The sequence below is a fragment of the Arthrobacter sp. ISL-72 genome (assembly GCF_018613755.1).
Lineage (GTDB): Bacteria > Actinomycetota > Actinomycetes > Actinomycetales > Micrococcaceae > Arthrobacter.
Genome location: NZ_JAGGPP010000009.1, coordinates 171,447 through 218,429, shown reverse-complemented (window position 1 = coordinate 218,429; position 46,983 = coordinate 171,447). Strand labels below are relative to the sequence as shown.

General features: G+C 66.2%; 42 protein-coding genes, 1 tRNA gene and 1 riboswitch. Of the genes, 18 read left to right on the top strand and 25 right to left on the bottom strand.

Annotation, left to right across the window (positions count from 1 at the left end; translation table 11 throughout):
* Nucleotides 1-144: 144 nt before the first annotated feature.
* The 9 genes from J7I92_RS11400 to J7I92_RS11360 form a co-directional block, all read right to left on the bottom strand.
* A complete protein-coding gene (locus J7I92_RS11400) occupies nt 145-504 on the bottom strand; it encodes a CrcB family protein (protein WP_214840531.1) in 360 nt (119 codons plus the stop codon).
* On the bottom strand, nt 501-911 hold the full coding sequence (locus J7I92_RS11395; RefSeq protein ID WP_396020375.1) for a fluoride efflux transporter FluC: 411 nt from the start codon (nt 909-911) through the stop codon (nt 501-503). Before J7I92_RS11395 ends, J7I92_RS11400 begins: the two co-directional genes overlap by 4 nt.
* A gap of 23 nt (nt 912-934) precedes the next feature.
* Nucleotides 935-1,648, bottom strand: coding sequence for a metal-dependent transcriptional regulator (locus J7I92_RS11390; protein WP_214840520.1), 714 nt, complete (start codon nt 1,646-1,648; stop codon nt 935-937).
* A gap of 31 nt (nt 1,649-1,679) precedes the next feature.
* Nucleotides 1,680-2,453 carry a class I SAM-dependent methyltransferase gene (locus tag J7I92_RS11385; protein WP_214840519.1) on the bottom strand — a complete coding sequence of 258 codons (774 nt, stop codon included), beginning with the start codon at nt 2,451-2,453 and terminating at the stop codon, nt 1,680-1,682.
* Nucleotides 2,454-2,516: 63 nt separating this feature from the next.
* On the bottom strand, nt 2,517-3,944 hold the full coding sequence (locus J7I92_RS11380; protein ID WP_214840517.1) for an aminotransferase class V-fold PLP-dependent enzyme: 1,428 nt from the start codon (nt 3,942-3,944) through the stop codon (nt 2,517-2,519).
* 34 nt (nt 3,945-3,978) lie between these two features.
* A riboswitch (SAM riboswitch) is annotated at nt 3,979-4,092 on the bottom strand.
* Between the two features lie 202 nt (nt 4,093-4,294).
* The gene (gene hisN / locus J7I92_RS11375) at nt 4,295-5,107 is read right to left on the bottom strand and encodes a histidinol-phosphatase (RefSeq protein ID WP_214840515.1); all 813 of its coding nucleotides are present in this window, start codon (nt 5,105-5,107) and stop codon (nt 4,295-4,297) included.
* 110 nt (nt 5,108-5,217) lie between these two features.
* On the bottom strand, nt 5,218-6,333 hold the full coding sequence (locus J7I92_RS11370) for a ribosome small subunit-dependent GTPase A (protein ID WP_214840513.1): 1,116 nt from the start codon (nt 6,331-6,333) through the stop codon (nt 5,218-5,220).
* Nucleotides 6,323-7,705, bottom strand: coding sequence for a 3-phosphoshikimate 1-carboxyvinyltransferase (aroA, locus tag J7I92_RS11365; RefSeq protein ID WP_214840511.1), 1,383 nt, complete (start codon nt 7,703-7,705; stop codon nt 6,323-6,325). Before aroA ends, J7I92_RS11370 begins: the two co-directional genes overlap by 11 nt.
* A 6-nt stretch (nt 7,706-7,711) precedes the next feature.
* Nucleotides 7,712-8,260, bottom strand: coding sequence for a DoxX family protein (locus J7I92_RS11360; protein ID WP_214840510.1), 549 nt, complete (start codon nt 8,258-8,260; stop codon nt 7,712-7,714).
* A gap of 243 nt (nt 8,261-8,503) precedes the next feature.
* Between J7I92_RS11360 and J7I92_RS11355 the strand changes: the two genes are divergently transcribed.
* Both J7I92_RS11355 and rsrA read left to right on the top strand, forming a co-directional pair.
* On the top strand, nt 8,504-9,394 hold the full coding sequence (locus J7I92_RS11355) for a sigma-70 family RNA polymerase sigma factor (RefSeq protein ID WP_396020373.1): 891 nt from the start codon (nt 8,504-8,506) through the stop codon (nt 9,392-9,394).
* The gene (rsrA, locus tag J7I92_RS11350) at nt 9,391-9,651 is read left to right on the top strand and encodes a mycothiol system anti-sigma-R factor (protein WP_028270137.1); all 261 of its coding nucleotides are present in this window, start codon (nt 9,391-9,393) and stop codon (nt 9,649-9,651) included. Before J7I92_RS11355 ends, rsrA begins: the two co-directional genes overlap by 4 nt.
* 124 nt (nt 9,652-9,775) lie before the next feature.
* On the opposite strand, the gene J7I92_RS24565 is transcribed toward rsrA, so the two are convergent.
* The 6 genes from J7I92_RS24565 to J7I92_RS11325 form a co-directional block, all read right to left on the bottom strand.
* Nucleotides 9,776-9,850 (bottom strand): 50S ribosomal protein bL37, encoded by a 75-nt coding sequence (locus J7I92_RS24565; protein ID WP_369299106.1) that lies wholly within the window; start codon nt 9,848-9,850, stop codon nt 9,776-9,778.
* 83 nt (nt 9,851-9,933) lie between these two features.
* Nucleotides 9,934-10,557, bottom strand: coding sequence for a PadR family transcriptional regulator (locus J7I92_RS11345; RefSeq protein ID WP_214840508.1), 624 nt, complete (start codon nt 10,555-10,557; stop codon nt 9,934-9,936).
* Nucleotides 10,558-11,385 (bottom strand): DUF4097 family beta strand repeat-containing protein, encoded by an 828-nt coding sequence (locus J7I92_RS11340; RefSeq protein ID WP_214840506.1) that lies wholly within the window; start codon nt 11,383-11,385, stop codon nt 10,558-10,560.
* Between the two features lie 80 nt (nt 11,386-11,465).
* Entirely contained in the window at nt 11,466-12,740 is a 1,275-nt protein-coding gene (locus J7I92_RS11335) for a serine hydrolase (protein ID WP_214840504.1), read from the bottom strand.
* Between the two features lie 112 nt (nt 12,741-12,852).
* The gene (locus tag J7I92_RS11330; protein ID WP_214840502.1) at nt 12,853-13,452 is read right to left on the bottom strand and encodes a GDSL-type esterase/lipase family protein; all 600 of its coding nucleotides are present in this window, start codon (nt 13,450-13,452) and stop codon (nt 12,853-12,855) included.
* 163 nt (nt 13,453-13,615) lie between these two features.
* The gene (locus J7I92_RS11325; RefSeq protein WP_214840500.1) at nt 13,616-17,419 is read right to left on the bottom strand and encodes a multifunctional oxoglutarate decarboxylase/oxoglutarate dehydrogenase thiamine pyrophosphate-binding subunit/dihydrolipoyllysine-residue succinyltransferase subunit; all 3,804 of its coding nucleotides are present in this window, start codon (nt 17,417-17,419) and stop codon (nt 13,616-13,618) included.
* Nucleotides 17,420-17,703: 284 nt separating this feature from the next.
* Between J7I92_RS11325 and J7I92_RS11320 the strand changes: the two genes are divergently transcribed.
* The 6 genes from J7I92_RS11320 (at nt 17,704) to J7I92_RS11295 (ending at nt 24,931) form a co-directional block, all read left to right on the top strand.
* Entirely contained in the window at nt 17,704-19,167 is a 1,464-nt protein-coding gene (locus tag J7I92_RS11320; RefSeq protein ID WP_214840499.1) for a GuaB1 family IMP dehydrogenase-related protein, read from the top strand.
* 409 nt (nt 19,168-19,576) lie between these two features.
* Nucleotides 19,577-20,914 carry a hemolysin family protein gene (locus tag J7I92_RS11315; protein ID WP_214840497.1) on the top strand — a complete coding sequence of 446 codons (1,338 nt, stop codon included), beginning with the start codon at nt 19,577-19,579 and terminating at the stop codon, nt 20,912-20,914.
* Nucleotides 20,911-21,981, top strand: coding sequence for a hemolysin family protein (locus J7I92_RS11310; RefSeq protein WP_214840496.1), 1,071 nt, complete (start codon nt 20,911-20,913; stop codon nt 21,979-21,981). Before J7I92_RS11315 ends, J7I92_RS11310 begins: the two co-directional genes overlap by 4 nt.
* 119 nt (nt 21,982-22,100) lie before the next feature.
* Nucleotides 22,101-23,081 carry a metal ABC transporter solute-binding protein, Zn/Mn family gene (locus J7I92_RS11305; protein ID WP_214840495.1) on the top strand — a complete coding sequence of 327 codons (981 nt, stop codon included), beginning with the start codon at nt 22,101-22,103 and terminating at the stop codon, nt 23,079-23,081.
* A gap of 137 nt (nt 23,082-23,218) precedes the next feature.
* Nucleotides 23,219-24,034 (top strand): metal ABC transporter ATP-binding protein, encoded by an 816-nt coding sequence (locus tag J7I92_RS11300; protein ID WP_214840494.1) that lies wholly within the window; start codon nt 23,219-23,221, stop codon nt 24,032-24,034.
* Nucleotides 24,035-24,931 (top strand): metal ABC transporter permease, encoded by an 897-nt coding sequence (locus tag J7I92_RS11295; RefSeq protein WP_214840493.1) that lies wholly within the window; start codon nt 24,035-24,037, stop codon nt 24,929-24,931.
* Nucleotides 24,932-24,953: 22 nt separating this feature from the next.
* Here J7I92_RS11295 and J7I92_RS11290 read toward each other — a convergent pair whose 3' ends face one another.
* A complete protein-coding gene (locus J7I92_RS11290; RefSeq protein WP_214840560.1) occupies nt 24,954-25,418 on the bottom strand; it encodes a Fur family transcriptional regulator in 465 nt (154 codons plus the stop codon).
* A gap of 96 nt (nt 25,419-25,514) precedes the next feature.
* On the opposite strand from J7I92_RS11290, the gene J7I92_RS11285 reads away from it, so the two are divergent.
* On the top strand, nt 25,515-26,171 hold the full coding sequence (locus J7I92_RS11285) for an MBL fold metallo-hydrolase (protein ID WP_214840492.1): 657 nt from the start codon (nt 25,515-25,517) through the stop codon (nt 26,169-26,171).
* Nucleotides 26,172-26,216: 45 nt separating this feature from the next.
* On the opposite strand, the gene J7I92_RS11280 is transcribed toward J7I92_RS11285, so the two are convergent.
* Nucleotides 26,217-27,311, bottom strand: coding sequence for a PLP-dependent cysteine synthase family protein (locus J7I92_RS11280; RefSeq protein WP_214840491.1), 1,095 nt, complete (start codon nt 27,309-27,311; stop codon nt 26,217-26,219).
* Between the two features lie 75 nt (nt 27,312-27,386).
* Between J7I92_RS11280 and J7I92_RS11275 the strand changes: the two genes are divergently transcribed.
* From J7I92_RS11275 to J7I92_RS11265, 3 genes are all read left to right on the top strand, one after another.
* Nucleotides 27,387-28,223 (top strand): sulfurtransferase, encoded by an 837-nt coding sequence (locus tag J7I92_RS11275; protein WP_214840489.1) that lies wholly within the window; start codon nt 27,387-27,389, stop codon nt 28,221-28,223.
* A 105-nt stretch (nt 28,224-28,328) separates the two neighbouring features.
* Nucleotides 28,329-29,468, top strand: coding sequence for an NAD(P)-dependent alcohol dehydrogenase (locus J7I92_RS11270; protein WP_251039790.1), 1,140 nt, complete (start codon nt 28,329-28,331; stop codon nt 29,466-29,468).
* Nucleotides 29,465-29,893 (top strand): HIT family protein, encoded by a 429-nt coding sequence (locus tag J7I92_RS11265; RefSeq protein ID WP_214840488.1) that lies wholly within the window; start codon nt 29,465-29,467, stop codon nt 29,891-29,893. Before J7I92_RS11270 ends, J7I92_RS11265 begins: the two co-directional genes overlap by 4 nt.
* Nucleotides 29,894-29,902: 9 nt before the next feature.
* Here the strand turns inward: J7I92_RS11265 and hrpA are convergent, their stop codons facing one another.
* Together hrpA and J7I92_RS11255 are read right to left on the bottom strand one after the other, a co-directional pair.
* Nucleotides 29,903-33,925: an ATP-dependent RNA helicase HrpA gene (gene hrpA, locus J7I92_RS11260; protein WP_214840486.1), complete on the bottom strand. Its 4,023-nt coding sequence runs from the start codon at nt 33,923-33,925 to the stop codon at nt 29,903-29,905.
* A 112-nt stretch (nt 33,926-34,037) separates the two neighbouring features.
* Entirely contained in the window at nt 34,038-34,205 is a 168-nt protein-coding gene (locus tag J7I92_RS11255; protein WP_214840479.1) for a hypothetical protein, read from the bottom strand.
* Between the two features lie 81 nt (nt 34,206-34,286).
* Between J7I92_RS11255 and J7I92_RS11250 the strand changes: the two genes are divergently transcribed.
* Nucleotides 34,287-35,255, top strand: coding sequence for a GlxA family transcriptional regulator (locus J7I92_RS11250; RefSeq protein WP_214840477.1), 969 nt, complete (start codon nt 34,287-34,289; stop codon nt 35,253-35,255).
* A gap of 24 nt (nt 35,256-35,279) precedes the next feature.
* On the opposite strand, the gene J7I92_RS11245 is transcribed toward J7I92_RS11250, so the two are convergent.
* The 6 genes from J7I92_RS11245 to J7I92_RS11220 all read right to left on the bottom strand — a co-directional run bounded on the left by J7I92_RS11245 (nt 35,280) and on the right by J7I92_RS11220 (nt 39,909).
* A complete protein-coding gene (locus tag J7I92_RS11245) occupies nt 35,280-35,582 on the bottom strand; it encodes a protealysin inhibitor emfourin (protein WP_214840475.1) in 303 nt (100 codons plus the stop codon).
* Between the two features lie 63 nt (nt 35,583-35,645).
* A complete protein-coding gene (locus J7I92_RS11240) occupies nt 35,646-36,689 on the bottom strand; it encodes a M4 family metallopeptidase (protein WP_214840473.1) in 1,044 nt (347 codons plus the stop codon).
* 116 nt (nt 36,690-36,805) lie between these two features.
* Nucleotides 36,806-36,878: transfer RNA gene (locus tag J7I92_RS11235), tRNA-Arg, on the bottom strand.
* A 76-nt stretch (nt 36,879-36,954) separates the two neighbouring features.
* Nucleotides 36,955-38,493, bottom strand: coding sequence for an FAD-dependent oxidoreductase (locus J7I92_RS11230; RefSeq protein WP_251039789.1), 1,539 nt, complete (start codon nt 38,491-38,493; stop codon nt 36,955-36,957).
* Nucleotides 38,490-39,362, bottom strand: coding sequence for an FAD:protein FMN transferase (locus tag J7I92_RS11225; RefSeq protein ID WP_214840471.1), 873 nt, complete (start codon nt 39,360-39,362; stop codon nt 38,490-38,492). The genes J7I92_RS11230 and J7I92_RS11225 overlap by 4 nt, the downstream gene beginning before the upstream one ends.
* 70 nt (nt 39,363-39,432) lie before the next feature.
* On the bottom strand, nt 39,433-39,909 hold the full coding sequence (locus tag J7I92_RS11220) for an FMN-binding protein (protein ID WP_214840465.1): 477 nt from the start codon (nt 39,907-39,909) through the stop codon (nt 39,433-39,435).
* A gap of 206 nt (nt 39,910-40,115) precedes the next feature.
* Here J7I92_RS11220 and argS point away from each other — a divergent pair, with 206 nt between their 5' ends.
* Genes argS through thrB form a run of 5 tightly spaced genes read left to right on the top strand, consistent with a single transcriptional unit; the run spans nt 40,116 to nt 46,665 of the window.
* A complete protein-coding gene (gene argS, locus J7I92_RS11215; protein WP_214840464.1) occupies nt 40,116-41,780 on the top strand; it encodes an arginine--tRNA ligase in 1,665 nt (554 codons plus the stop codon).
* Nucleotides 41,781-41,785: 5 nt separating this feature from the next.
* Nucleotides 41,786-43,252 carry a diaminopimelate decarboxylase gene (gene lysA / locus J7I92_RS11210; RefSeq protein ID WP_214840463.1) on the top strand — a complete coding sequence of 489 codons (1,467 nt, stop codon included), beginning with the start codon at nt 41,786-41,788 and terminating at the stop codon, nt 43,250-43,252.
* Complete coding sequence (locus J7I92_RS11205) at nt 43,253-44,569, top strand: homoserine dehydrogenase (RefSeq protein WP_214840462.1); 1,317 nt, start codon at nt 43,253-43,255, stop codon at nt 44,567-44,569.
* Nucleotides 44,570-45,676 carry a threonine synthase gene (gene thrC, locus J7I92_RS11200; protein ID WP_214840461.1) on the top strand — a complete coding sequence of 369 codons (1,107 nt, stop codon included), beginning with the start codon at nt 44,570-44,572 and terminating at the stop codon, nt 45,674-45,676.
* Nucleotides 45,677-45,678: 2 nt separating this feature from the next.
* Complete coding sequence (gene thrB, locus J7I92_RS11195) at nt 45,679-46,665, top strand: homoserine kinase (RefSeq protein WP_214840459.1); 987 nt, start codon at nt 45,679-45,681, stop codon at nt 46,663-46,665.
* The last annotated feature ends 318 nt before the right edge of the window (nt 46,666-46,983 follow it).

The following is a 46,983-nucleotide window of genomic DNA, read 5'->3' as shown; positions in this document are numbered from 1 at the left end:
CCAGGGCCTCACACTAGGAACCGCAAAGCCTTCATGGACGCCCCAGCCAACTGCGGAGCGGCGCCCAGTAGATCCGTTCAATCAGGAACCACACCGCTGCCGCAAGAAAAGACCGACTGCCCAGAGACCACGAAACCCACTAATTCAGCAGGCTCCTAGTGCGGCAGCGCTGAGCCCGGCTACGAGATTCACGACGACGTTTAGGGCCGCTGCCAGGTACCGCACTTCGCTGACGAGCCGGATTGTAGCAGTGGTCCAGGAACTGAACGTCGTCAGGCGGCTGGCCAAACCCGTGGCCATCGCCGCATGCCATTCTTCGCCGAGCCCGAGCCGTCCGCTGACTCCTACGGACAGTCCGATGATGAGCGATCCGACGACATTCACCAGCAGCGTTGCCCAGGGCCAGTGCCGGCGGGTTCCCGAGCGGTGCGCGAACCATGTGTCGATGGAGAACCTCAGCAGGCCCCCGGCAACGCCAAAGATGCCCACCAGCACAGCTGTCACGAGGCTCCTCCGGTCCGGTCGCTTAGGGCCTTGCCGGCCTTCCAGCCGGCGGCGGCCGCGCCGAGCCCGAGGACCACCGAAAGCCCGAGATAGATCAGCCAGGTTATGTGCTGTCCTGCGCGTGCCTGCTGGTCAACGGAAAAGGCCACTGCGGAGAAGGTGGTGAAGGATCCCAGCAGACCGGGGCCGATTCCGGCCCTCAGCCAGAAGGCTGTGTGCGGCCGCGCTATCCACAGGGTGGTGAGGGCAGCAAGGACGAAGCTTCCGAGAACATTGATCGTCAGGGTGGTCCACGGAATCGCCCCGGCAGCGTCCGGAAAGAGAAACCCCAAACCGTACCGGAGTTCCGTCCCCGCGAGTGCCCCGACAGCCACCGCCGCCCACGCCCGCCACCCCGGGCCTGCCACGGCTTTCAATGGGGCGGCACCATTCAGGCGTCCGCCAGCCGGCACCCGGCATGGAGTGCGTCGCTGTGCACCCACAGCGCTGACGACACCTCGTCGGCCAGATCGAACTCCCGGTCGGCTCCGGCAGTGCCGATCCGGACCACCAGGGCCCCGCCGAACGGTTTCCGGCCGAGGACTTCGATGTCGGCATCGAGGTCAATCGCCTGGGCGGAAAGATAGCGCAGGAGTTCGGGGTTTTCGTCGCTGATCCTGGTAATCCGGCCGGTGTGGCCCTCGTCGAGTTCACTCATGCGGTGCGCGCGGGGCATGTGGACGGTTCCGTCTGCTGCCGGAATCGGATCACCGTGCGGGTCGCGGAGCGGATTGCCCAGCTTGCCGGCCATCCGTTCGATGAAGGTGTCAGACACGGCGTGTTCCAGGAGCTCGGCCTCGTCGTGGACCTCGTCCCAGCTGTAACCCAGTTCCTGGACGAGGTAGGTCTCGATGAGGCGGTGCCGCCGCACCATGGACAGCGCCAGCCGGATGCCGTCGGCCGTGAGCGTGATGGCACTGTACGGCTTGTGGTCGACCAGGCCCTGGTCCTTGAGTTTGCGGACCATTTCGGAGACCGAGGAGTTGGCGACGCCGAGCCGCTGTGCCAGCTGCGAGGACGTGATGGGCTTGTCCTGCCACTCCGTGAAGGAGTAGATGACCTTGACGTAGTCCTCGATGGAGGAGGAGGGCGCGCTGGTCTTCACGAGTCCAAGCCTACCGCTTTGCCTGCGGGACTCATGCCTTGAATGCCCGCCACGTCTGGGTCAGGTAGGGGAGTCCGATGACGTCCGCAGGGGAGTGCCCCAGATGCTCGTGGAGGTACCAATCCAGGTTGTCCCGGACTTTGGCGCGGGCGCCTTCGCCGGCGGCGAGGTAGTAGCTGCGGGATTTGGCCAATTCGATGATGTCTCCGGTGGTTACCGGATCTTCCCATCGCGTCAGGTGGCTCTCGAGCCCCGTGAACTCCGGCCCGACCGTCGGGCGGAAGTGTGGTTTGTGAACGTCCCCGGCGTGCATGATCCGCGAGAGCCGGTGAACCCACGGAACGGACGTATCCAGCTGGTTCCAGATCAGCCCCAGCACGCCGCCGGGGCGGAGGATGCGGGAAAGCTCCGTGCTGGCCGGCAGGGGGTCGCACCAGTGCCACGCCTGGGCAACGCTGACGAGGTCGAACGCCCCGTCGGCGAGACCGGTGGACTCTGCGGTGCCCTCCGTGGCGGGAACTCCGGGAAGTACGAGCCGCAGCTGGGCGAGCATGTCCGGCGATGGGTCGACGGCGGCAACCGTCAGTCCGCGCTGCACCAGCAAGGCGGTGAACTTGCCCGTTCCGGCGCCGATGTCCGCGGCAGCAGCTGCCCCGGCCATCCCGCCGACGCTTCCAATCAGCCAGTTGGCGGAGTCTGCCGGGTACCCCGGGCGGACGCGGTCATAGTGCTCGCCGCCGTCCTGGAAGCTCTGGCCGAGCTCGTGCCGGCGGTGGCGGTGCAGTTTGGGGCCTCCCCGTGCCACGTGCAGTCTCCTTCGGGCAGGCTGGTTTTCTTACCCCTCGAATTTACCGCACGCGGCGCGCCGTCAGTCTTCCGTGCAGGGCGCCGCACCCGCGGTGCCGGGGGTGTTGGGTGCCCAGTCCGGGTAGGTGCGAGTGTCGTTGGCCGGCACCCAGCGGCCCGAATCCACCACGTAGTCCCAGCCGAGGCCGGTCCGGCGGAGTTCCTCGATGCCGGCGAGCAGCCGCTGGGCATCCTCCAGTCTGGAGCCGACGCCAAAGCTGGCGCGAAGGGAGCCGGACGGAAGCCCCAGACGCTTGAGCAGCGGATGGGCGCAGAAGCGGCCGTCACGGAGCCCGACCCCGTGCTCGGCGGACAGGTATGCGGCAACGAGTCCCGCGTCGTAGCCCTCCACCGAGAAGTTGACCACGCCGATGGTGTCGGTGGCCTGGTCGGTGTCGCTGAAGATCTGGTGCACGGTGACGCCGTCGATCTTCCGGAGGCCTTCAACGAGGAAGGACCGGATGGCGGTCTCGTGGGCATGCCACAGCTCAGGGTCAAGCGCTCCGATGACCTGGGTGGCGCGGGCAAGGGTGGCGGCGCCGAGCACGTTGGGCGAACCGCCCTCGTGCCGGGCCGGCCCCGTGGCCCAGCTGACGCTGTCCAGCCGCGCTTCACGGACGGCTCCGCCGCCGGCCAGGTGCGGCGTGCCCGCGTCGAGCCAGTCCGGCCTGCCCACAAGGACACCCGCACCGAACGGTGCGTAGAGCTTGTGGCCCGAGAAGGCGAGGTAGTCGACGTCGTCCGCAGCGATGTCGATGCGGCGGTGCGGGGCCAGCTGCGCCGCGTCCACAACGATCCTTGCGCCGTGTTCGTGTGCCAGGGCGGCCAGTTCCCGAATGGGGAGGATTTCGCCGGTGACGTTGGAGGCGCCGGTGACGGCCAGCAGGCTGATGTCCCCCTGCCGGAGCTCCGAGCGCAGGTTCTCGATGGTGGCGCTGATTGTGGGGGCGGCAACAACGCTGCGGTGCGGTACGCCCTGCCACGGGAGCAGGTTGGCGTGGTGCTCGATGTCGAGGTAGAGGACTTCACCCGTGTGGCGTCCGTCCGCCACCGGCAGGCAGCCGGCCAGCAGGTTCAGCGAGTCGGTGGTGTTCCGGGTGAAGATGACGGAATCGTCCGGGCGGCCGCCGACGAAGCCGCGGACAATGCTGCGGGAGTTTTCGTACACCGAGGTGCTGATCTGGGACGCGTAGCCGGCTCCGCGGTGCACGCTGGCGTAATACGGCAGGATCTCGTTCAGGTACGCAGACACAACGGACAGGGCCGGAGCGGATGCGCCGTAGTCGAGGTTCGCGTAGCGGACGTGGCCGCCCTGGATCAGCGGGGCCTGGATCTCTGCCCCGGTGACGGCGGAGAGGGGGCGCTTGGCAACCGTGAAGCGGCCGTCCAGAAGGCCCGCGGCGGTTGCGGACGTGGTTCCGGAGTTTGCGGGGAAAGTGGCAGTAGTCATGGGGACCTCACTGTAAAGGACCCCTCGCTCCGGGGATCCGCGCTTGCCGCGTCCGTTCCGGACCGGCCTGGTCGTCACCCGGGGCACCCCACCGCGAATGGAGGGTTGCCGGCCAGCAAACCGGGGTTTCGCGCTGGCACTCGTGACCTGTTTCGAGATTAGGACATTCGCGGTGCTGCGGGAAAGCTGCGCCAATTATTAAGCCCTTTGTTACGCCCGCAGGAAGAACAGGGGTCCGGCCGAATAAACGACGGCGGACGTCCCCTGGGGAGGGGAGCCCGCCGTCGATTATTCTGCTTTGCTATCCAATGTGCGCCGCGGACGTAATTGCCTCTGGCAGTCCGTACGCCTCAGAGGAGGTCGTCGAGCTCCGGGTTCAGCCGCTTCAGGACTTCCGAGTGGAGGATGGAATTGGTGGCGAGCGCGTTGCCGCCGAAGGGTCCGTCCACGCCCTCCAGCGAGGTGAAGCGGCCGCCGGCTTCGGTGACGATCGGTACGAGCGCCGCCATGTCGTAGAGGTTCAGCTCGGGCTCGCAGGCGATGTCCACCGATCCCTCGGCCACCATGCAGTAGGACCAGAAGTCACCGTAGGCGCGGGTCCGCCAGACTTCCTCGGTGAGGCCCAGGAACTCGTCCAGGTTGCCGCGGTCTTTCCAGCCGCCAAGGCTCGAATATGACAGGGACGCATCCGACAGCCTGGACACGTTCGAGACCTTCAGCCGCGTTGCAGCAGCCAGGGACCGTCCCATGTAGGCGCCGGCACCTTTCGCGGCCCACCAGCGCTTGCCGAGTGCCGGCGCGCTGACCAGGCCGACCACCGGCTCGCCCTCATCCACGAGGGCGATCAGGGTGGCCCAAACCGGCACGCCCCGGACGAAGTTCTTGGTGCCGTCGATCGGATCGATGATCCAGCGCCGTGAACCATGTCCGGAACTGCCGAACTCCTCGCCGAGCACGGCGTCGCGGGGACGGGAACGGGAGAGCTGCCCGCGGATGGACTCTTCAGCGGCCTTGTCAGCGTCCGTGACCGGTGTCAGGTCCGGTTTGGTTTCAATCTGAAGGTCCAGCGCCTTGAAACGGCTCATGGTCTGGGAGTCGACGGAGTCGGCCAGGACATGGGCGAGGCGCAGGTCATCGTTGTAGCTTGAAGCGGCTTGGGTCATGGTTCCAAACTACCGTCTCTGGGCCCGGGTGGCGGGACCTCATGCCCTTGGCCCTGCTGCCCGTCGACGGTCGTCCGAGGCAAACCACCGGTACGGCGGGCCTGATGCCGCTACGAAACGGTGCCGAGTTCCTTGGTTTCCTGCGCTTCCATCCGGGGATCGGTGCCGAGCAACCGGCGCAGGGACGCCAGGCGCGCTGCACCGGAGGGGCCTGCCTGTCCTTCGGCGACCCAGGCGTCCACTCCGCAGTTGACGGCGGAGACATCATGCTTGCAGCCGCGTTCGCAGGCATCCGTGCCCGGTTCGAGATCGGGGAAGGAGCGCAGGATCCGGTCCGGATCCACATGGGCCAGGCCGAAGGACCGGATACCGGGCGTGTCAATGATCCAGCTCCCGGCCGGGGCGTCACTGATCCGCAGGGCCAGCGCCGACGAAGATGTGTGCCGTCCCCGGCCGGTGACCGCATTGACGCCTCCGGTGGCGCGCTCAGCGCCGGTAAGGGCGTTGACCATGGTGGACTTGCCCACACCGGAATGGCCCAGCATCACGGTGACCTTGCCGTCAAGATGGGCACGCAGCTGCGACACTGCCTCCCCGTCCAGGCGTGCAGACAGCCCGTCGTCGGAGCGGGCATCAATGCCGGAGGCGGAGGCGTCCGCTGTCCGGCTGATGATCACGGGGAAGTCCAGATGCCGGTAGTTGGACAGGAGCTCGGTGGGGTCCTTGACGTCCGCCTTGGTGACGAGCAGCAGCGGCTCGATCCCGGCGTCGTAGGCCGCCACCAGGGCGCGGTCAATGAAGCCGGTGCGCGGTTCGGGATTGGCAGCGGCAACCACCACCACGAGTTGGTCGGCGTTTGCCACCACCGCCCGCTCGACGGGGTCCGTGTCATCGGCACTGCGCCGCAGGAGCGTGCGGCGGTCCTGGATCTTCACGAGTCGCGCCAGGGTGTCCGGCGCACCGGAGACGTCCCCCACCAGCGACACGAAGTCCCCGGCCACCACCGGCGAACGGCGCAGTTCGCGGGCCCGGGCGGCGATGACGGTGCGTTCGTTCCCGGTATCTTCGCCGACCACCGCCGTGTAGCGGCCGCGGTCCACGGTGATAATGCGGCCGGTCACGGCGTCGTCATGGCTGGGGCGGTCCTTGGTCCGGGGACGCGAACCCTTTTTGTTGGGACGGATCCGGATATCGGACTCATCCCAGGAACCGGTGCTACGCCCCACTGGCCTGTTCCGTCTGCTGGCCCGGCTGCCGGTGCAGCATGGCTTCCCACAGTTGCGGGAAGTCCGGCATGGTCTTGGCGGTGGTGCCGATGTCTTCGACTTCCACGCCGGGGACCGCGAGGCCCAGAATGGCTCCGGCCGTGGCCATGCGGTGGTCCGCATAACTGCGAACGACGCCGCCATGGAGCTTTGCGGGCCGGATCACCAGGCCATCAGCGGTTTCCTCGGCATCCCCGCCAAGGCGGTTGATTTCGGTGACGAGCGCGGCGAGCCTGTCCGTCTCATGGCCCCGGAGATGCGCTATCCCGGTAAGCCGCGAGGGGCCGGTGGCCAAGGCACACAGGGCGGCGACGGTCGGCGCAAGTTCGCTGGTGTCCGCGAAGTCGGCGCCCTTGATTTCGGGGCCGCCGCTAACGGTCAATGTCCCGTCGGCGAGCGTGACCGTGGCACCCATCTCGCTCAGGATGCTGCGCCACAGATCGCCCACCTGGGTAGTGGGTGCGGGCCAGTTGGGGATGCGGACCGTGCCGCCTGTTGCCAGTGCTGCGGCGAGGAAAGGGCCGGCGTTGGACAGATCCTGTTCAATCCGGCGGTCAAAGGCCCGGATGGGGCCCGGCGCAACAACCCAGTGGTTGGGGACGGAGTCGTCGACGGAAACACCGACTTCCCGCAGCACTGCCACGGTCATGTTGATGTGGTCCAGGCTGGGCACGGGCTTGCCCACGTGTTCGAGGTGCAGGCCTTCCCTGAAGCGCGAGCCGACCAGGAGCAGCGCCGACACGAACTGCGACGAAGCGCTCGCGTCAATCACCAGGTGGCCGCCGCGCACTTCCCCGGTGCCGTCCACTGCGAAGGGCAGCGACGCCGGCCGCGTTCCGTCTTCGGCGCGGACCTCGACGCCGAGGGCAGCCAGTGCCTCGATAATGGTGTCCATCGGCCGCTTGCGGGCGTGCGGGTCGCCGTCGAAAACGGTGGCACCCTTGCGGAGTGCAGCCACCGGGGGGACAAAGCGCATCACTGTTCCGGCGAGTCCGCAGTCGATGGCGGTATCGGCGGCAGTGGCGGTCGGGCTGAGGGGAGTGATCTCTAGATCGGGCCCGAACGAGCCGTCGCCCGGGACTTCCCGAATGCCGGCTCCCAGCTGGCGCAGGGCCTGGATCATCAGGGCGGAGTCGCGCGAATGCAGGGGTGCCCGGAGGCGGGACGGGCCGTCGGCCAGGGCCGCAAGAACCAGATACCTGTTGGTCAGCGACTTGGAGCCCGGGACGGTGACCGTCGCGTTGACTGGTGTTTCGGCGAACGGTGCTGGCCAGTGAGTGGCGTCCGCAGCCGATGCCGACGGAACCGGTGCGGTGGGGGCGGTGCCTGTCATTCGTACTTATGCCTTCACTGCGTGGTCCACGGCCTTGCGGACAGCTTTGTCGGCCTTCTTCAGCTGCTTGCCGGTGGTCTTCCTGGCGTCGGCAGCCAGGTGGCTGGCACCCTTGCGGGCATCAGCGGCCAGGTGCTCGGCACGCCAGGCAAGGCTCGGCTTGCCTGCAGTGTCTACGGATGCGAGCAGAACGCCGCCGGTGAGCGTGACATTCTTCAAGAGCTGGGTGCGGCGGGCGTCCCGGCCTTCCTTCGTGGTGATGTCCGCGCTGCGCCACTCGACAAAGGCATTCAGCGCCGAAATAACCGCCAGCACCGAGGCGGCCAGCCGGGCCGACTTACCCAATGCGAAGAGCACGCCGGCGCCCACCTGGGTGCCGCCGATGATGCGTGCCAGTACCTTTTCGTCCGTGGCGAACGGGAGGGAGTCCGCAGCACGGCGCAGCAGGGGGGACAGCTGCGTCGCAGTGTCATCCGCGTTCTTGAGCTTGTCCAGGCCAGCGATTACGAAACTGGAGGCCAGCATGGGGCGGGCGAGAAAACGGACAACGGACATGAATTTCCTCCTGGAATGGACGAGCCGCGGATCTTCTGCGGGGGGAACCGGTTCTAGTCTTGCACTTTTGCGGAATATTTGCCCGCCGCCGGTCGTTGTCAAATGCAGGTCCCCATGAGTCCGGGGCCGTGCTTGGCCGCGGCCCGGGGCACTCGTGGACCCGGCGGACTGAAGGCCACAACGGCAGTACAGGCGCCGCAGTGCGGACTGCCGACAGCAAGGACAGAGCGGAGATGGAGAGCTTTGACATTGGTTAGGGACAGCGTGGAACTCCATGCGCCACCGGAGTTCTCCGGGGGCGGCGGCCAGCCAGGCGAAGGCCGGCCGGGGGCGGCACGGCGCGTCACAGTAGACTTGAAGGCAATGAGCACCATTGATCCGGCCGTAGCGGCCATATATGAGGCTGCCGGAAACGACGCCAAGACCATCAGTGAGCCCGCGGCCGACGCCGCGGAGCCCGTCGCTGCCGAGGCCCGCACAGCTGAGCCGGACACGGCTGCTGAGGTCGACCTTGTGTCCGAGACAACAGAGCAGCGCCGGGAGCGGTTCGAACGCGACGCCATGCAATACGTCGACCAGCTCTATTCCGCCGCCATGAGGATGGCGCGGAATCCTGCCGACGCCGAGGACCTGGTGCAGGAGGCGTATACCAAGGCGTTCTCCGCGTTCCACCAGTACAAGCCCGGGACGAACCTCAAGGCCTGGCTTTACCGGATCCTCACCAACACTTACATCAACCTCTACCGCAAGAGGCAGCGCGAACCGCTGCAGTCGAACTCGGACACGATCGAAGACTGGCAGCTGGCGCGCGCGGAATCACACACCTCGACCGGGCTGCGCTCCGCCGAAGCGGAAGCGCTGGACCATCTCCCGGATTCCGACGTGAAACGTGCGCTGCAGGCCATCCCGGAAGAATTCCGGCTTGCGGTGTACTTCGCTGACGTGGAGGGGTTCGCCTACAAGGAAATCTCGGACATCATGAACACCCCCATCGGCACTGTGATGTCCCGCCTCCACCGCGGCCGCAAAATGCTGCGCGACATGCTCGCGGACTACGCCGCAGAGCGGGGTTTCAAAGCCGCAGCCGATTCCGGCGCAGCGGCCGAAAGCACAAAACAGGAGAACAGGAAATGAGCGACTGCCAGGGATTGGGCGATTGCGACGACGCCCGGATGCAACGTATTTACGAATACCTGGACGGTGCGCTGACACACAGCGACATCGCGGAGATCAAGGATCACCTGGACGGCTGCCCTGAGTGCCTTGAAGAGTACGATCTCGAGTGCGTCATCCGGAAAGTGGTCAAGCGTTCCTGTACGGAAGCTGCCCCCGAGAACCTGAAGAACGCCATCCTGGACCGGATCCACTCGATCCGTCCCGTGGAAGCCTAACCTTCCGGGTAATCCGGAAGGGGAGCAAGGCCCGACGGCGGCCTGTCCCGGAACAGCGAAGGGCCCCGGAAACCGTATGGTTTCCGGGGCCCTTCGCTTTAAAGCTGATGTTCCAAACCGTAGCTTAGGTGTTGGGGCGCTTCCCGTGGTTCGCGCCGCCACGCTTACGGTCACGACGTTTACGTGCACGCTTGCTCATAGCTGGCCTCCTTAATCTTGGTACTCAAAAGAGCTGCCCTCAAGTCTCCCACATCACGCGACGGCCCGCGAACCGAGTCGCGCTCAGTGACTGTCGGCCTTCAGCGAGTTGCGGATGGAAATCCGGGCCTGGTCCAGGACGGCCCTGATCGTTTCCAGCGTGACCCCGCTGATGGGCTGGGTGCTTGCCTGGACCCGAAGCTCCACCCGGAGGCTGTCCCTGAAGGCCTGCAGCAGCAGCTCGGCCTCTTTCAGCGTGCGGTCGCTATCGGACGTGTGCCGGCTGCCGCGATCCGGAAACGCTGCGGAGCGCGCAGCCGACCGTGCCGCTTCTGCAGTGGCCGCGAGGTCGGCCCGGAGCCCCCGCATGTTCGACCTGATGTCCTCCCGCAGGTTGTCGGCCAGGCGGCGAACGGAGGCGGAAATATCATTCTCGACCCCGGCCAGCTCGTCACGCCGACGGTTGAGCTCCACCAGCCCGGCCGCAGTGATGCGGTAGTTGGTGCGGCGCCCCTCGGCCTCGGTGGCCACGAGCCCCTCTTCCTCCAGCTTGCCGAGCCGTGGGTAGATCGTGCCGGCACTGGGGGAGTAGGTGCCGCCGAACCGTTCGCTGAGGGCTTTGATGAGCTCATAGCCGTGCTTGGGGCCTGACTCCAGGAGGGAGAGGAGATAGAGGCGCAGCGCGCCATGCGCGAAGACGGGAGGCACCTAGGCCCCCGCTTCGGGGTCCGCGGGAGACTGGCTGTGGATGATGGACGTCTTTCCCGAGACCGAGTTGGTGCGGATAAGCATAAGCTGCGCGTCCGGTCCGGCAATGGTCTGGACCTTTCCGCCGGGCTGGAGGTACTTCTGGTGATCGATCACGACGGCGCCGCTGGCGGACTTTGCCACGATGTCCGCGCCGACATCCTGGGGCAGCCGGACGGTGACATCACCCGAGACGGAGTTGGCGCCGAAATCGTGGGTGAAGCCGTGCAGGTCGAAATTCATGTCGCCGCTGACCGTGTTGGCGCGGATGTTGCTGAACCGGCCGGACGCTGTGACTTCGCCGGAGACGCTCTTGGCGGTCAGGACGCCGTCGTGGTTCCGCGCGATGACTTCGCCGCTGACGGTGTTGACGTGCAGGTCACCGGCGGTGTTGTCGGCCATGACGGATCCGGAGACGGTGCTCAGCTTTGCGTGCCCGCTGATCCCGGAGACAAGGCCGTCGCCGCTGACGGTTCCGGCTTCCACTTCCACTCCGGCCGGCAACGCGATGCTGATCACGATCGAGTTGGTGCTGTTGTTGTTGACCGTTCCCATGAGGTTCTTGAACCAGCCCTGGGCGCCGTGAAGCTGGTGGCGCACCTCCAGCCGTCCATTGGCCAAAGTGACGGCTAGCGGGTCGCCATGGATTTCGGAAACCTCAATCCTGGTGACGTCCTGGGCATGGGTGACCACATCGAAGCGTCCCCGGATGATTCCGAGTTTGAGTGACCTGACGCCGTCGACGTCGATGGTCTGGGGACCGGTGACGGTCCAGCTGGTCTCGTCCACTATTCCTCCAATTGCGATATATCGTGAATATGCTCATGACGATATATCGCGTCTCCAGCAAAAGCAATAGTCGACTGCTGCTAGCGATACACCTTTCCGATGAGGGTCCGCGCGATGGCGGTGGCGGGGTCCCGGCCGTCCGGCGTAGGGGCCAGGTTCGTCCAGACAACCAGGGTGACCTTGTTTTCGGGGTCATAGCCGGCAAAGCTGTTGAACCCCGGCAGTTCGCCGGTGTGCCCGAACAGGTTGCCGAATTTTGCGATCCCCAACCCGTAAAGGGCGCCGCCCGGGTCGTCGGCCTTGACCGGCCGGGGGCTGTCGAGGCGCAGCTTCTGCAGGTCCGGCCCCAGCACCTTGCCGTTGCCGAGGGCCTCCACCCACGTTGCCAGGTCCTCCGCCGTCGAGATTCCGGAACCGGCGGCCCAACCCCACGAGGGGTTCATGGCCGTCTGGTCCGTGGGCTGGAGGGTCCCGTCCGCGGCAGCCTTCTGCATGTCCTCCGGGAGGGCGGGGTCGTCCAGCGTCAGCACGTTGTTCCCGTACATGTACCCCTGGGGGTGAGGGGACGGAATGGCATTGGAGGTTTGCCCGGGAAATACAGACTGGGGGAGCCCTAACGGAGTGAACAGCCTGTCGCGGAAGGAGTCCGCTAACGGCTTGCTGTCAAAAGCTTCGGCGATCAGGCCGAGCAGCACGGTATTCGTATTGGAATAGTGGAAGCCCTCGCCGGGAGGGAAGTACGGCTGATTGCGGAAGGCAACGGCGAGAAGTTCCTCGGTTGACCACGCTTTTCCAGGATCGGCGTCGAGGACCTGGTTTACTTCCAGGGCCTCGGTGTAGTTGTAGAGCCCGCTGCGCATGTTGAGCAACTGCTCGATGGTGATATTGGCGCCGTTCGGCACATCGGGGCGGAACTTCGACACCGGATCGTCAAGCTTGATCCTGCCTTCCTGTACCAGCTGCAGAATGACGGTGGCGGTCCAGGTCTTGGTGATGGAGCCGATCCGGACATGGTCTGCAAGCGTCACATGATCGCTTCCGCCAATGCTGCGTACGCCGTAGGTGTAGGTCAGGTCTCCGCCGGGGGTCCGAAGCAGCATGGCCGCACCGGGAACGCCGAGTTCCTGGGCGGCATCCTTGAACGTCTGCTCCAGGGCAGCCTGATCGAAAGGCTGCAGGGCGGCGGAGGAGGAGGGGGCTCCGGCGGATTCAGACGTGGCGCTTTGAGATGCCGCGCTTTGAGGCGCCGCGCCGGACGGGGCGGGCACCTGGCCAGCACTGCAACCCGCCACAACAAGCGCCACTGCCGCAGCCAACGCTGCCGGGCAGCCCTTCAAGAATCGGGGAACGGTCATGCCCCACACCTTCTGTCGACGACAGTATGGGGCCATTGGGTCACGCAGTGAGCCTGGGTGTCAAGCAGTTTTTGCTGTGCCGGGCGGCGTTTCCAGGGCTACGGTTCCGGTGTTACTCCGGGGCGGCGATACGGAGCCACTGGAACCAGCCCCGGTGCAGCACCAGCCAGGCCATCAGCCCGTAGCCGGCCTGGCCCGGGGTGCCGCCGTTTGCCGCCAGGTCCTGGCGCCATTGTTCGTGGTTGAGCAACGGGGAGAAGGTATCCACGTACAGGTGCTTTCGCCGCGTCGTCACGTCCGCGAAGGCCGTGTTCAGTTCGCCCAGCCGGCGGTTCTGGGCAGGATCGAGGGACGGCGGCGGGCCCACCACGAAGACCTCGATCTTGTTCTGGGACGCGGAGTCAAGGATGTTGGCAAGGTTCAGGCGGCTGCGGGCCGTGGAGAGTCCGAACTCAATGTCCCGTCCGCTGAGCCCGATCACCAGCCGGTTTTCGTGGTTGTTGCCGAAGCGGCGCCCGGCTTCGCCGAGCCAGCGGGCGGCGAGGCCTTCGGTGCCTTCCTGGGGGCAGGGGAGGGCAAAACATTCAACGGTTAAACCGTCCTGTGGAGTGCGGGCCAGCACGCGGCCCAGCCAGCCCAGCGCCCGGGGGTCGCCCAGGCCGGCCAACAGTTCATCTCCAACTGCCGCGATCCGCAGCTTCCTGTCTTCCACGACTACCTCTTTACCTCAATATGCAACAAAGTTCAGCGTTCCATGGAAACGGGCTCCCGGCCAACTCCGGCCGCTGGTGTCCGCTGCCGGTTGCCTCTTCCATTAAGCAGCGCTGCCCGGCCGGAGTCGTGAATTTTCGAGTTCCGGCCGGGCAGCGTTCAAGCTACTTCCGTGCAAACGCCTGCTTGAGGAGGGTATCCTGCTCCGCTGCGTGCCGCTTCATGGAACCGGCGGCGGTGGAAGCCGAAGCCGGACGGGAAACCAGCTTCACCCGGCGGTCGAGTGCCTCCGGCAGGTTCAGGCCCATGAACGGCCACGGGCCCTGGTTGGCCGGTTCGTCCTGTGCCCACACGACTTCGGCGTTGGGGTACTTGGCAAGCTCGGCAGCGATTTCAGCGGCGGGCAGCGGGTAAAGCTGCTCCACGCGGACGATCGCCGTGGTCTTGTCGCCGGTCTTCTGCCGGGTGGACAGCAGATCGTAGTACAGGCGGCCGGAGACCAGCAGCACACGCTCGACGGCATCTGCCTGCACCTGCTCGTGCTCGCCGATGACCGGCTTGAAGGTGCCGGTGGTGAAGTCCTCCACGGAAGAGGCTGCGGCCTTCAGGCGGAGCAGTTGCTTCGGCGTGAAGATGATCAGCGGCTTCCGCGGCCGGCTGTACGCCTGGCGGCGCAGCAGGTGGAAGTGCGAGGCCGACGTCGTGGGGTTCGCCACGATCATGTTCTCTTCGGCGCACATCTGCAGGAAGCGTTCGATACGGGCCGAGGAGTGGTCCGGGCCCTGTCCCTCGTAGCCGTGCGGCAGCATGAGCACCAGCGAGGAGCGCTGGCCCCACTTCTGCTCGGCGGAGGAGATGAACTCGTCGATGATGGTCTGCGCGCCGTTGACGAAGTCACCGAACTGCGCTTCCCACAGCACCAGTGCATCCGGGCGTTCCACGGAGTAGCCGTATTCGAAGCCCATTGCTGCGTATTCGGACAGCAGGGAGTCGTAGATCCAGAGCTTCGCCTGGGTATCCGAGAGTTTGCCCAGGGGCAGCCATTCATTGCCGTTGGCGCGGTCATGGAAGACGGCGTGGCGCTGCACGAAGGTTCCGCGGCGCGAGTCCTGGCCGGCCAGGCGGACGGGAACGCCCTCCATGATCAGCGAACCGAAGGCCGCGATCTCGCCGAAGCCCCAGTCGATGCCGCCTTCACGGGACATCTGCTCGCGCTTTTCCAGAAGCTGCTTGAGCTTCGCGTGGACCGTGAACCCTTCGGGGATCTCGATGTGGGCCTTGCCGATCCGCGCCAGGGTTTCGGCGGAAATCGCGGTGGACTCCGGAGCGCTGATGCCCGAGTCCGACTGCTGGGCCTGCGGCCGCTCGAGGTCGGAGACCGCGGCGGAATCGGCCGTGATGATCGGGATCGGCGAGGTCTGGGCAGCGTGGGTCTCGGCGAAGACCCGCTCCAGGCGCTCCTGGTAGTCGCGGAGCAGCTGCTCGGCTTCTTCCTCGGTGATGTCGCCACGGCCGATCAGCGATTCGGTGTACAGCTTGCGGACCGACCGCTTTGCCTCGATCAGGTTGTACATCAGCGGCTGCGTCATCGAGGGGTCGTCGCCCTCGTTGTGGCCGCGGCGGCGGTAGCACACCATGTCGATGACAACGTCCTTGTGGAAACGCTGGCGGAACTCGTAGGCGAGCTGGCCCACCCGGACCACGGCTTCGGGGTCGTCGCCGTTAACGTGGAACACCGGCGCCTGGATCATCTTGGCGACGTCCGTGGAGTAGGTGGAGGAGCGGGACGAGGACGGCGCCGTGGTGAAGCCGACCTGGTTGTTGACCACCACGTGGATGGTACCGCCGGTGCGGTAGCCGCGCAGCTGGGAGAGGTTGAGCGTTTCCGCCACCACACCCTGGCCTGCGAAGGCGGCGTCGCCGTGCACCATGATGGGCAGCACGGGGAAGGCCTCGCCCTGGTCCAGGCGGTCCTGCTTGGCGCGGACGATGCCCTCAAGAACGGAGTCCACGGCTTCAAGATGCGAGGGGTTGGCGGCCAGGTAGACCTTGGTCTCCTTGCCGTTGTCCGACGTGAAGGTTCCCTCGGTGCCGAGGTGGTACTTGACGTCGCCGGAGCCCTGCACGGAGCGCGGGTCCTGGGTGCCTTCGAATTCGCGGAACACCTGGGCGTAGGTCTTGCCTGCGATGTTGGTGAGCACGTTCAGGCGGCCGCGGTGGGCCATGCCGATGGCTACTTCATCGAGGTCGTCGTCGGCCGCATCGGAGATGATGGCGTCAAGCAGCGGGATCAGGGACTCGCCGCCCTCCAGGGAGAAGCGCTTCTGACCCACGAACTTGGTCTGCAGGAAGGTTTCGAAGGCTTCCGCGGCGTTCAGCTTGGATACGATGCGCAGCTGCTCTTCGCGGCTCGGCTTGGAGTACGGGTGCTCCAGCTGGTCCTGGAACCACTTGCGCTCCACCGGGTCCTGGATGTGCATGTACTCGATGCCGGTGGTGCGGCAGTACGCGTCCCGGAGGACACCCAGGATGTCGCGGAAAGCGAGCTGGGGCTTGCCGCCGAAACCGCCGGTGGGCCACTCGCGGTCAAGATCCCAGAGGGTCAGGCCGTAGGTGAGGACGTCCAGGTCGGGGTGCTTGCGCTGGACGTATTCGAGCGGGTCGGTGTCGGCCATCAGGTGGCCGCGCACGCGGTAGGAGTGGATCAGCTGCTGGATCCGGGCGACCTTGTTGATCTGGTCGGACGGGTCCACCTGCAGGTCCGCACTCCACCGCACGGGCTCGTAGGGGATGCGGAGCGATTCGAAGATCTCGTCGTAGAAGTTCTGCGCACCCAGCAGGAGCGAGTGGACGAGCTTCAGGAACTCGCCGCTGCCGGCTCCCTGGATGACGCGGTGGTCGTAGGTGGACGTCAGCGTCAGCACCTTGCTGATGGCGTTGTGGGCGATGATCTTTTCGCTGGCACCCTGGAACTCGGCCGGGTAGTCCAGTGCGCCGACGCCGATGATGGCTGCCTGTCCCTTGGAGAGGCGCGGCACGGAGTGCACGGTGCCGATGCCGCCTGGGTTGGTCAGGGACACGGTGGTGCCCTGATGGTCATCGGCGGTCAGCTTGCCGTTGCGGGCGCGCTTGATCAGGTCCTCGTAGGTGTGCCAGAACTCGGAGAAGTTGAGGGTCTCCGCCTTTTTGATGTTCGGCACCATGAGCAGACGGGTGCCGTCCGGCTTGGGCATGTCAATGGCGATGCCGAAGTTCACGTGTGCGGGCTGGACCGCAACGGGCTTGCCGTCCACTTCGTCGTAGTAGACGTTCATGGAGGGGAACTGGGAAAGGGCGCGGATGACGGCGTAGCCGATGAGGTGCGTGAAGGAGACCTTGCCGCCGCGGGCGCGGGCAAGGTTGGAGTTGATGACCACGCGGTTGTCGATCAGCAGTTTGGCAGGGATGGCCCGGACGCTGGTGGCGGTGGGAACTTCCAGGCTGGTGACCATGTTTGAAGCAATGGCCTTGGCCGGTCCGCGGAGGACGGAGACGACGTCCTCTTCCGGAGCCGTGGGGGCCTTGACGTTCTTGGGGAGCTGGGCGGGAATGGGAGGGGTGCCGGCTGCTTCGGGCTTCTTCGCGCCGTCGCGGGCAACTGTGGCGGGTGCTTTCTTGACCGGTGCCGCGGCCTGGGTTGCCGGCTGGGCAGGAGCAGCAGGCTTGGCGGGCGCTGCCGGCGACGGTGCCGGTGCGGCCGCAGCGGGAGCTACAACTGGAAGTTCGCGGGTTGCGGGGTCGGCGGGCGCCGCTGCGCCCGAGTTCCCGTTGGAAGACGAGCTGTCACCGGCGTCGAAGGATTCAAACAGGGGCCACCACTTGGCATCTACCGTGTTCTTGTCCTGCTGGTAACGCTCGTACAGTTCGTCAACGAGCCACTCGTTTCCGCCAAATTCCTCTGGTAGACGGTGGCTAGGCTGCTCTGGCACTTGAAATACGCCTCTTCCATGAGTTTGATTTCCCTCTGGTCGCCTTCGGTGCGTCAGCACAACAATCGAACCAGTTTCTGCGTCCTGTGAACCCAGACCTTTGCCAGTCTAGTGACGATTCTTGGTTAACTGCCAATAAGGGTGACCCAAATCATGTAGCTGCGAAACTATTGCGGGAATAAGCCTTTGAAGCGGTCTTCGGCGCCGCCCCCGGCGCCGTCCCTGCTGGGCCGTGATCTCGCCTAGACTCGCAGTGAGGGCACCGTTTTCGACGAGGAGCAGCCGTGCGTTTTTTGAGTGAACCGTCCACTGACCTGACGTACTCGGACGCCTTCCTGGTGCCGTCGCGTTCGGACGTCACGTCGCGGCTGGATGTGGACCTTGCGGCCGACGACGGCACCGGTTCCTCCATTCCCCTCGTGGTGGCCAACATGACGGCGGTCACGGGAAAGCGCATGGCCGAAACCATGGCGCGCCGCGGCGGGCTCGCCGTTTTGCCGCAGGATGTACCCCTTGAGGTACTCCGGGACGTAACGGGCTGGATCAAGTCCCGCCACACCGTTTTTGAAACTCCGGTGAGCCTGCTGACCTCCGATACGGTCATCGACGCCCTCCACCTGATGGGAAAGCGGCCTCACGGTGCGGTGGTGGTGATGGACGACGACGGCAAGATCGCCGGAGCGGTCAGGGCTGCGGACTGCGAAGGGCAGGACCGCTTTGCCTCGCTCGCGTCGGTGATGCGGCAGACGCTGGTGCTGGACGCCGCGGCATTCGACACCGATGCCGGAGCGGAGGCCCGCGACTCCTCCCTGCGGCAGGCTTTCGATGCCATGGACTCCGCAGGGACGGACTTTGCCCCGGTACAGCGTGGCGGTTCCCTCGCCGGGGTGCTCACCCGGAAGGGTGCGCTTCGTTCCACGATCTACCGGCCACTGCTGGACGGAGCCGGGAAGCTCAAGGTGGCTGCCGCCGTCGGAATTAACGGTGATGTCGCTGACCGGGCGGGCGAACTGCTGGCCGCGGGCGTGGACGTCCTCGTGATTGATACCGCCCACGGGCACCAGCAAAAGATGTTCGACGCCCTCGCGGCTGTCCGCAGCCTGGATCCCGCGGTTCCGCTCGTGGCCGGCAACGTGGTGACGGCGGATGCCACCCGGGAACTGATCGCTGCCGGCGCGAACATCGTTAAGGTCGGCGTCGGTCCGGGCGCCATGTGCACCACACGCATGATGACTGCCGTGGGCCGGCCGCAACTGTCCGCCGTGCTGGAGTGTGCGGCTGCGGCGCGCGGGGCCGGAGGGCGGATCTGGGCAGACGGCGGCGTGCGGTATCCCCGGGACGTGGCGCTGGCCCTCGCGGCCGGAGCAAGCCAGGTGATGATCGGCTCCTGGTTCGCGGGAACCCACGAAAGTCCCGGCGACCTGCAGGCTGACGCCAACGGCCGGCCTTATAAGGAGAGCTTCGGCATGGCGTCGGCCAGGGCCGTGCAGAACCGGAACCAGCGCGAGGGTGCCTTCGAAAAGGACCGCAAGGCGCTTTTCGAAGAAGGCATCTCCACGTCCCGCATGTACCTGGACCCTGCCCGGCCGGGCGTCGAGGACCTGGTGGACATGATCACGGCCGGGCTCCGCAGTTCCATGAGCTACGCGGGTGCCGCCGACCTGACCGGTTTCCGCGACCGTGCCGTGGCCGGAATCCAGTCGGCGGCCGGCTATGAGGAAGGCCGGCCCGTCCCCCAGAGCTGGTGACCGGCCGGTGCGCCGGATCCGCCTGCGAACGGACCCGCGGACAGGGCCTTCGGCCGGCGCTCGAGCGCTCCGGGAGGCCGCGGCTGCTCCTGTAGACTGAAAGTCTTATGGACAGTAAATCTAGGTGCCGGCCTGGGGGCTGTCAGCGGAGCATGAACACCAGCTCCCCGCAGTCCACCCACAGAGCCGGCAAACCCCGTTCACGCGCCCATCACTCTGCAGCAGTCCAGCACGCCGCAGCCTTCCAGGAATCAGGGTCGGCACCGGCCGACCATCCTCCGCCGGGACGATCTCCCGTCAACACCTTCTTGTCTTTGCCTGCTGCGCCCGTCGCACCCTTGGCACTTTTCCAGGCCAGTGACGCCAGCAGGCGGCTTACATTCCCCGGACGGCCGGAGGCACGCCGCTGATGGAATGGTTACTGCTCGGAGCAGGCATCCTGCTCATCCTTGGCACGGGCTTCTTCGTCGCCGTCGAGTTTTCCCTCGTCGCCCTTGACCAGGCCACGGTCCAGCGGGCCGTGGACAGCGGCGACGCCGCAGCCGTGCCGCTGCTCAAGTGCCTCAAATCGCTGTCCACCCAGCTGTCAAGCTGCCAGCTAGGCATCACCATGACAACGCTGCTGACCGGCTATGTCATGGAGCCCTCCATCGGCAAGCTGACGGAGGGCCCGCTGGCTGCGGCCGGTGTCCCGGAAGCTGCGGCCGCCTCAGTTTCATTGGTGATCGCCATGACCATTGCCACCCTGCTGTCGATGCTGATTGGCGAGCTGGTCCCCAAGAACATGGCCATTGCCCTGTCCTTGCCGATCGGCAAGGCCGTGGCCCGTCCCCAGCTGATGTTCACCGCCATCTTCAAGCCGGCCATCATTGTGCTGAACGGCTTTTCCAACAAGGTGCTGAATGTTTTCGGGCTGGAAGCCAAGGAAGAGATATCAGGGGCGAGGACCCCGGCCGAACTCGCTTCCCTGGTGCGGCGCTCGGCCGCCATGGGGACGCTTGACGCGGGAACGGCCAACTTCATTGCCCGGACGCTCAAGTTTTCCGGCCGGACGGCCGCCGATGTGATGACTCCCAGGATCCGGGTGGAGACCGTCGGTGCTGCGCAGCCGGTATCGGACATTATTAACGCGGCCCGGCGGACGGGATATTCACGTTTTCCGGTCATCGGTGAGTCCGCCGACGACATCCGCGGTGTGGTGCACGTCAAAAAGGCAATCGCCGTCCCCTCGGAGCGGCGCGCGAACCTTGAAGCGGGCGCCATCATGACCGACGTCCTGCGGGTTCCCGAAACCATCCACCTGGATGCCTTGCTGGCTGAACTGCGCGAAGGAAACCTGCAGCTGGCCGTTGTGCTGGACGAATACGGCGGCACTGCGGGGATCGCCACGCTGGAGGACCTTGTGGAGGAAATTGTCGGGGAAGTTGCCGATGAACACGACAAGGTGCGGCCGGGGCTGCTCCAGAGCGCCTCGGGGGACTGGTACTTCCCGGGCCTGCTGCGCCCGGACGAGTTGTCGGAACAGGTTCCGGGGCTGACGGTGCCTGATGAGGCGGCTTACGAAACGGTGGGCGGCTACGTCATGAGCCAGCTGGGCCGGATCGCAACGGTAGGGGACATGGTGGACGTTGGCGGCGGAACGCTCAGCGTCACCAGGATGGACGGACGCCGGATCGACCGGATCTGCTTCAAGCCTTCCCCGATCCGGGGCCCGGAGCACGTTGCCGGCCAGGGAGGTACGGCATGAGCGACTGGGTGGGAATCCTCTGGCTTGTCCTCCTCCTGTTGGGCAATGCGTTCTTCGTGGCGGCCGAATTCGCTGTGATGTCGGCACGCCGGAGCCAGATCGAGCCGCTGGCGGAGTCCGGTTCCATGCGGGCGCATACAACACTGCGCGCCATGGAAAATGTCTCGCTCATGCTGGCGTGTTCCCAGCTGGGCATCACGGTGTGCTCCCTGCTGATCCTGCAGGTGGCCGAGCCGGCCATCCACCATCTGATGGCGGTGCCGCTGGAAGCGGTGGGGCTGCCGACGGAACTCGCGGACGTCGTGGCGTTCGCCGTGGCGCTTATGGTCGTCACCTTCCTGCATGTGACGTTCGGTGAGATGGTGCCCAAGAACATCTCGGTGTCCGTTGCGGACAAAGCGGCGCTGCTGCTGGCGCCGCCGCTGATGTTCATCGCCAGGCTGGTGAAGCCGGTGATCGTGGCGCTCAACTGGTCCGCCAACCACATCCTGCGTCTCCTCCGGATTGAACCCAAGGACGAGGTCAATTCCTCGTTCACGCTGGAGGAGGTCCAGTCGATCGTGCAGGAGTCCACCCGGCACGGGCTGGTGGATGACGACGCCGGCCTGATCACCGGTGCCTTGGAATTCTCCGAGCACACGGCCTCCCGCATCATGGTGCCGCTCGACAAGCTGGTAACGATGAAGTCGCCCACCACGCCCGTTGAGTTCGAAAAGGCCGTCAGCCGGACCGGCTTCTCCCGGTTCCCGATGATGGACGACGACGGCATGCTCTCGGGCTACCTCCACATCAAGGATGTGCTGTCTATCGCGGAAGCGGGATACGAGCATCCAATCGCGGAAAGTCGGATCAGGTCCCTGGTGAACTTGTCCATGGATGACGAGATCGAAAAGGCGATGTCCGTAATGCAGCGCACGGGGTCGCACTTGGCGCGGGTCATCGGGCCGGACGGCAACACCAAGGGCGTGCTGTTTCTGGAAGACGTCATCGAGCAGCTCGTCGGCGAAATCCGGGATGCCACCCAGGCAAAGGGCATCCGCAGGCTCGGCCAGCCGGACGGGGAGTAGGCAGGCATGGCGCTGTAGCCCTAAATAGGAATCATTCCCATTTAGGGCTACACTCGTCTTGTTGCTAATGCTCCTGATTCTCATCTAGCACATCCGCAAAACAGATCCGAGGTTCTTCCGTGCGCCGTTCAGCAGTCCTTTCCGCCACCGCCCTTGCGGGCCTGAGCCTGGTGCTGTCAGGGTGCAGCACGACGGCGGCCAGCCAGCAGGCGGGCTCCGGCACCATCGAGGTGGTCACCTCCACGAACGTCTATGGCGACATCGTGCGTGAGATCGGCGGCGACAAGGTGAACGTCAAAGCACTCATCAGCAAGGCCAGCCAGGACCCGCATTCCTACGAGGCCACCACCCAGGACAAACTGGCAATCTCCAAGGCGCGTCTCGTCGTCGAAAACGGCGGCGGCTACGACGACTTCGTCCACAAGCTGGCCGAAGACAGCAACCTGGATCATGACAGCATCATCGACGCCGTCGAAGTTTCCGGGCTGGCCCCCGCAGAAGAACCGGAAGCCACCTCTACGCCCGCTGCTACAACGGAAGGGACCGACGAACACGGGCACGCCGACGAGCACGGGGAATTCAACGAACACGTCTGGTACAACTTCGATGCCATGAGCAAGCTGGCCGACGCCATCGAGGCCAGGCTCGCTGCGCTGGAGCCAGCTTCCGCATCCACCTTCCAGGCCAACGCCGACTCGTTCAAAGAGGAGATTGCCGGGCTGAGTGACCAGGCCGCCGCCCTCAAGGCCACAGCGGCACAGGCGCCTGTTGCCGTTACCGAACCCGTGCCGCTTTACCTGCTTGAGGCCGCCGGCCTGGTGAACAAGACTCCCGCGGACTACACGGCAGCCATCGAGGAAGAATCCGACGTGCCGCCGGCAGTCCTCAAGGAAGCCACTGAGCTGGCCGGGTCCAAGGACATCAAACTCCTGGCGTACAACACGCAGACCGAAGGCCCGCAGACACAGGCCCTGAAGAAGGCAGCCGAGGCAGCCGGCGTTCCGGTGGTGGACTTCAGCGAAACCCTTCCCGAGGGCAAGAGCTACCTTGAGTGGATGGGCAGCAACGTGGAGAACATCAAGCAGGCCCTGAGCAAATAGCCCGGCAAATAGCCCGAAAGTAGCGGCGGGCGAGTGGCGTGCCGGCGAACGGGCCATGCGGGGTTGAACCATCACAGGACAGGGCCGTCCTAAGATGGTGAAGGCGCTTCGCCCGCATGAATCGAGGATAAAGAACGTTGAAACCGGTAGTGAGCCTCCGCGGAGCCACCCTGAAGTTCGGCAGGCGGACACTGTGGGAGGACCTGGACCTCGATATCAACCCCGGCGAGTTCTTTGCCGTGCTCGGCCCCAACGGCAGCGGAAAGACCACCTTCCTGAAGGTCCTGCTGGGAATGCAGGAACTCCACTCGGGAACCGCAACGCTGGGCGGCCGTCCGGTGGAGCGGGGCAGCAGCCTGATCGGCTACATTCCCCAGCAGAAATCCTTCGCGCCGGACACACCCCTGCGTGCCCGCGACCTTGTAGGACTCGGCGTGGACGGTCACCGCTGGGGCCTGCGTCTCGGTGCCGCCAAGGCCAACCGCAGGATCGATGAACTGCTGGACCTCGTAGGCGCCGCCGACTACGCCAAGGTCCCGGTCGGCCAGCTCTCCGGCGGTGAACAGCAGCGGCTGAGGGTTGCCCAGTCGTTGGCCACCGATCCGAAGGTCCTGCTCTGTGACGAACCGCTGCTGTCGTTGGACCTTCAGCATCAGCAGGCCGTCAGCGCCTTGATCAACGAACAGTGCCGCAACCAGGACAGTGCGGTGGTCTTTGTCACGCACGAGATCAATCCGATCATCGACTACGTGGACCGGGTCCTCTACCTTGCCGGCGGGCGCTTCAGGGTGGGCAGGCCCACCGAGGTGATGACCACCGAGGTGCTCTCCGGGCTGTACGGCAGCCGGGTCGAAGTGATCCACGCCAACGGCCGGATGATCGTGGTGGGGCTGCCCGAAGCGGCCAGCCACCACCACGAGGACGCGCATTCAATTGCAGGGGAGCTGGGCTAGATGGACTTCGACAGCATCCTGCGTTCCATTTTCAATTTCGACAACTACGGCGAACTCCTGGCGCTGGTGCAGAACTCTGTCTGGGCAGGAGCGCTGCTCGGCCTGCTGGGCGGGCTCATGGGCACGTTCGTGATGAAGCGGGACCTTGCGTTCGCCGTGCACGGCATTTCGGAGCTTTCCTTCGCCGGCGCGGCTTTTGCGCTGCTCATCGGGGGCGACATCGTTTTCGGGTCGCTCATCGGTTCCGTGCTCGCGGCGCTGCTCCTGGGATTGATGGGAGTACGGGCCCGCGACAAGAATTCCATCATCGGTGTGATCATGCCGTTCGGCCTTGGCCTGGGCATCCTCTTTCTCTCGCTTTACGAGGGAAGGGCTTCCAACAAATTCGGGCTCCTGACCGGGCAGATCGTGTCCGTGGATACGGTGCAGCTGCAGGTGCTGGCCACAGCGGCAATGGTGGTGATGATAGCTCTGGTTGCCATCTGGCGCCCTCTCACTTTTGCCAGCGTGGACCCGGAGGTCGCGGCCGCGCGGGGTGTGCCCGTGCGGACACTGGGCATTGGCTTTATGGTGCTGCTGGGAATCAGCGTGGCACTGTCCATCCAGGTGGTGGGAGCGCTCCTGGTGCTCGCGCTGCTGATCACTCCGGCCGCAGCGGCACTTCGGGTCACATCCTCACCGCGCCTGGTGGTGATCCTCAGCGTGGCGTTCGCGGTCACGGCAACAGTCGGCGGCATCATGCTTGCCCTGGGTGGCCGGATCCCCATCAGCCCCTACGTGACCACGCTGTCGTTCCTGATCTACGTGGTGTGCCGCATCATCGGCGGCGTTCGGGCCGGGCGCGGGCTCAACGGACGTGTCCTTCCGCCGGAGGCCGCAACAGCCGAGGTGGCGTAGCGCCCCGGTCGCGGGCTGGCGCCTAGGTCGCCGCAGCCTTCCGCGCGGTGCAGTCCGGGCACAGGCCGTAGATCTCAACGGTATGGGCCACTTCGGTGTAGCCGTGCTCCGCGGCAGTCCGCGCGGCCCAGGTCTCGACGGCGGGTGCTTCCACTTCCACCGCCTTGCCGCAGTTGCGGCACAGCAGGTGATGATGGTGGCCAGTTACGGCGCACCTCCGGTAGACGGCCTCGCCTTCGCCGTTCCGCAGCACATCCACCAGCCCGTCGTCGGCGAGCGACTGCAGGATCCGATAGGCAGTAGCGAGTGACACCGACGTGCCCTGGTTCTGCAGGATCCGGTAGAGCTCCTGGGTGCTGACGAAGTCGTGCAGCTCGTCCAGGGCGGCGCTCACAGCGAGTCGCTGCTTGGTGACACGCTGCTCCTTGCCGCCGGAGGAAGGCGGGGCGGATAGCTTGGTGTCGTCGGCTTTGGCGCCGTGGGCCATGGAATGACTCGCTTCCCTAAGGGGTGTTGGCAATGTCCAAGATTACCAGCCGGGGCTTCATGGACACTGCCGTGCGGCCCACCCTAGGCTGGCTCCATGAAGCTGACTAAATACACCCACGCCTGTATCCGGCTTGAGAAGGACGGCCAGGTGCTGGTGCTGGATCCCGGCACGTTCTCAGAAACCGGCCAGGCCCTCGACGCGGCCGGGGCCGTCCTGATCACCCATGAACACGACGACCACGTGGATGTTCCCGCCGTGGTGTCAGCCCTGGAAGGCAATGCGTCACTCCAGGTCTTTGCCCCCGCGGGAGTGGCCGCGAAGCTGCGCTCCGAGGCACCTTTTGCAGACTCCCGGATCCAGGACGTGGAACCCGGCTCAACGTTCACCGCCGCCGGCTTCGAGGTCCGCACATTCGGCGGGCAGCACGCACTGATCCATCCCCAGATTCCGGTAGTGGCCAACATCGGGTACCTGATCGATTCCAACGTCTACCACCCGGGGGACTCGTTCGTGATTCCGGACGGCCTCAGCGTCCGGACCCTCCTGGTGCCGGTGCATGCGCCCTGGAACAAGGTGGCCGAGGTGGTGGACTTTGTCATCGGGGTCCGTGCCCCCAAAGCGTTTCCCATCCATGACGCCCTGCTCAACGACACCGGGCTCGGACTCATTGAAAAGCACGTGAAGCGGCTGGGCGCGAAATACGGCACCGAATACAGGCACCTTTCCAGCGGCGACTCTGTGGAGGTCTAGACTCCGCGAGGCCTGGACAGTGCGAGGGCCTGGACCCGGGGAGGCCTAGGCGGGCCAGGTTCCCGATTCGAAGAAATCCCGGATGGCGGCCTCGTGCGGCCTCGGATCCAGGCCCCTCGTCTGCAGCCAGTCGGTGTTGTAGTAGCTGCCAGCGTAACGGTCCCCGGCGTCGCACATCAGCGAGACCACGCTGCCCCGCCGGCCCTCCGCGATCATGCCGGCGATCAGCTGCCACACGCCCCAGAGGTTGGTTCCGGTGGACGGTCCCGCATGCAGGCCGGCCAGGTCCCGCAGGTGCCGCATGGCGGCGACCGAGGCCGCGTCCGGCACCTGGATCATGTGGTCGATCACGGCGGGCACAAAGCTGGGCTCCATCCGCGGCCGGCCGATGCCTTCAATCCGGGACGGCATCCCGGTGCTGAAACCGGCGATGCCGTCCCGCCAGCCGGGGTAGAAGGCGGAGTTTTCGGGGTCCACGACGGCAAGATCGGTATCGTGCCGGTGGTAGCGGAGATAGCGGCCGATGGTGGCGCTGGTGCCGCCCGTGCCGGCGCCCACCACTATCCACCGGGGGACCGGGTGCTCTTCGAGCGACAGTTGCTGGAAGATGGATTCGGCGATGTTGTTGTTCCCGCGCCAGTCCGTGGCCCGCTCGGCGTAGGTGAACTGATCCATGTAATGTCCGCCGGCAGTCCGGGCCACTTCCTCTGCGGCGGCGTAGACCTCCGAGGCGTGCTCCACCAGGAGGCAGGACCCGCCGAACTGCTCGATCAGGGCGATCTTCTCAGGGCTGGTGGTGCGGGTCATCACGGCAATGAACGGCAAGTTCAGAAGCTGGGCGAAGTAGGCCTCGGAGACGGCCGTGCTGCCGCTGGAGGCTTCCACGATGGTGGTGTCTTCGCGGATCCAGCCGTTGACCAGGCCGAACAGGAACAGCGACCGCGCCAGCCGGTGCTTCAGGCTTCCGGAGCGGTGTGTGGATTCGTCCTTTAGGTACAGCTGCACGCCCCAGTGCTCCGGCAGCGGGACCGAGTACAAGTGGGTGTCCGCCGACCTGTTGTTTTCGGCGTTGATCCTGCGGACGGCTTCATCCGCCCAGGCGCGCTCCTGGCGGCTCACACGGTTACCTGCTCTGCTCACCGACTCAGCCTACCCGGGACGCGCGGCAGCACGGCTACAGTTGGAATCGCCCTCATCCGAACCAAAGGAGATTTGATGAACCCCCTGATGGACGTGTCCGCCCTTAACCGCCGGATGACCTCCGGCGAGCGTACCGTTCTGCTGGATGTGCGCTGGGCCCTGGGCGATCCCCACGGCCGCGAGCACTACCTTCTGGCCCACATTCCCGGCGCGGTGTATGTCGACCTGCCCACGCAGCTGGCGGGGCCGGCGGCTCCGCGCGAGGGCAGGCATCCGCTGCCGCCGCTGCAGCAGTTCCAGGAATCGGCGAGGTGCTGGGGCATCCGGAACAACGACGTCGTGGTTGCCTATGACGATACGGGCAGTACCGCGGCCGCAAGGCTCTGGTGGATGCTGCGTGAGGCCGGTCTTTCAACCGTTTACCTGCTCGACGGCGGCCTGGCCGCCTGGCGTGCGGCCGGCTACGCCGTGGAAGGCGGCCTCGAGCAGGCCTCGTTGGGGGACGTCACGCTGAACGGCGGCGCGATGCCCGTGATTGATACCATGCAGGCCGCGCAGTGGCCGGACCGGGGCGTGCTGCTGGACGCGCGGGCGGGTGAACGCTACCGGGGCGAGATTGAACCGGTGGATCCGCGGGCGGGGCATATTCCGGGCGCTGTGAGTGCTCCGACGGCGGAAAACATCGGCAGCGACGGGCGGTTCCTGCCGCCGGAGGAGCTTCGCGGGCGTTTTACCGCCCTCGGTGTGCGGGCGGACGTGCCAACGGCCGTCTACTGCGGCTCGGGAGTGACGGCTGCGCACGAGATCGCCGCCCTGGAAATCGCCGGGTTCCCTGCGGCGTTGTATCCCGGCTCGTATTCGCAGTGGTCCAATGACCCCGCCAACCCCGTAGCCACCGGAGCGGCCCCGTAAGCCCGAGCCCGATATGCCCGAGCCCGTGTGCCCCGCCCGGACTTGGAACAGTTGCCGGGCCGGGCGGATTGGAACAGTTGCCAGGGGCGGAGGTAGCGTCGAGGCATGACTCCAGGACGCCCCGTACCGCCGCCCCTCGCCAAGCCGCTCCCCGCCCCCGCTTCAGGCCCGCAGCTCGCGGCGGCCTACGGCGCCACAGCCGGTGACAGCGGCCTGGTTCCGCTGACCGTTGCCCGCAGGGCTCCCAAGGACGACGACGTCGAGATCGCCATCGAGTTCTGCGGACTGTGCCATTCGGACGTGCACGCGACACGCGGCGAGTGGGGCACGCAGAAGTACCCGCTGGTGCCCGGCCACGAGATCGTCGGCCGCGTCAGCCGTGTGGGGGCCGCCGTGGACGACTTTGCCCCGGGTGAGCTCGTGGGCGTGGGCTGCATGGTGGATTCCTGCCGGGAATGCGACAGCTGCCTGGACGGCCTCGAGCAGTACTGCGAAAACAGCATCACCGGAACCTATGGTGCAGTGGATGCGCGCAACGGCGACACGGTCACCCAGGGCGGCTACGCCACGTCGGTGGTGGTGGACCGCCGCTACGTCCTGCGGGTTCCGGAAAGCCTGGACCCGGCTGCCGCCGCGCCGCTGCTGTGCGCCGGCATCACCACGTATTCCCCGCTACGGCACTTCGACGTCGAAGCCGGGGACGTTGTGGGCGTGGTGGGCCTGGGCGGACTGGGCCACATGGCCGTGAAGCTCGCCAAAGCCATGGGCGCCGAGGTGAAGGTGTTCACCACGTCCGAAGCGAAGGTTGCCGCCGCCCGCGAACTGGGTGCGGACCACGTCATCCTTTCCCGCGACGAGGCGTCGATGGAAGCTGCGAACCGGAGCATCGATGTCATCATCGACACCGTCGCGGCGCCGCACGACCTCAACCCTTATTTCCGGACCCTCCGCCGGGACGGAGCTCTCTTCCAGCTGGGCCTGCCGTCCGATGCCATGCCGCCGGTGAACCCCGGCGCGCTGATCCGGCGCCGGATCGCCTATGCGGGTTCCCTCATCGGAGGGATCGCCGAGACCCAGGAGATGCTGGACTTCTGCGCTGAACACGGCGTTGTCTCCGATGTCGAGGTGGTGGGCGCGGACCGGCTCAACGAGGCGTATGACCGCATGGTGGCCGGGGACGTCAAGTATCGTTTTGTCCTGGACACCAGCACCCTCGGCAACCCCTCGGAAAAGGCAGACGCATGAGCACCGTTTTCACCAAGATCATCAACGGCGAGATCCCCGGACGGTTTGTCTGGCGGGACGAGGACGTTGTGGCGTTCCTGACCATGGGGCCGCTTGCTGACGGCCACACGCTGGTGGTTCCCACCGAGGAAGTGGACCGCTGGACGGACGCTCCGCCGGCGCTCCTTGCCCGGGTGATGGAGGTGGCCCGGAAGATCGGTGCTGTCCAGGTGGATGTTTTTGATGCCGCGCGCGCCGGGTTGATTGTGGCCGGATACGAGGTCAACCACCTCCACGTCCACGTGTGGCCCTCCAACTCCATGGCCGACTACGACTTCGCTTCGGCGGACCATAACCCGGACCCGGCACGGCTGGACGCCAATGCCGAGAAGCTGCGCGAAGGACTCCGCCAGGCCGGGCACGGCGGGCACGTTCCCGCGTCCTGACCCGGCGGCCTACGCCGGGGCCAGCGCCTTGTTCAGCACCGCCCGGATGCGCTTCTCCGAGACGGAGTACGCCGTTCCCAGCTCGACGGCGAAGAGGCTCACGCGCAGTTCCTCAATCATCCAACGCACCTGGGTCAGCTCGGCGCCCGCACGGCGGCCGGGCAGCAGCGCCGAGACGGCGTCGTCGTAGTCGTCTTCCAGTCCCTGGACAATGGCAATGTTCAGGGCGTCGCGCTGGACATTGCCGGGAAGCTTTTCCAGCCGTTTTTCAATGGCGGCCAGATAGCGCGGCAGCTGGCTGAGCTGGGCGTAGCCCGTGCGTGCCACAAAGCCGGGGAAGACGAGCTGCTCGAGCTGGCTCTTCACGTCGTTCAGCGCACTGATCAGGGCCAGGCTGGAGCGGCCCCTGAGCTGCCTTTCGATCCGGCGCGTGCTGGCAAGGATCCGTTCGACAACGGCGGTCACCGTGAACACCGTGTCGATCAGCTCAGCCCGGACCTGCTCATACAGTGCTTTGAACGACGCCTCGTCCCACGGCAGTTCCGCCGGTGTGAGCTTGTCGATCGCGGCCAGTGCGCAGTCCGCGATCAGGGCCGACACCGATCCGTGCGGGTTCTGGCTGAACGTCAGCTTCTCGGTGTTGTTCAGGTGCTCCAGGACATAGCGGTCCGGCGCGGGAACCTTCAGCGCGAGCAGGCGGATGACGCCGGCGCGCATGGACTGCTCCTGTTCGGACGCCGTCTGGAACAGCCGGAGGGCAACGGCCGTGCCTTCATCCACCAACGCGGGGTACCCGGTGACGGTGTGTCCCTTCACCGTGCCCTGAACCTGCCGCTGCACGGTACCGAAGGTCCAATCGGTTAGGCCCGACTTCTCCGCAAAGCCCGGTGCCACCGCTCCATCCTGGGTGGGCACGGCGCCCGCGGTCTTCGGGACCTGCCTGGCCTGACCCGCCTTGGATCCCCTGGGCGCGGCCGTACCCGGCGTTGCCCCTAGCGATTCGGCTATTGCCCGCCGCGTGGCTGGCGCCAGCCGTTCCTGCAGCGCCGCAAGGTCCTTGCCTTCATCCAGCACTTTGCCCTTGGAATCGACCACGCGGAAAGTCACCCGGAGGTGGGGCGGTACCGCATCCCAGTTCCAGGACCCGGGTGGAATGATCTGTCCTCGGATCCGGCGCAGTGCCAGCTCCAGCGAAGGCTCCAGTTCATCGGTGGCCGGGTTGAAGTCCGCCTCGAGGGCGGCCACGGCCTGGCGGGCGACGTCCGGAGCGGGCACGAAGTTCTTCCGCACCTGCTTGGGCAGTGACTTGATCAGGGCCGCAACGAGTTCCGCGCGCTGGCCCGGAATGAGCCAGCGGAACGCGGCATCGTCGAGCTGGTTCAGGAAGAGCACCGGGACCTCGGCGGTGACGCCGTCGGACGGGTTGGGCGGTGAACCCGGAGCCACCGGATGGAATTCGTAGCTAAGCGGCAGCTCAAAGCCTTTGTGCAGCCACGTCTTGGGGTAGGCGGAGTCGTCAAGGGCGTCGGCGTCCCCACTGATCAGCAGCGACTGGTCGAAGTCGAGCAGCGTGGGATCCTGCTGCCGTGCCTCCTTCCACCACTTGTCGAAGTGGCGCTCGGACACCACATCCTGGCCGATCCGTGCATCGTAGAACTCGAACAGGGCCTGGTCGTCCACCAGGATGTCCCGGCGCCGCATCCTGGCCTCGAGTTCCTCGATTTCGTTCAGCAGGGCGCGGTTCCGGTGGAAGAACTTGTGGTGAGTCTGCCAGTCGCCCTCCACGAGGGCATGCCGGATGAACAGTTCGCGCGATAGCTCCGGGTCCACCCGGCCGTAGTTAACCCGGCGGCTGGGGATGATGGGCACCCCGTAGAGGGTGACTTTCTCGTGGGCCATCACCGCGCCCATTTTCTTGGACCAGTGCGGCTCGCTGTAGCTGCGCTTGACGAGGTCCGGTGCCACCTGTTCGGCCCAGAGCGGGTCAAACTTCGCCGCGACGCGCGCCCAGAGCCGGCTGGTCTCCACGAGTTCCGCGGCCATCACGAATGTGGTGGACTTCTTGAACAAAGCTGAGCCGGGGAAGATCGCGAAGCGGCTGCCGCGCGCGCCGGCGTACTCGCGTTTGCGCTCGTCGAGGATGCCGATGTGGCTGAGCAGGCCGGAGAGCAGGCTGATGTGGATGCCCTCGTGGTTGCCGACCGGGTCGGTAAGGCGCTTGTTGTCCAGGCTGATGCCCAGCGGCCGTGCCAGCTGGCGGAGCTGGGCGAACAGGTCTTGCCATTCTCGGACCCGGAGGTAGTTGATGAATTCGGTCCGACACAGGCGCCGGAACTGCGTGGAGGACAGTTCCTGCTGCTTCTCCTGGAGGAAGTTCCAGAGGTTGAGGTAGCCGGTGAAGTCCGAGTTTTCGTCCCGGAAGCGTGCGTGCTTTTCCGCGGCGAGCTGCTGCTTATCGGTTGGGCGCTCGCGCGGGTCCTGAATCGTCAGCGCGGCGGCGAGGATCATCACTTCGCGGACGCAGCCGCGTTTGCCGGACTCCACGATCATCCTGCCGAGCCTCGGGTCCACGGGCAGTTGGGCAAGCTGCTGCCCGACGGCGGTCAGCCCGCCGCCGTTTCTTCCTGCGGCAGCCTTGGAGCGGGCAGCACCGTTGCGGTCGCCGGCACGGGGGCGCAGGCCGCCGTCGACAGTTTGTTCCTGCGGGAGCGCCGTGCTCAGGGCGCCGAGCTCCCGGAGGAGCGTCACGCCGTCGTTGATGGCGCGCGAGTCCGGCGGTTCCACGAACGGAAAGTTTTCCACGTCCTTGGGGCCGCGGGCAACGCCCATCGCGGTCATCTGCAGGATGACGGCCGCAAGGTTGGTGCGCAGGATCTCCGGATCCGTGAACAGCGGCCTGGACTCGAAGTCCTCTTCCGAATACAGCCGGATGGCGATGCCGTCGGAGACGCGGCCGCAGCGGCCGGACCGTTGGTTGGCCGAGGCCTGGGACACGCGTTCGATGGGCAGCCGCTGCACCTTGGTGCGGTGCGAGTAACGCGAGATGCGCGCTGTGCCTGTGTCCACCACGTACTTGATGCCCGGAACGGTGAGGGACGTTTCCGCGACGTTGGTGGCCAGCACGATTCGCCGCTTGCTGCCCGGGTGGAAGACCTTGTGCTGTTCCTGCAGGCTCAGGCGGGCGAAGAGGGGAAGGACCTCGGCGCCGGCCAGCCGCCGGTTGGACTGGATCCGGGCATTGAGGGCCTCGGCGGCGTCGCGGATTTCGCGCTCGCCGGAGAAGAAGATCAGGATGTCGCCCGGGGCCTCGAGGGCCAGTTCGTCGACGGCGTCGCAGACGGCGTCGAGCGGGTCCCGGTCCTCCTCGAGTTCGTCGTCGGAGGCGTTGTCCTCGTCATCGTCGGCTGACGGGCCGCCCGCCGGCTGGGAAAGCGGCCGGTACCGGATTTCCACAGGGAACGTCCGGCCGGACACCTCGATGATCGGTGCGGGATCCTCATCGCTGCCGAAGTGCTTGGCGAAGCGTTCCGGATCGATGGTGGCCGAGGTGATGATGATCTTCAGGTCCGGCCGCTGCGGCAGGATCCGTTTGAGGTAGCCCAGGATGAAGTCGATGTTGAGGCTGCGCTCGTGGGCTTCGTCGATGATGATGGCGTTGTATTTGCGCAGCAGTTTGTCGCGCTGGATCTCGGCCAGCAGGATGCCGTCGGTCATGAGCTTGACCTTGGTGGACCGGCTGACCTCGCCCGTGAAGCGGACCTGGAAGCCCACCTCCTGGCCGATGTCCACCCCGAGTTCCTCGGCGATGCGTTCGGCCACGGTGCGGGCAGCAAGCCGGCGCGGCTGGGTGTGGCCGATCAGGCCGTTGTCGCCCAGGCCCAGTTCCAGGCACATCTTGGGGATCTGGGTGGTCTTGCCGGAGCCGGTCTCGCCGGCAATGATGGTCACCTGGTTGGCAGCTATGGCCGCCATCAGGTCCTCGCGGCGCTCGGAGACCGGCAGCTCGGCGGGGTAGGAAATATGAAAAGTCATGGCTGGACACAGTCTACTGCGGCAGCGCATGCAGGCGGGCGGTGCAGGGCCGGAACGGTGCCGGCGCCAACGACGGCGGGACCCGGCTCACGGTTGAGCCGGGTCCTTGCGGTCAGTAGTTCCGCAGCGTGTAGCTCATGCTCGGCAGGTCCAGGGCGGACCAGTCCTTCTCCGAACGCTCGGGCGGCGTGTGGCCCCGCCCGTCCTTAAGGAGTGCGGCGATGGTGGCCCACACGATGACGAGCAACAGGACGATGAGTGCAACTCCGATGGTTTCCATGCCTCCATGTTTCTCCCGTTCCCGGGGACAAAACAGTGGCAGAAATGCCCAAAAAGCTATAATTTCTGCCACAATGGAAGCATGCTCAAATCGGTGGCAGTGATTGTTGTTCCCAACTTTTCCATCTTCGAGTTCGGTACCGCGTTCGAGGTCTTCGGCATCGACAGGTCGGACCGGGGGAGCGGAGTGCCCGCCTTCGACTTCCGCGTCTGTACACCTGAGCCCGGGGACGTCCGGCTGAAGTCCGGCCTGTCCCTGCACGTGGAGCTGGGGCTCGACGCAACCGCGGATGCGGACCTGGTGATCATGGCTCCCTACGGCCATGACCAGGATGTTCCGGAGGCTGTCCTGGACGCACTGCGGGCCGCCCATGCCCGCGGTGCGTGGGTGATGTCCATATGCTCCGGCGCCTTTGCCCTGGCCCGGGCCGGCCTGCTGGACGGGCGCAGGTGCACCACGCACTGGCACTACTCGCAGGTGCTGGCCACCCGCTACCCGGCGGCCCTGGTGGATGAGAATGTCCTGTACGTCCAGGACGGCCGGATCATCAGCAGCGCAGGCACCGCGGCCGGCATCGACGCCTGCCTCCACCTGGTGAGGGTTGAACTCGGCGCCAACGTTGCGGCAAGCATCGCCCGCGACATGGTGGTCCCGCCCCACCGGGACGGCGGGCAGGCCCAGTTCATTGACCGCCCTATTCCTGCCTGCGGTTCACAGCCGATGGAAGAACTGCTGCGGTGGATGGTCCGGAACCTTGAACACGACCACACCGTCAACGAGCTGGCGGCCCGGGTCCACATGTCGCCGCGGACGTTCGCACGCCGCTTCCGGTCCGAAACGGGAGCCACTCCCGCCGCGTGGCTAAACTCCCAGCGCGTGCTGCGGGCGCAGGAACTCCTCGAATCCACGGAGCTCAACATCGACGAAATTGCCCGCGAGTCCGGGTTCGGGCATTCCGTGCTGCTCCGGCACCACTTCGGCAAAGTGCTCTCGACGAGCCCGCAGTCCTACCGGCGGGCGTTCCGCGGGAACCTGGAAACGGCCGTCTAACCGGCCGTTTAGGGGCTGCGTTCCCTAACGCGGACGGCGCTCGCCGTTCCGCGCGGCTTCGGCAGCTGCCCGGGTCCTGTCTACGAGGACCCGCCACGGGCCGGTGACCGCCTGCTCCGGGAGGGTGGCGCGGCGCTGGCCGGCCCTGATCGAATACATGAACCTGTCCGGCTGGCCCCGGAAACCGGCCGAACCCGGAACAGCGTCCCAGGGGCATGCCTCAACGAGGGGTTCCCAGCGGCTCTTGTCCGTGGGGGTGGTGGCCTGGACACTCCACTCCCGCTTCAGCCCCGCAATCCCGCCGCTGCGCTGGACAGTGATCTTCATGGCCTGGTTCCTGTGCTTCCGGTACTGCCTGGCCGCCGGCTGACCGCTCCGGCGGCGATCCAGTTACAGCTTTACCTTCACAGTTTCCCACGCCTTCCGCACGGCGTCATGTTCCACGGATTCCGCACCGAACAGCTCGCGGGCGGAGGCTGCGGTGGCCTTGGCGAACCTGGTAAACGTGGCAGTTGCCGGCAGGCCCCCGCCGGTCAGCGTGTCGTACCAGATGCGGCCCGGAGTCTCCCAAGCGTTGCCGCCGAGTTCGGACGCCACGAGGTAGAACGCACGGTTGGGGATTCCGGAGTTGATGTGCACGCCGCCGTTGTCCGCCGTGGTCCGGACGTAGGAGTCCATGGAGTCCGGCTGGGGATCCTTGCCCAGCACATCGTCGTCGTACGCGGTGCCGGGAGCCTTCAGGGACCGCAGGGCAGAGCCCTCCACCTGGTCGGTGAATAGGCCTTCGCCGATCAGCCAGTTGGCCTCGGCAGCAGCCTGCCGCGTGACGTACTGTTCCACGAGGGCGCCGAACACATCGGACAGCGACTCATTGATGGCTCCCGCCTGGTTGCGGTAGACGAGGCCCGCGGAATGCTGCGTCACACCGTGGGCCAGTTCGTGTCCGATGACACTCAGCGAGCGGGTGAAGCGCTGGAAGATCTCGCCGTCCCCGTCTCCGAACACCATCTGTTCGCCGTTCCAAAAGGCGTTGTCATAGAGCTTCCCGAAGTGCACCGTGGCATCGAGCGGCAGCCCCTGGCCGTCGATCGAGTTCCGGCCAAAAGCTTCTGCGTAGAGGCGGTGGGTGTGGCCCAGGCCGTCGTAGGCCTCGTTTGCGGAGGCATCTCCGGTGGCCGGTTCGCCCTCTTTCCGTACCACCTGCCCGGGCAGCGATTCGGAGGCCCCGGTGTCGTAAACGGTGCGGTGCGGTGGACCGGGCCTGAGCTGCCGGATTGCGGACGGGACGGACGGCAGCGGCAGTGCGCGGGCGGCCTGGATGGACCTGACATGGAGCAGTGCTTCCTTGGCCGCCCGGGCCACGGCGGAGAGGCGTGGTTCATCCCGGGCCGCAAGGCGCCGCAGCATGTAGGGCGGAACGATGGAGCAGTACATGGAGATCCCCTTAGCATCGGCAATGGAATCAGCCTACGAGGGGGTGCCGACATTGCGACGGGCAGGACACGCCTTAACCAGGAAACCCCGCCAGCTGGGCTGGCGGGGTTTTTCTGTGCCCTCGATAGGATTCGAACCTACGACCTTCTGCTCCGGAGGCAGACGCTCTATCCCCTGAGCTACGAGGGCAATCAGGGTTCCTGCCGTTGCTGGCGGGACGTCCTAGAGCTTAGCAGGAAGGTGGGCCCGATAGGAAAATCGACGCTCAGTAACCGGCAAACGAATCCGTGTGCACCCGGCGGGCGCCTGCGGTGCGGGCCGCCGCCCGCAGCGAGTTGACGCTGGCGGGCGAACCGGAAATGAACACATCGCGCGCGGCGATGTCCGGGACAAGTTTCCTGAGGGCCGGCCCGTCGACCCGCTCGGGCGGCCTGCACACCTTCGCGGCGTCTTCCATAAACGACGGCGGCGCGGAGCCGTCGGAGAGCCGGGCAATGACCCGCGCACCGGACTGCTCGAGCGCGTCCGCGTAGGCGAGTTCGGCGGCCGACTTCGCCAGGTACAGCAGGACGATGTCGCGGTCCTTCGCCGCACCGGCAGCGAGCTGGGCGAGGTAGGGCGTAATGCCGATGCCGGCGGCGATCAGCAGGACCGGGCCCGCCGACCTGCGGGGGAGGACGAAGTCGCCGCCCACGGCCGTTGCCGTCACGGTGTCCCCCGGCTGCAGTGCGAGCAGCGCGCGTTTGGCGGCGGACACCGGTTCGGCCGTCCCCACGCCGATCCTGACGTCGCGGGCGTCCGGGGCGCTGGTCAGGCTGAAGACGCGGCGGAGGCCCTTTCCATCGGACCTGGCATGGGGCAGGTGCAGTTCCATGTACTGTCCCGGGGCGAACCGCACCGCGCGGTCGGGCCGGAAACTGAATTCCGTCGTCGTCGGCGTCAGGGGCCGCGATTCCTGGAAGTTCAGGCGGATGCCGCCGCGCTGCCCGGCCAGGAAGGCGATCAGGTTTCCCACGAGCAATGCCAGTTCGGGCGAGTTTGCCACAAAGCCCAGGTTGTAGGGGACGGCAAACACCACGCCGACGACGGCGGCGAGCGCCAGCTGCTGCCAGCGCCGCGGCGGAAGGGTCAGCGGTTCGGTCAGCATGAAGCCCACAAAGAACAGCACGGGGCGCTGCGCCAGGGGCTGCCACAGCGCCTGGCCTGCCGACATCCCGGCCCGGAGGAGTTCCGTGGCCACGATGGAGACGGAAACCGCGGTGAACACGGCGCCCATGAGGATTTTCCTGGTGCGGTACAGCACCAGCAGGATGCCGGGAACCACCGCAAGGAGCATCGAGGGAGTCGCCGCCCACCAGGTGGCGATGTTCAGTCCCGTCAGACCGGCGACAAACGCCCCCGCGGCGGCAGGATTAAAAATGTGGCGGCCGCGCCAGGCCAGGGCGTATTTCGACGCCGAGGCCATGACGCAGGCAAGGGCCACGCCGGCCACGTCCAGGGCAGCGAAGGTGGGCCAGAACAGGAAATACAGCAGCAGCCCGGTGATCAATGACGATTCCGAATGCGGCCGGACATGGAACAGCGCTGCCAGGCCTCGGTTCGAGGCGTACGTCAGTCCCAGGCAGAGCGCTATATGGGCGAGCATCTGCGGGATGCCGAACGTCAGCCAGCCCAGGACATTAAGCAACAGGCTGTACGCCGCCAGCACGGCAAGAACCCACAGCACCAGGCGGTACATGGTGAAGCGGTTCAAGGACGTATCCACCCTCTGGAGCATGGAACTCCGCTGGATCAGGGAACTCATTCGAACAGCACTCCTTCGAAACCTGCTGAGTAGGCGGCGCTTCCGTCCGAGAAAACCGTAAGCCAGGAAAAGTCAAAGTCCTGCTGAAGCACCTTGCCGGAAACGAAGAACATGGCCGTGGCGAGGGCATCGGCGGTCATGGCGTTCTCCGCAAGGGCCCACGTCGCAACCACGGTGCTGACCGGGACTCCCGTGGTGCCGTCCAGCACATGGTGAAGCCCGTCGCCCCAGGACCGGCGGTTGGCTGCCGAGGCGCACAGGGCGCCGGCGCCAAGGTTGATCGTGCCGATGGCCCGGTCCGGATCGTACGGATGTTCCAGGCCAACAACCACCGGAAGGGGGCCGGAATTGAGCAGATCGCCGCTGGCATCAATGAAGTATTGGCTGACGCCCTGCAGGCGGAGCTCGGCTGCGAGCAGGTCGGCCAGCTGCCCCTTGCCGGCAGCACCGACGTCCAGCACTACGGGTGCGGTGGTGGTCAGCACCGTGTCCTGCCAGTCCAGCACGTCGTCCCACCGTGGCGCCGGCAGGGAGGCGCCGTGGGGCCGCAGCGAATAGTCCGGGTCGTAGCCCAGCTGTTCCAGGCTGCCGCCGATCAGCGGGGTCATGGCCCCTTCGCTCAGCCGGTAGAGGCTCCGGTACAGGAGGCCCAGGGCGCCTGCACCGTCCGGCATGCCGTAGCGGCCGGGCTGCCTGGCCGCCTGGGCCACCAGCGAATCGGTCCGGAAGCGGGACCACGCGGCGTCGTAATTCTCCACGACGCCAAGCAGCCGGCGGCGCTGTCCGGGGTTCAGGCCGCCGGGCGTGGCAATCTCCCAGCCGGTTCCGATGCCGTCGAAACTGAACGCTGCCCAGCCCGGGTGCGGCACTTTCTCTCCTCTTGACGCTGTGGACCTAACGCGGTGCCGGCGTTACCGGCGGACGTAAAACCCCGCCCGCCTACTTGGCTTCCGCTTTGATCTTCTCGACGGCCTCGTTGAAGCCGCCGCTGGTGAGCGAGGAGCCTGACACCTTCGAGACGTTCAGTTCATCCAGGTTCTTGCCCACGATCTGCGCCGCGATCCCGCTGGCGAACTCGCCCTGGAATTTCCGCGTGTTGGGGTTGGACGGGTGCTGGGTGATGTTCACGCCGGACACGGTGCCGCCGGCAAGCGTCAGTTCAACACCCACGGTTTCCGTGCCGTTGGGGGAGACATAGTTTCCGTCAGCGCTGTACGTGCCGTCCTTGTAACCGGACGCGGCGGACGACGAGGCCCCTGTACCGGCAATCGGGGCACTGCCGGTGGCCGCTCCGGTTGAGGCAGCAGTGGACTGGGCCGCGGGCGCCTGGGCGGACGGCGCGCAGCCGGCCACGGTGCTGATCAGGGACATGCCGGCGATGCCGACGAAGACGCTCTTGCGTACCGGGAGGCTCATGCAGGGCTCGTTTCGTGTAGTTGCGTGCAGACAGTCCCGGGGACGCGGGCGGCCGGGTCGTTGTCAGGTAGTTACAGGATGGACAACGTTGGAATCAGCGTAATGGTTCAACCTGTGACGAAGGCCATGGACTCCTGTGCGTTTTCACAGCGTTACGGCGCCGCCTCGATTCCGCGGCTTTTGGGGGCCACCGGTAGGCTAGATGCGTGACTCCCGAAGAACTCTCCCTCGCCATATCCGCTTGCCTGAAAGACGCCGTCGCCGCCGGTGAAATCGCTCTTTCCGCATCAGCCGTGCCGGACGAGGTGCGCGTGGAGCGGCCCAAGAACCGCGACCACGGCGACTGGGCGACCAACATCGCCCTCCAGCTGTCCAAGCAGGCCGGGGTTAACCCGCGGGAATTCGCTACCATTCTCAGCGCGCGGCTCAAGACCATCCAGGGTGTTTCGGCCGTGGACATCGCCGGGCCCGGCTTCCTTAACATCACCGTGGACGCCGCGGCAGCAGGCGCGCTCGCCAAGGCCATTGTCGAGGCCGGTCCGGAGTACGGCACAAACTCGGCGCTCGCCGGCCATGTGGTCAACATGGAATTCGTCTCCGCCAACCCCACCGGGCCCCTGCACATCGGCCACACGCGCTGGGCGGCGCTGGGCGACTCCATCGCGCGTGTGCTGCGGGCCTCCGGTGCGAAGGTCACCGCCGAGTACTACATCAACGACGCCGGCTCGCAGATGAACGTCTTCGCCCACTCGGTGCTCTCCCGGCTGCACGGCCGCGGCGTTCCGGAAGGCGGCTACCCGGGCCAGTACATTTCCGACCTGGGCCACCACGTCCTGACCGAGCACCCGGACATCCGGGAACTGACCGACGTAGCGGCGCTGCCGGTCATCCGCTCGGCCGCCTACAAGGCGCAGTTGAAGGACATCAAGGACACCCTCGCCGACTTCGGCGTTTCCTTCGACGTCTACTTTTCCGAGCAGGAATTGCACGACGCCGGCGCCATCGAAAGTGCCGTGGCCCGCCTTCGCGAGCAGGGCCACGTGTTCGACGACGGCGGGGCGGTCTGGCTGCGGACCACGGACTTCGGCGACGACAAGGACCGCGTGATGATCCGCGCGAACGGCGAGCCGACCTACTTCGCCGCGGACGCCGCCTACTACCTTTCCAAGAAGGACCGGGGCTTCGACCAGAAGATCTACCTGCTGGGCGCGGACCACCACGGCTACATTAACCGGCTGAAGGCGATCGCCGCTGCGGCGGGCGACGACCCCGACGCCAACATCGAGGTGCTGATCGGCCAGCTGGTATCGGTCAACGGAGCCAAGTTGTCCAAGCGTGCGGGCAACATCATCGAGCTCAAGGACCTCATCTCGTGGCTGGGCAAGGACGCGGTCCGCTACTCGCTGGCACGCTTCCCGGCGGACTCCCCGCTCACCCTGGATCCCGAGCTCCTCAAGAAGCACAGCAACGAGAACCCGGTGTTCTACGTCCAGTACGCCCACGCCCGCTCCCGCGGCACTGCCCGCAATGCGGTGGCGGCCGGGGTGGAGCGCCGGGTTGAGGGGAAAGACGCGTTCGACGCATCACTGCTGGACCATGCCACCGAAAACGAACTGCTGTCCTACCTCGGCAGCTACCCGTCCATCGTGGCCAAGGCGGCCGAACTGCGTGAACCGCACCGCGTGGCCCGCCACCTTGAGATCATCGCCGGGGCCTATCACCGCTGGTACGACGCCTGCCGCGTGGCGCCCATGGGCGACGAAGCGGTTACCGATGTCAACCGCACCCGGCTGTGGCTCAATGACGCCACCAGCCAGGTGCTGGCCAACGGCCTTGAACTGCTTGGCGTTTCGGCGCCGGAACGGATGTGACCGCCATGACCGGGAATTCCCTGAACCACGCTTCCCTGCTGGCACCGGAGTGGCTTGCCGTCCCCGCGGACCTCAACGCGCTCCAGGACCCCCTGTGGGCTGCCGGAGTTGCCCGGAACGACGCCGGCGAACTCGCCATTGACGGCATTCCGGTCAGCGAGCTCCAGCGCCAGTTCGGCACGCCGCTGTTTGTGATGAGCGAGAACGACTTCAGGACACGCGCCCGCGCCTTCAGCGATGCCTTCAACGACGCTTTCGCGGACATCTGCGGGGGAGTGGATGTCTACTACGCCGGAAAGTCCTTCCTGTGCACCGCCGTCGTCCGCTGGGTCGAAGAAGAGGGCCTGCGGCTGGACACCGCCTCCGGCGGGGAACTCGCCGTCGCGCACCGCGCCGGCATCCCCGGGGCGGACGTCGCCCTGCACGGCAACAACAAATCCGACGGCGAGATCCACCGGGCACTGGACATGAAGCTGGGCCGGATCGTGGTGGACAGCCTCGCCGAACTGGAGCGCGTGGCGAGGATCGCCGCCACCCGGGGCGAAACCGCCAAGGTGATGCTGCGGCTCACCCCCGGTGTGCACGCGCACACGCACGAGTTCATCGCCACCGCCCATGAGGACCAGAAGTTCGGCCTCTCCATGGCCGGCGATTCAACCGACGTGGCAGGCCTGTCCGCAGCGGAGGAAGCGGTGGCTGCCGCTGCCGGCTTCGAGAGCATCGAACTCCTGGGCCTGCACTGCCACATCGGATCGCAGATCTTCGAGCCGGACGGCTTCGCGCTGGCCGCGGAAAAACTACTCAGGTTCCTTGCCGCCATGCAGGAGAAGTACTCCATCGTTATGCCCGAGCTGGACCTCGGCGGGGGATACGGCATTGCCTACACGCCGGTGGACACCCCGCGGCCCCCGGCCGAGATCGCGCAGGCGATGGCCGCCGTCGTGCGTTCCACCTGCGCCGAGCTGGGCATCACCGCCCCGCGCATCTCGATCGAACCGGGACGCGCCATCGTGGGGAGCACCACCTTCACGCTGTACGAAGTGGGCACGCTCAAGACGGTACGCGTCGACGTCCCCGGGCCTGATGAAAGCGCGGAAAACGTTACGCACCCGCGCCGTTATGTGTCGGTGGACGGCGGCATGAGCGATAACGCCCGCCCGGTGCTCTACGACGCGGATTACTCGGCGATTCTGGCGTCGCGGACCTCGGAGGCGGCTCCGCAGCTGTCCCGCGTAGTGGGCAAACATTGCGAGAGCGGCGACATAGTTGTTAGAGATGTATATCTGCCCGAGGACGTGGCAGCCGGTGATCTGCTCGCTGTACCGGGGACCGGCGCCTACTGCTGGGCCCTCTCCAGCAACTACAACTATCTGGCCCGGCCGGGCGTTGTCGCTGTGCGCGACGGATCAGCCCGGCTGATTGTCCGCGGGGAAACCGAACAAGACCTGCTGAACCGCGACATGGGAGTCTGAATGACTGAATTGCGAACCCTGAAAGTAGCCCTGCTGGGCTGTGGCAACGTTGGGGCCCAGGTGGCGCGGATTCTGATTGAGGACGCCGAAGCACTGGCCGCCCGCACCGGAGCCCGGCTGGAACTGGCCGGCATCGCCGTGCGCACCATCGATGCGCCCCGTGACGTCGAGCTGCCGCGCGAACTGTTCACCACCGACGCGGACACCCTGGTCAAGGACGCCGACCTGGTCATCGAGCTGATGGGCGGAATTGAACCTGCCCGCACCCTGATCCTCTCCGCCATCGAGAACGGCGCGTGCGTCGTCACCGGAAACAAGGCCCTCCTGGCACAGGACGGGCCCACCCTCTACGAGGCGGCCGACAAGGCCGGCGTCCAGCTGTCCTACGAAGCAGCCGTGGCCGGCGCCATCCCCATCCTGCGGCCGATCCGCGACAGCCTCTCCGGCGACCGCATCACCCGCGTGCTGGGCATCGTCAACGGCACCACCAACTTCATCCTTGACCAGATGGACTCCACCGGAGCGCAGTTTGCCGACGCCCTCGCCGAGGCGCAGCGCCTTGGCTACGCCGAGGCGGACCCCACGGCCGACGTTGGCGGCCTTGATGCCGCAGCGAAGGCCGCCATCCTCGCCTCGCTGTCCTTCCACACACGCTTCGACCTGGACAACGTCCACTGCGAAGGCATTACGGGCGTCAGCGCCGCGGACATCGCCGCAGCCAAGGACGCCGGGTTCGTCATCAAACTGCTGGCGATCGCGGAGAAACTGAACACTGCGGACGGCAGCGAGGGCGTCTCCGTCCGCGTGCACCCCACGCTGCTGCCGCGCGAGCACCCGCTGGCCGCCGTCCACGGCGCCTTCAACGCCGTCTTCATTGAGGCCGAGAACGCCGGCGAGCTGATGTTCTACGGCCAGGGCGCCGGCGGAACCCCCACGGCCTCGGCCGTCCTGGGCGACCTTGTCTCGGCCGCCCGCCGCATCGTCCTGGGCGGACCCGCGCAGACCGAAACCACCATTGGCCAGGTTCCCGCGCTGCCCATCGACGCCGTCAACACGAGCTACTACATCGGCCTCGACGTTGCCGACCAGCCGGGTGTGCTGGCAAAGATCGCCCAGCTGTTCGCGGAGCACGGCGTGTCCATCGAGATCATGCGCCAAACCATCCACCGGGATGCCGGCTCCAACGTGGAATCGGCCGAACTGCGGATCGTCACCCACCGCGCAACCGAAGCTGCACTGGCAGCAACCGTCCAGGCCGTGAAGGGCCTTGACGTTATCAATTCCGTTACATCCGTTCTTCGGGTAGAAGGAGTCTAAGTGGCTCACCAATGGCGCGGTGTCATCCGCGAATACGCTGATCGTTTGCCCGTAACGGAAAGCACCAAGGTCATCACCCTCGGTGAGGGCGGCACTCCGCTGGTCCACGCGCAGAAGCTCTCCGAACTCACCGGCTCCACCGTGTACCTCAAGGTGGAAGGCATGAACCCCACGGGGTCCTTCAAGGACCGCGGCATGACCATGGCCATGACGGCCGCGGTGGCCTCCGGGGCCAAGGCCGTGGTGTGCGCCTCCACCGGCAACACGTCAGCATCGGCTGCGGCCTACGCCACCGCAGCCGGCCTCAAGTGCGCCGTGCTGGTGCCCGAGGGCAAGATCTCCATGGGCAAGCTGAGCCAGGCAATCGCCCACGGCGCCACGCTCCTGCAGGTCGACGGCAACTTCGACAACTGCCTGGACATTGCCCGCAAACTGGGCGAGTCCTACCCGGTGTTCCTGGTGAACTCCGTGAACCCGGCCCGCATCCAGGGCCAGAAGACCGGCGCCTTCGAAATCGTTGATGCGCTTGGCGACGCGCCGGACATCCACGTCCTCCCGGTCGGGAACGCCGGCAACATCACGGCCTACTGGAAGGGCTACAAGGAGTACTCCAAGCCGTTCGAGTCCGAGACCGCGGGCACACTTCCCGCCGTCTCCACCAAGACCCCGCAGATGTGGGGCTTCCAGGCCGCCGGCGCAGCACCCTTTGTCGCCGGGCACCCCATCACCGAGCCGGACACCATCGCCACGGCCATCCGCATCGGCAACCCTGCCTCATGGGACGGGGCCATCGACGCCCGCGACGAATCCGGCGGGTTCATCGACTCGGTCACCGACGACGAAATCCTGGCAGCACACCGCTGGTTGTCGGCCAAGGAAGGCGTCTTCGTTGAACCGGGTTCCGCGGCAGGCGTTGCCGGCCTGATCAAGAAGCAGGCGGCAGGCGGGGTTCCCGCCGGCAAGACCATCGTGATCACCGTGACCGGCCACGGCCTGAAGGACCCGCAGTGGGCCCTGCGCACCGAGGACGGCAGCGATGTCCAGCCCGTCAAGGTATCCAACGACGTGGTGACCGTTGCCGCCGAGCTTGGCCTGGAAGAAAAATAGCCTTGGAAACCACCCTCACTGTCCCGGCCGAGTCCGCTGCCGGTACGCCAGCAGTGCCGGCCGGGCAGCTGGTGACCGTCCGCGTCCCCGCCACCAGCGCCAACCTCGGCCCCGGATATGACAGCCTGGGGCTGGCCCTCTCGCTGCACGACACCCTGACCGTGGAAACCCTGGCCAGCGGTGCGTTGGAGTTCGACCTCAGCGGCGAAGGGGCGGAAACACTCCCGCGGGACGCGAGCCACCTGGTGGCCAGGGCGATCACCGAGGCCCTGCACCGGCTCGGCTTCCGGCACGACGGCCTCAGGATCACGGCCGACAACGTCAACCCGCACGGCCGAGGCCTGGGGTCCTCGGCGTCGGCCGTTGTGGCGGCGGTGACCGCCGCGAATGCCCTGGTTCCGGAAGGGTCCCGCCGGGGCAAGGACTGGATCCTGCAGCTCACCAGCGAAATGGAAGGCCATCCCGACAACGTCGCACCGGCCATATTCGGCGGGCTGGCGCTGTCGTGGCAGGACAGTGACCAGTACAGCAGTACCTGCGCCACCGTAGCCGAGTCCGTGATTCCCGTCGTAGCAGTCCCGGACTATGAACTTTCCACTGAAGCGGCACGCGCACTCCTGCCGGCATCGGTGGGTCATCATGCAGCCGCAATGAACTCCGGCAGGGCGGCGCTGCTGATCCACGCCCTCACCAGCAAGCCGGAATTCCTGCTGGCCGGCACCGAGGACTATCTCCACCAGAGCTACCGCGCCGAGGCGATGCGGCCCAGTGCGGACCTGATCCGGGCCCTGCGCCGTGCGGGCTACGCGGCTGTTGTATCCGGTGCCGGCCCCACCGTCCTGGTGCTCGCCAACGGCGAAGACGAGGCCGCCGCCGTGGTGGACTTCATTGGTGCCCACACCCAGGCCAACACGCCTGACGTGGGGTGGCGTGTGATGAAGCTGGCGGTGGACGTCGAAGGTGCTAAAGTGGGAGTGCACCGGCGGTAATCCCGCAGGCAGTCGAAGAACGCAGGCAGTCAAAAGAACCCGATGTTGGCCAAGGCTCCTGTCCACTCCTTTGCTGCTCTAAACTTCAACTGCGCTAGAGTCTCCGGTGCCGCCTGCTTGGTCTGTCGCAGGAATCTGCAGAATCACTCTGCACCCCTGAATCGTCAGTCCGCCATTCCGATCTCTTGTTGGAATGTTCGAGGCGTATCAGTATCCGGCCCTGCTGGCCGAATTCCATCCGGCAAGGCCGAAATCCGGCTGCAGATCTGAACTGCAGCCCAGATCAAATCACCGCGTCCAGCTCCCAGTCTGGACGCC

Excerpts from the sequence above, each read along its gene's own strand:
- J7I92_RS11270 (WP_251039790.1), top strand. The coding sequence starts at position 28,329 with ATGACTCCAGGACGCCCCGTACCGCCGCCCCTCGCCAAGCCGCTCCCC.
- hrpA (WP_214840486.1), bottom strand. The coding sequence starts at position 33,925 with ATGACTTTTCATATTTCCTACCCCGCCGAGCTGCCGGTCTCCGAGCGC.
- J7I92_RS11250 (WP_214840477.1), top strand. The coding sequence starts at position 34,287 with ATGCTCAAATCGGTGGCAGTGATTGTTGTTCCCAACTTTTCCATCTTC.
- J7I92_RS11220 (WP_214840465.1), bottom strand. The coding sequence starts at position 39,909 with ATGAGCCTCCCGGTACGCAAGAGCGTCTTCGTCGGCATCGCCGGCATG.
- lysA (WP_214840463.1), top strand. The coding sequence starts at position 41,786 with ATGACCGGGAATTCCCTGAACCACGCTTCCCTGCTGGCACCGGAGTGG.
- J7I92_RS11290 (WP_214840560.1), bottom strand. The coding sequence starts at position 25,418 with ATGGCCCACGGCGCCAAAGCCGACGACACCAAGCTATCCGCCCCGCCT.
- J7I92_RS11205 (WP_214840462.1), top strand. The coding sequence starts at position 43,253 with ATGACTGAATTGCGAACCCTGAAAGTAGCCCTGCTGGGCTGTGGCAAC.
- J7I92_RS11230 (WP_251039789.1), bottom strand. The coding sequence starts at position 38,493 with ATGAGTTCCCTGATCCAGCGGAGTTCCATGCTCCAGAGGGTGGATACG.
- J7I92_RS11295 (WP_214840493.1), top strand. The coding sequence starts at position 24,035 with ATGGACTTCGACAGCATCCTGCGTTCCATTTTCAATTTCGACAACTAC.
- hisN (WP_214840515.1), bottom strand. The coding sequence starts at position 5,107 with ATGACCCAAGCCGCTTCAAGCTACAACGATGACCTGCGCCTCGCCCAT.
- J7I92_RS11265 (WP_214840488.1), top strand. The coding sequence starts at position 29,465 with ATGAGCACCGTTTTCACCAAGATCATCAACGGCGAGATCCCCGGACGG.
- J7I92_RS11360 (WP_214840510.1), bottom strand. The coding sequence starts at position 8,260 with ATGTCCGTTGTCCGTTTTCTCGCCCGCCCCATGCTGGCCTCCAGTTTC.
- J7I92_RS11380 (WP_214840517.1), bottom strand. The coding sequence starts at position 3,944 with ATGACTACTGCCACTTTCCCCGCAAACTCCGGAACCACGTCCGCAACC.
- J7I92_RS11240 (WP_214840473.1), bottom strand. The coding sequence starts at position 36,689 with ATGTACTGCTCCATCGTTCCGCCCTACATGCTGCGGCGCCTTGCGGCC.
- J7I92_RS11245 (WP_214840475.1), bottom strand. The coding sequence starts at position 35,582 with ATGAAGATCACTGTCCAGCGCAGCGGCGGGATTGCGGGGCTGAAGCGG.
- aroA (WP_214840511.1), bottom strand. The coding sequence starts at position 7,705 with ATGACAGGCACCGCCCCCACCGCACCGGTTCCGTCGGCATCGGCTGCG.
- J7I92_RS11255 (WP_214840479.1), bottom strand. The coding sequence starts at position 34,205 with ATGGAAACCATCGGAGTTGCACTCATCGTCCTGTTGCTCGTCATCGTG.
- J7I92_RS11285 (WP_214840492.1), top strand. The coding sequence starts at position 25,515 with ATGAAGCTGACTAAATACACCCACGCCTGTATCCGGCTTGAGAAGGAC.
- J7I92_RS11310 (WP_214840496.1), top strand. The coding sequence starts at position 20,911 with ATGAGCGACTGGGTGGGAATCCTCTGGCTTGTCCTCCTCCTGTTGGGC.
- rsrA (WP_028270137.1), top strand. The coding sequence starts at position 9,391 with ATGAGCGACTGCCAGGGATTGGGCGATTGCGACGACGCCCGGATGCAA.
- J7I92_RS11275 (WP_214840489.1), top strand. The coding sequence starts at position 27,387 with ATGAACCCCCTGATGGACGTGTCCGCCCTTAACCGCCGGATGACCTCC.
- J7I92_RS11315 (WP_214840497.1), top strand. The coding sequence starts at position 19,577 with ATGGAATGGTTACTGCTCGGAGCAGGCATCCTGCTCATCCTTGGCACG.
- J7I92_RS11335 (WP_214840504.1), bottom strand. The coding sequence starts at position 12,740 with ATGACCGTTCCCCGATTCTTGAAGGGCTGCCCGGCAGCGTTGGCTGCG.